This window comes from Enterobacter cloacae complex sp. P13B, assembly GCF_014895915.1.
GTDB lineage: Bacteria > Pseudomonadota > Gammaproteobacteria > Enterobacterales > Enterobacteriaceae > Enterobacter > Enterobacter bugandensis.
Map to the genome: position 1 here is coordinate 190957 of NZ_JADBQN010000010.1, position 56551 is coordinate 247507.

The following is a 56551-nucleotide window of genomic DNA, read 5'->3' on the forward strand; positions in this document are numbered from 1 at the left end:
ACATGGGCCGTACCGCGCTGAACGTGAGCGGCTCCATGACTGCCGGTACGCTGACCAGCCAGTGGCTGAAGCAGACCGACAAAGCCATTCTGGAAAGTGAAGACGACGCCGAGCTGGCGCACCGTTAATCTCGATAGAAATAAAAAAACCGCCTGATGGCGGTTTTTTTATGGCTGTTATTCTTCAACCTCTTCATCCTGGCGGATTTGCGTCGCCCATCGCTGGGCTGACTCCGGCACGGAAAACGCCGGCGACCGGCGGAAATGTTCCCCCATCAGGACAAAAGCCACATATTTACCGCGAAGCAGCCAGACATCACGAAAACCATCCACTTTCAGGGCATGGTCAGGCGGCGCGGGCTCAACGCGGGGCACATAGCTAATAACCTGGCGGTTTTGTTGACGAAGAGGTTTCATAAGCGACGGATTCACTAAAGCAAATTCTTGAAGCAGGAAAATTCTATGATAGCCGATCCTGCTGCCTTACGTCGCGCTCCGAGTGGGTGAGATGGCTCCTTTCGTTAATAACGTCATGTGAAAAACGCTTAGTTAGCGAGCTATCTCACGACATTGTTCTATCCTTAATAGGGTTTTTAGCAATGGATAAAGGAGAAGCGTGCAATGTCGAACAAAGATAAATCACATCAATCACCGATTCATGGCACTGAAGAATCTCAACCGGGTATGGACTCTCTCGCCCCTGCTGACGGCTCTCACCGCCCCTCGCCGGGCCCATCAGCCCCTGGCGAACAACCAACCGCGCCGGGAAGCATGAAATCGCCGGACACCGGAAACGAGAAGCTGAAATCGCTTGAGCCACACCGTAAAGGCGGCGAAGGTTTTGCACTCACCACCAATCAGGGCGTACGCATTGCTGACGATCAAAACTCCCTTCGCGCAGGCGCGCGCGGGCCGACCCTGCTGGAAGATTTCATCCTGCGGGAAAAAATTACCCATTTTGACCACGAGCGAATTCCGGAACGCATCGTTCACGCGCGCGGTTCTGCGGCGCACGGCTACTTCCAGCCCTATAAAAGCCTGAAAGCGATCACCAAAGCGGATTTCCTCTCCGACCCGGATAAAATCACGCCGGTCTTTGTGCGTTTCTCCACCGTGCAGGGTGGCGCAGGTTCGGCAGATACGGTGCGTGATATCCGCGGCTTTGCCACCAAGTTTTATACCGAAGAGGGTATTTTCGATCTGGTGGGCAATAACACCCCGGTGTTTTTCATTCAGGATGCGCATAAATTTCCTGACTTCGTCCATGCGGTAAAACCGGAGCCCCACTGGGCCATACCCCAGGGACAAAGTGCGCACGATACCTTCTGGGACTATGTCTCCCTGCAGCCTGAAACCTTACACAACGTGATGTGGGCGATGTCCGACCGTGGGATCCCGCGCAGCTATCGCACGATGGAAGGGTTCGGTATTCATACCTTCCGCATGATCAACGCGGAAGGAAAAGCTACGTTTGTGCGCTTCCACTGGAAGCCGGTAGCGGGCAAAGCCTCGCTGGTATGGGATGAGGCGCAGAAGCTCACCGGGCGCGATCCGGACTTCCATCGCCGCGAACTGTGGGAATCCATTGAAGCGGGTGACTTCCCGGAATATGAACTGGGCTTACAGCTGATCCCGGAAGAAGACGAGTTTAAGTTCGATTTCGACCTGCTTGACCCGACAAAACTCATCCCTGAGGAGCTGGTGCCCGTTCAGCTGGTGGGGAAAATGGTGCTTAACCGCAACCCGGATAATTTCTTTGCCGAAAACGAGCAGGCCGCGTTCCACCCGGGCCACATCGTCCCCGGACTGGATTTCACCAACGATCCGCTCTTACAGGGACGTCTGTTCTCGTATACCGATACGCAGATTAGCCGTCTTGGCGGGCCGAACTTCCACGAGATCCCGATTAACCGCCCAACCTGCCCGTACCATAACTTCCAGCGCGACGGGATGCACCGTCAGGATATTGATACCAACCCGGCAAACTATGAGCCGAACTCCATCAACGACAACTGGCCGCGAGAAACCCCGCCGGGGCCGAAACGCGGCGGATTCGAATCGTACCAGGAGCGTATCGACGGCAACAAAATTCGCGAGCGCAGCCCCTCGTTCGGTGAGTATTACGCCCACCCTCGCCTGTTCTGGAACAGCCAGACGCCGATTGAGCAACAGCACATCATCGGTGGCTTTAGCTTCGAACTGAGCAAAGTTGTGCGCACCTACATCCGCGAGCGCGTGGTCGATCAGCTGGCGCACATTGATATTCAGCTTGCCCAGAGCGTGGCGGATAACCTTGGCATCACGCTAACGGACGAACAGCGCAACCTTGCGCCGCCGAAAGAGGTTAACGGCGTGAAGAAAGATCCATCGCTGAGCCTGTATGCGGTGCCGGGTGGTTCAATTAAGGGCCGCGTAGTCGCCATCCTGCTGAACGACAAAACCCGCGCCAGCGACGTGCTGGGGATTATGCAGGCGCTAAAAACCCAGGGCGTACACGCCAAACTGCTCTATTCCCGCATGGGTGAAGTGACCGCCGACGATGGTTCTGTGCTGCCGGTGGCGGCGACCTTTGCCGGCGCGCCGTCGCTGACCGTCGATGCGGTGATTGTGCCGTGCGGGGATATTGCCAGCCTGCTCAACAACGGTGATGCCATCTATTATCTGCTGGAAGCCTATAAGCACCTGAAGCCCATTGCGCTGTCCGGCGACGCGCGTCAGTTTAAGGCGCAACTGAAGGTTGCCGAGCAGGGTGAGGACGGCATTGTCGAGGGCGATAGCGTTGACGATGCCTTTATGACGAAGCTGTTTGATTTGCTCGCCGCGCACCGCGTCTGGTCGCGCAGCAGTAAGATCGATCAGATTCCGGCGTAAAAACCATTCCCGGTTGTGCGGCCTGATGCCCTCACCACGCCCCTCTCCCACGGGAGAGGGAGAAAACAATAAAAACGGTAACCCAGGTTACCGTTTTGCTTTTACCGCGCCACCCGGCACTTCTTACAGATCCCCAAACGTCCCCAACCGATACCCACGCTCGGCAATCGCATACTTCAGCGACGGCGACGTCAGGACATCCAGCTCCGCCAGGCGAGGCCAGCAATAGGCGCTCTTACGCACGGTGTTATCGACAAAGGCAGGATGCGCCATAACCTCCAGCGACCGTTGCCCCCGCGCGGCAGAATCATCCAGCACCTTCAGGAACAGCGCTTCGTCGATCTCGTCACCGTAAAAGGCGCTGCTGAACCCCTCAGTTGTTGTCACGGCACAGTCCGGCACGCCCTGCGCCTCACGATCCACGCGCATCGCCACGCCTTTGCGTTGGGCAAACGCCGCAACAATCGGGAAAATCGCCGGGATCATGTGCACATGATGGTGGCTGTCGATATGCGTCGGCGCCTTGCCAAAAAGATCAACAAAGCGGTTGTACTGGCAGTCCAGCTCACGGGCAATCTCTTCGAGGGGCAGAGCGTCCTGCTCCGCCAGCTCCCAAATCCATTTCCCCAGCAGACCGTCACGCGTCAGGCCCGGCATGGGCGAAAGCGGCATCCCGAGCGTCAGCACAAAATGCATGCCGACACCCAGCTCTGGCACCTCGCGGCTCAGCTGCGCCGCGTGTTCAACCGCCTCACCGTTCACCAGTGCCGTTGTAGAGGTCACTACCCCGCGGCGACAGGCTTCAATAATGCCGTAGTTCTGGCCTTTCGAAAGGCCAAAGTCATCAGCATTAACGATCAGCAGGTTTTCCATTGCGCGTCCTCTCAGTGTTGTTTGAACTTCAGCTTCTCAATCGTGGCGGCAAAGTTCGGCAACCATTTTTCATGCGCCAGGATCATCTCGCTGGCCAGCTGCTCCGCATCGCGGTCGGAATGCACCAGCGGGCTGAGGTTCAGCGCCAGAAGCACGTCATTGAGTTCACCGCTCAGCGCCGCATTGCTCGCCGCCACTTCAAAGCCTTTGATGGTGTGGATCAGGCCCATAACTTTGTCGTCGAAGTGGGTGATACGTGGATGCGGTTTAGCCCCCTCGCGCCCCAGAATGCAGGTCATCTCGACGGCCCAGTCAGCCGGGATATTGTCGATATGGCCGTGATGCGGCACGTTAACATAGTGCTCCGCCTGCTTGTCGTTGTAGATGGCGTTGATCACTTCACATGCTGCATCGGAGTAATAGGCCCCACCGCGCTGCTCAAGCGCTTTCGGTTTGACGTTCAGGTTCGGATCTTTATATAAATCGAACAGCTGCTTCTCAACTTTCTGAACGATTTGCGCACGCGCGCCGCCCTTATAGTACTCGCCCATTTCGATAGCCAGCATCTCTTTCTGCTTGAAGTAGTAAAGCAGGTACGAGCACGGCAGCAGATTCAGCGAGCGGATCAGCCCTTCGCTGAACGGCAGGTCAAAGATGTTCTTCACGGAGGCCGCGGTCAGGCGACCGGAAGCCACGCCGTCGAGCAGTTCGGCAAAGCGCGATTTTCCGTTCACGATGACGTCTTTAATGAACACCATGTGGTTCAGGCCGAACAGATCGATTGAGAGATCGTCACTGTCGGTCAGCTCCAGCACGTCGCGGATAAACATCTTCATGCCGATCGGGATATTACAGACGCCGATAAAGCGTTTGAAATTGGTATGACGATATACCGCCTCGGTCACCATTCCGGCCGGATTAGTGAAGTTAATCACCCACGCGTTCGGGCAGATCTCTTGCACATCTTTGACGATGTCGAAAATCACCGGAATGGTACGCAGGCCTTTGAACAGGCCGCCCGCGCCGTTGGTCTCCTGTCCCAGATACCCGTGGCTCAGCGGAATACGCTCGTCCAGCTCGCGCGCTTTTAGCTGGCCGACGCGCAGCTGAGTGGTAACGAAATCCGCATCTTTCAGCGCCAGGCGACGATCGAGGGATTTATGCACGGTCATCGGCACGCCCGCTTTCTCAACCATGCGCTTGCACAGGTCGAAAATAATATCCAGCTTCTCCTGACCTTCCTCAACGTCCACCAGCCATAATTCGCTGACCGGTAATTCATGATAACGTTTCAGAAAACCTTCGAGTAATTCTGGGGTATAGCTGCTGCCGCCACCAATGGTTACGACTTTTAATTTCTTTTGCATAATATCTCCCTTAGCGTATCAGGTTAATCGCCTGCAAGGTATAGCGTACTCTTCCCGCTATTTGGGCAAGCCATTAAAGCAATATTTATGGCGGGTAATCCGCCGAAAGTTAATTAATTACCGTTAAATTCTTCCGGTAGCTGTTCGGTGTGAATGAGGTCAACTTCTTAAAAGTTTTAATAAACAGGCTGGGACTGCTATATCCTGACTCATAGGCAATATCGGTGACAGAATAGTTGGTAATCTCCAGCTGTTTTTTGGCAAAATTAATGCGGATTTCATTAATAATTTGCACCGGCGTTTTACGATAATAACGCTGCGTCGCGCGGGTCAGATATTCCTGGGATTTCCCCGAGAGGGATACCATATTTTCCAGCGCATTTTCGCTGAACTGGCCTTTATCGTGCATCAGTTCCACGGTGCTGCGCAGCCACTGTGGAACATCATCCGTCACCTGCTGCTCTTCACGGTGATGCCGCAACCGGTTCATCACGTAGAAGGTCACCGTTTCAATAAATTCATCAAACTCATTGTCGCGGAAGTTAAGCGAGGCGATGACCGTTTCAATCCAGGTCATGAACTCGTTTTTCACACGATATACCTGGGACGCCACAAAGCAGAACGGCACCAGCGGCAGATAGTGCTTCTCAAAGAAGCGTCTGCTGACGCCCACGTTCAGAATGCGGGTCGCGCCAAATTCGTAAAAGCTCTGGTGATAGGAACCCATCGGCAGGAAGACAAAATCCCCTCGCTCCAGCAGGACGCGCTTACCGTTGATCTCCTGGTAGTAGCGGCCGGTCAGAACAATCGTGAACTCATAGTAGTCATGCTGGTGCAGACCGCTGGCGCTCTCCGTCTTGTTGTAGATAACCACGTGAAAATTTTTGCCATTAAACAGTTGCTGTTCAAATGCGGTTTTGATTTCCATCGTGCTGACCTCCTGCTGCTCAATCCGACCTAGTGCATTTTCTCGTGAAGCTCAATCAACTCCGCCACCAGCTCACGCGCCAGCATGGACGTCATCAGGTGATCCTGAGCGTGTACCAGCACCAGGCTGACCTTCATCTTCCCTTCGCCCTGGTCGCTTTCAATTAGCTTTGTCTGCACCAGGTGCGCTTCGTTCAGCGCCGTGCGGGACTGCTCCATCATGGTTTTCGCGGCGGCGAAATCGCCCTGCTTGGCCTGCTTCAGTGCGGCATACGCCAGGCTGCGCGCCTGCCCGGAGTTGATGATAAGGCCCATCACCACTTCTTCGAGATCGTTCTCTGCGGCTTCGTCTGCGACGATACTATCCAAATCTAACATGTTTTAGCTCCTTGTGGCTGGCGCGGGCTTCCCCGCGCCGGTCAATCTTAGAATTTCAGTGAGAGGGCAATTTCCTCTTCGCTCTCTTCTTCATCAATGATGGTGGCAGCTTTGTTCGCAATCGCCACGAACGGCATGTACAGCAGGGTAGCAATCCCGAGGTTGAATATCGCCAGCAGGAAGGCCGCGACGCTACCGTTGGTGTTAAAGAAGGCGCCCAGACCTGCCGGCATGGTCCACGGAGCAATGTTGGTGATCGGTGGAATAATACCCATGTAGTAAGCCGTCAGGGTGATCGCTGCCAGCAGCGGCTGCACCAGGATGAACGGGATAAACATTACCGGGTTCATGATAATTGGCAGACCGAACAGAATCGGCTCGTTAATCTGGAAGATGCCTGATGGCAGGGCCAGTTTCGCCACCTGACGATAGTCAGCGCGACGAGAGACAATAAAGACCGCGATGATCAGACCCAGGGTCGCCCCGGTACCACCCAGGAAGATATAGGAGTCAAGCATCGGCTTCGCCCACACATGGAAGGTTTTACCTGCCGCCAGCGCCGCGTCAACGGAGCCGTACTGCTGGTAAAGCGCAACGTTTTCCAGTGCCCATGGGGTCATAATTCCGCTGTCCAGCGCGGCCAGTGCCAGTGAACCGTGCACGCCGAAGAACCACAGCAGAGAGGTGAAAATCACATACGCCCAACCGACCACACCACCCATCGACGCCAGCGGCGTAGAGATAGAGTCCATGATGATCTGGTGGAAGTTCGTGCCCCAGTGAGAGAGCGCCCAGGCGATAATCCCCATGATGGAGAGGATAATGAAGCCTGGGATCAACGCGGAAAATGAACGAGAAACGGAGGCCGGCACGCTATCCGGCAGGCGGATAACCCAGTTGCGACGGATAATAAAGGTGAACATTTCTGCCACCACCAGGCCGATAACAATACCGGAGATGATGTTGGCTCCGCCCAGCCAGTTTGCGCCAACGGCGTAGGCTTCACCCACGCTGTAAGGCGTGACGGTCATAAACGCGGCAACGGATAATAATCCGGCGGCCAGCGGATCCACTTTCCGCTCTTCAGCCAGCGCCATCCCAATAAAGAAAGGCGCCATCAGCGACATAATACCCAACGTACCGTTATATACGTTGCCGCCGATGGCTTTAAAACCGTTAAGGGTTTCAATAGTGGAAGCGTCTAACCGAATTCCTAATGAATAAAAGAAGGAACCTTCACCAAAGCTCAGAAAAACGTTGTTAATTAAAACGAACATCGCCCCGGCCAGCGTCAACGGCATTAATTTAATAAAACCGTTTTTGATGGCATTAACGTGAGGCTGCTTTCCTATTTTAACAGCAAAAGGAAGGAGTACCTTTTCAAGTGAAGCGATGACTTTACTCATAGGAAAATACCCTTAAATGCCGTAACGCATATTACGGCGTAATTGTGTGTGAAATAACTCTTTGACGGGAAAAATAAAAATTAATTAGCAGCTTTTTTAATGGCTGCCACAGCAGCTTTAAGTACACCTAAACCATCGATCTTGCCGTACAGCCCCGAGTCGATCACTTCGACCGGTTTATTCGGTAGCAGTCGTTGAATTTCGGGCAACATATAGGCAATTTGCGGCCCCAGTAACACCACATCGGCTTTCTGGCCTTTTTCGCCCGCCAGCGTTTCCGGAAACGCTTCAATCACCACAGGAACTTCATACTTTTCAGCCTGCGCGCGCATCTTTGACACCAGAAGCGAGGTTGACATGCCCGCTGAGCAGAACAGGTAGATATGTTTCTTTTCCATCATAATTTCCCTCTTGTATGACTACCTGCCGTCGCGCTATCACTCGACTCGCTGTCCCGGCAGACAGGTAGCTTGCGTACTGTTGTTTATCGTTGAAGTGAGTATACGCAATGGTACAGAGGGGAGATAATTCTGGATAGGCCTAAATTGTCTCTCATTGACCTGGCTTGTTGACTACCTTCACATTTCAGGCAAATAATTCGCGCAAAGAAATAAGATTAACGTATAAATAAAAAAAACCGGCCCAGAGGCCGGTTTGTTAACATCTTCAGGCAAGCAGGGTTACTGCGCCTTAGGTGCCTGTGGATCGGTGTCGTATTCAGCACAGGTCTGATAGCCGGAGTTAATCACATGTCCGGTATCATCCAGCGCGACGAAATAGGTTTCTGCCTTACCATCACGTTGACCCAGGATATAAGTCTGACACGTACCGCGCGCGTGAATCATGGTCACTTCAGAAGAAGGCTTGCCGGCGATCGCAGCTACCTGCGAACGTGTCATCCCTTTTTTAACGTCTTTAACCACGGGCTGGGTAAACTGATCCTTAGTGCGATCGTAAGCCGTACACCCTGCCAGCATCGTCAGTACCGCCGCTGCGCTAAGAATTCCTGCTACGTTCTTGTTCATATTCCGTCCTCTTGTTTATCAGCGTGTTATCTAAGCATGGGATAAAAAGTACTATTGTTCAACTTTGTGATTTACGCCAGACGAATTTCGGAAAATTCTAATAAAACAACGATAAGCTGCTAAATCGCCGCAAATTAACGCACTCGAAACTGTGATCCTTGTCGTTTTCCGCCCAAAGGGTTAGTTTTAACAGTTAACACATTCTGTTTATGTTCTGCATACGGAGGGCATGATGGCTCTGCAACAAGAGATTATTCAGGCGCTGGGCGCTAAGCCTGCGATAGATGCACAGGAAGAGATCCGCCGCAGCGTGGATTTTTTAAAGTCGTACTTAAAAAAGAACGCTTTCCTGAAATCCCTGGTGCTGGGCATCAGCGGCGGGCAGGACTCTACCCTGACGGGTAAACTCTGCCAGATGGCGATTTCAGAGCTTCGTGAAGAGACGGGCGACGAAGCGCTGCAGTTTATCGCCGTGCGTCTGCCTTACGGGGTTCAGGCGGACGAACAGGATTGCCAGGACGCCATCGCGTTCATCCAGCCCGATCGCGTGCTTACCGTCAATATCAAAGCCTCAGTGCTGGCAAGCGAGCAGGCGCTGCGCGAAGCGGGCATTGAATTGAGTGATTTTGTGCGCGGCAACGAGAAAGCGCGCGAGCGCATGAAAGCGCAGTACAGCATCGCCGGGATGACCAAAGGCGTTGTGGTAGGCACCGACCATGCGGCAGAAGCGATCACCGGTTTCTTCACCAAATACGGCGATGGCGGCACCGACATCAACCCGATTTTCCGTCTCAACAAGCGTCAGGGCAAGCAGCTGCTCGCCGCGCTGGGCTGCCCTGAGCACCTGTACAAGAAAGCGCCAACAGCGGATCTGGAAGACGATCGCCCTTCCCTGCCGGATGAAGCGGCCCTTGGCGTCACCTATGACAACATTGATGATTATCTGGAAGGCAAAACGCTGGATGAAGGTACCGCGAAAATTATCGAGGGCTGGTACCTGAAAACCGAGCACAAGCGCCACACGCCAATTACGGTGTTTGACGATTTCTGGAAATAAACGCAAAACGTTAATCTTTGCTCCCTCTCCCCTTTAGGGAGAGGGCATCACGCTACCCGGCTCTTTTTTAACCACAGCACACCTGCTACACTGTATACCTGAACAGTATATGGAGCAGTATGTGAGCAGGCGTCAATCAGCCCCGCGTCTTGAGTTTGAAGCGGCGGCTATCTATGAATATCCCGAACATCTTCGCCCCTGGCTTGAGGCGCTGCCCAAACAGCCGGGCGTGTACATCTTTCACGGTGAAAGCGAGACCCTGCCGCTCTACATCGGCAAAAGCGTTAACATTCGCAGCCGGGTGTTATCCCACCTGCGCACCCCGGACGAGGCCGCCATGCTGCGCCAGTCGCGACGCATTACCTGGTTCCAGACGGCGGGAGAAATGGGCGCGCTGTTGCTGGAAGCCCGGCTGATAAAAGAGCAGCAGCCGCTCTTCAATAAGCGCCTGCGCCGCAACCGCCAGCTCTGCTCCCTGCAGATCGCCGACGGCAAGCCGCAGGTCGTCTACGCCCGCGAGGTCGATTTCTCCCACGCCCCGAATCTCTTCGGGCTGTTCGCAAACAAGCGTGCCGCCCTGCAGTCTCTGCAGGCGCTCGCGGACGAGCTGCAGCTTTGCTATAGCCTTTTAGGGCTAGAGGGCACCACGCGGGGCCGCGCCTGTTTCCGCTCCGCTCTGAAGCGCTGCGCGGGCGCCTGCTGCGGAAAAGAGAGCGTTGAGGCGCATCACGCCCGTCTCCTCGCGGGCCTGGCCGGGATCAGCGTCAACTGCTGGCCGTGGGACGGCGCCGTTGCGCTAAAAGAAGTGGGTGAAACCATGACGCAGTATCACATCGTCAATAACTGGCTCTGGCTGGGGGCTGTCGATGATTTAAGCGACGCGGCAACCCTGCTGCGCACCCCCGCGGGATTCGACCACGACGGCTACAAAATCCTCTGCAAGCCCGTATTAGCGGGCAAGTTCGAGATCATCGCGCTCAGTGACCCGGCAGCCAGTTAATTTCACTGAACAGCAGGGTGCCCTGAGACTCCAGCAGACGCAGAGTATGGGTCCCCTCCTGCCAGCTGGCGCCCTGATCGGCCGTGAGCAATTTATCACCCAATTGCCACGCCCCGCTTAATACAAACACCACGCCCCCGCGCGAGCCAAGGGTGGTAAAAGTACGATCGGCAACCCGCACCTTCGCCTGACAGCAGTCGCGCCGGGTCATGATGTTGAAATCCATCGCCATCCTGCCATCGGAAAGCAGCGCCTTCACCGGCAAATCGCCGGCAAAACTGTAAGGCTGATGCTGTTTAAGGGTATGGCAGAACGCCTGACCGGCATCCAGCATCACCTCCCCGCCTTCCAGCAGGGTAATGACCCGGTCGACACCGGGAAACGAGGAGAATTCGCCGTTGCTGGCGATGGTCGCAATACTGGCACGCCAGAAAAAATCGCGCGTCGCGGGAGGGATACAGCAAATTTCTCGCGTTTCGCCGGCACCATTGCGCCAGAGGCTGACCGGCATCTTACGAATATCAAAGAACTCCATCACCACTCCTGAATGGCACAACCCGTGCCAGGGCAAGGATATCGCTACCCCTGCAGTCTTGTTTGTTATCGTTAGGTATTCACAGACACAGTATCGGCAGCAGAGCGGGCAGGCCTTAGCGGAACGTTAATAAAAATGCTAACGCCATGACTCTACAGACATTCTCTGAAGCGACTACAGGAGAATACCGCGCTGGCGGCGGCAGGCAAGAGGGCATAATAGAAAAACCGCCGGTCCTGTCCACAGCGATTTCGCTTTTGTGGACAGGATCCCGGCGGTCTTAAGAGAGTGAACCGATTATTCGGTTGGTGCTGGCATTTTACCTTCCATCGCCGGACGTTCTGTCAGACGCTTCTCAAAATTGGCATTAAACTGTTTTTTCTGTTCCGGGGTCAGAATGTTGTAGATCTTGTTCTGGGTTTCCATGTGGGCCAGCATGCGGGCTTTGTGCTGCTCGGCCATTTTGTCGATCTGCGCTTCGGCTTTCGCCTTATCGAAGCTGTCGCTGGCAATAATGTCATGCATTGCGCGGCGCTCTTCCAGCGGAGGACGCTTCATCTGGTCACGCTGGCTTTTCATGATGTCGCGGATCTGCTGCTTCTGCGCGTCCGTCAGGTTCAAATCTTTGAACATCATCATCTCGTGGTGCATACCCGGCTTGCCTTTATGATGCATCATCATTTTGCCTTCAGCTGGCGCGGCGGTGGTGGTTGCGGTATCTGCGGCGAACGCCATGCTGGTAGCGCCCAGAGCCAGGGTAGAAGCAACAAACAGTGCAGTAAACTTACGCATAATTTATTTCCTTTCTTTCAGTTATTCTTCGGCGCTATGCCGTGTTGACGAGATTAACTTTACGGGGTTTATCGTCAATTAATCAGAGCAACGGTAAAACAATGAAAGTGTAAAAAACAATTTTTCGCCAAATGTGGAGGAAATAAGGATAAAGCGTGGAGAGTTGCAACAAGAAATATTCAATACGATGATTTTAAAGCTATTTAGCAGGAGTATAACGAAGTAACGGTGAATAATAAAGCAATTCGCCAGGAATATTCCGTAAAAGAAATCAGAGCGCTTTAATCGCTAAGAAAACATATTTACTTCCCCTCCCGGATGATGAGAGGGGAAAGGTTCAGGTGAGTTTTTCCAGCATCAGACCGGCCCGCAGGCCAAACGCTACGGAGGGGTTGGGGAACAGCACATATTCGGTGGTTTTCTGCACCTCGTAACGCTCTTCGCCATCTTCCGCCAGCAGAGCCCCTTTGCGAAACGGCGTGAAGTTCAGGGTGTGCGCGGCCATGTGAAGCTGGAAAGCCTCGCTGCGGCGGGTGATCTGCTGAACGACCCGGTACCGCTCAACGGGCTGATGTGCGTGCTCGGTAGCCGTCCCACCGAGCAGCGCCCGAAGCGCGAGCTCCGTAGGCGCAAAGCGAGTGAGATCGTTCTGTCCGAACGGTAGCGCTTTTCCCAGCTCCAGCGTACAGGACAGCGCGCCAAACCGTTCGCAAGTGAAGTGAGTAAAGGTCCCGCCCGGCGACTGATGAAACACCAGCGCCTCCAGCCCGGCATCCCCCAGCCAGCTCAGAAACGCTTCATCCCACGGCTGATTGCGCTGCGGCAGAACACCGAATCTGACATGGTAAGAGGCGCGGATCGCCGTATGCAGATCCAGATGCCAGCGCGCCGGTCCCGCCGCGGCAAAAAACGTCGTCACGACGTTCTCCAGCCACTGCGCGCGCACCGTTTCGTCACTCTGCGGAAACTGCGACCAGCGACCGCCGAACATGCGGTTAATGTCGCTAACCAGGTACCGTTTGTTTTGCGCCAGCGCAGGCGGATTGCCAAGCACCACCAGCACGCGGCACGCAAGGGCGATCTCGCCGCGATACAGCGCGCGCAGCAGCCCATCGACGATCTCAACGGGTGCGGTTTCATTCCCGTGGATCCCCGTGGAAAGCAGCAGCGATAACGCGCTGCTGGCCTTCGGTGTCAGCTCAAGCACCCCGGGCCCCAGCCACCGCCAGCGGAATGAGGGGCCTTCCCCCTCACTCTGGTCCGGCGTTTCATCGGCCAGGGTCAGCGCCAGTAAATTTTCCATATCCACTCCTTTAGCGCTGGAACGGGTAAACCGAGCCCAGCTGCAGGATTGACGATAACGCGTCCAGCGCCTCGCGCCCTTCGCGCAGCAGCTGCGGGTCAACCAGATCGGCCTGCGTTAACCGGTCGCGATAGTAGCGGTCCACCCAGTTGTTCAGGGTGTTAAAGAGCGTCTCATTCATCATGACTGCCGGGTTAACGGCCTGTATTTCATTTGGCGTTAACACGACCCGCAGGCGCAGACAGGCGGGACCACCGCCGTTAGCCATGCTTTCGCGCAGGTCAAACACGCGCAGCTCGTCAATCGGGTTATCAGCCTTCACCAGTTCGGTGAGGTAGCGCCACACGCCCCGATGATCCCGGGACTCCTGCGGTAGCACCAGCATCATGCTGCCGTCATCGCGGCTCAGCAGCTGGCTGTTGAACAGATAGGTTTCGACCGCGTCCTGCACGCTGACCGCCTGCGTTGGCACCTGGATCGGCATAAAGCCGGGCACGCGTTCGTGCAGCGTGGCGAGCAGCTTATCCTGATGGGCAAAGGCCTGCTCATGGCAGAACAGCACCTGGCGGTTGGACACGGCAATCACGTCGTTATGGAACACGCCCTGGTCGATCACGTGCGGGTTCTGCTGGGCAAAAATCACCTGGGAAGGATTGACCTGGTTCAGGCGCGCAACCGCCTGGCTGGCCGCGAGCGTCTGACGCGCTGGATAACGGGTCGGCGCGGCGTGGCCGCCCTCTTCCCGCCCGTAGATAAACAGCTGCACGGCGGGATCGCCGTAATCGCCACCCAGCCGGTTATGGTTGGCCGCGCCTTCGTCGCCAAACATCGCCACCTGCGGCAGGGCCTGATGGATCTCAAAATGGGCGTCATGCTTGAAAATAGCGCGCAGCACGCGCTCGGTGGTGTCCGCTTCGGTGGCGCGATGAAACTTATTATTCAGGTTCGCCACCGTCAGATGGACTTTACCATCCAGCGTATCGGCTGACGGCGCGACGGTGGCCGCGTTGGCCACCCACATTGAAGAGGCAGAGCTTGCCGCAGAGAGCAAATGCGGCGTCTGCGTACCCGCTTTTTCGACGACCTGCTCATCGGTACCACTAAAGCCGAGCTGACGCAGCACCGCCACGTTCGGACGTTCCTGCGGCGGGATCACCGCCTGCGGGAAGCCGGCATCCGCCAGCGCCTTCATTTTTAGCAGCCCCTGCTTCGCCGCCAGCTTCGGGTTGGAGACCTGAAAGCGGTGCTTCGTCGAGGCTTCATTACCAAAGGAGAGACCGGCATAGTGGTGCGTCAGCCCCACCAGCCCGTCAAAGTTGACTTCACGCGCTTTCATGGCCTTCTCCCTTCGTAAAATCGAGCCCCGGGTTAAGCGTCTCCGGCAACGTCAGCGCCGGGGTTTCCAGACTCGCCATCGGCCACGCGCAGTAATCGGCGGCATACCAGGCGCTGGCGCGATGGTTGCCCGAGGCGCCCACGCCGCCGAACGGCGCGGTGCTCGCCGCCCCGGTCAGCGGTTTATTCCAGTTCACGATCCCGGCACGCGCTTCCAGCAGCAGTTGTTCAAACTTCTCGCGATGCGGCGATATCAGCCCGCTCGACAGGCCGTAGCGGGTATTATTCGCCATCGCAATGGCCGCATCAAAATCGTCGTAACGCCAGACGCACAGCAGCGGGCCAAACACCTCTTCATCCGGCACGCTGCTCGCACCACTCATCTCAACGATGCCCGGCGTCAGCAGCGAGGTACCCGGCTGAACCTGCTTCGGCTCCAGCAGGGTTTTCGCGCCGCGCGCGGCGTGATCCTGCCAGGCCTTCAGTACGTTCAGCGCGGCCTGTTCGGAGATCAGCCCGCCGATAAACGGCTGCGGATCGGCATCCCACGCGGCAGGCACCAGCCGCGCGCTCACCTCTACCAGACGCTTCAGGAAGGCATCCCCCTGCGCGCCGCGCTTGACCAGCAGGCGACGGGCGCAGGTGCAGCGCTGTCCGGCGGTAATAAAGGCGGACTGGATCGTCAGGTGCACCGCGGCATCGATATCGTCGGGATCTTCGACAATCAGCGGGTTGTTGCCGCCCATCTCCAGCGCCAGAATTTTCTCCGGCTGCCCCGCCAGCTGGCGGTGCAGCTGATAGCCCGTTCCGGCGCTGCCGGTAAACAGCAGGCCGTCGATATCGCTCAGCGCGCTCAGCGCCTGGCCGGTTTCCCGTCCGCCCTGCACGAGGTTCAGCACGCCCGGCGGCAGCCCGGCCTGCTCCCACAGCTTCACCACCGCCTCGCCGGTTAACGGCGTAAGCTCGCTCGGTTTGAAGATGACGGTATTGCCCGCCAGCAGCGCGGGCACAATGTGACCATTCGGCAGATGCCCTGGGAAGTTATACGGGCCAAACACCGCCAGCACGCCGTGCGGACGGTGGCGCAGCGTGGCCGCGCCGTCCGGCATCTCGGTATGCTGCTCGCCGGTGCGGGTGTGGTATGCCTTAATCGAAATAGCGATTTTATTGATCATCGCTGTCACTTCGGTCGCCGCTTCCCAGCGCGGTTTGCTGGTTTCGGACGCGATGATGCGCGTCAGCTCGGCCTTGTTGGCCTCCAGCAGTCCGGCAAATTTTTCAATAAGCGCCTGGCGCTCGGCGAATGGCCGTTTTGCCCACGCGGGAAACGCGTGTCGTGCGGAACGGCAGGCCTGCTCGACCTGCGCGACGCTGGCGTCGTTTCCCTTCCACAGCACCTCTTTTCCAACTGGATTGGTTTTTACGCGCTGTTCGCCTTCGCCCGTTACCCAGTCACCGTTAATCCATAATGTCATGCTGTTTTCTCCTCAGGGCAGAGACGCACCAGGCGAACCGTATCGCCGGCGTTACATTTCAGGGCATCCAGCTCTGCAGCCGTCAGCACCAGACGTTCACATTTCGGGTTGGTCCGCACCAGCATGGCGCGGAAGTTGGCGTAATTTTCGTTCGCCACCAGGCATGCCGGCCAGTCACCCGGCGCGGGCTGGCCTTCGGATACCTCAACCAGGCGGCTTTTACGGATGGCGCGCACGCGGTCGATATCGCACTCAAGCGTTGGCCCGCCGTCAAAGATGTCGACATAGTTACGGTAGCGGAAGCCCTCTTTCTCCAGCACCGCGCGGGCAGGCGCGGTTTGCGGATGCACTTCGCCAATTACCGCCTGCGCTTCCGGCGTTAAGAAATGGGTATAGATAGGATGTTTAGGCATCAACTCCGCGATAAACGCTTTCTGGCCGGTGCCGCAGAGATAGTCCGCCCGGCTGAACTCCATCGAGAAGAAGCGCTCGCCCAGGCTCTCCCAGAAAGGCGAGTAGCCTTTGTCGTCGATCACGCCGCGCATCTCTGCCACCACTTTTTCGTTAAAGCGATCGCGGAAAGCGGCCATAAACATAAAGCGCGATTTGGAGAGCAGATAGCCGTTGCCCTCTTTGCGCCACGCCGGGTCGAGGAACAGCGTGCAGAGCTCGCTGGCGCCCGTGTGGTCATTACAGAGAAACAGCGTAGGCAGCGCGTTATAGACGTTCAGCTCTTTCGAGGCGTGAACCATGGTGCCGACGCGGTAGTTGTACCACGGGTCGTTAAGCCCGACGGCCACTTCAATGGCGCAGATCCCGGCCACGCTCCCCGTTTCGGTGTCTTCCAGCACGAACACGTAACCCTGTTCGCTTTTTGGCAACGTCCCCTGCCAGGTTTGCAGGGCGCGCTCAATGCGCGCCGACAGCGTTTTTTCATCGGCAGGAAGCGAGGTCAGCCCGCCTCCCGTCTTACCGGCAAGCTGCATGAGCCCGGCAATATCGCCGCGCTCAACGGGACGGATGACCATCATGATGACACCCCGGATTTCACCTTCTCACACGCCAGCGCAAAACGGTCCAGACCGGTTTGTACCTCTTCCTCGCTGACAATCAGCGCAGGCGCAAAACGCACCACGTTGGCACCGGCAATCAGCACCATCACGCCCGCTTTTGCCGCTTCCTGTGAAATAAGCTTCGCTTTTCCGGCAAACTCAGCCGTAAGCTCGCAGCCGATCAACAGCCCCAGGCCGCGAATTTCTTTAAACAGGCCAAGCTTGCTGTTGACGGCGTTCAGGCGCTCAACGAACCACTCGTGACGCTGCTTAACGCCCTTCAGCACCTCAGGGGTGTTAATGATGTCGAGAACCTGTCCGGCGACGGCGGTTGCCAGCGGGTTGCCGCCGTAGGTGGTGCCGTGGGTGCCCACGGTCATCACGCTGGCGAATTTATCGGTGGTCAGCGTCGCGCCAATCGGGAAGCCGCCGCCCAGCGCTTTGGCGGTAGAGAGAACGTCCGGCGTCACGCCGTAGTGCATATAGGCATACAGCTCGCCGGTGCGGCCCACGCCGGTCTGCACTTCGTCGAAAATCAGGACCGCGTCGTGGCGGTCGCACAGCTCGCGCAGCCCCTGCAGGAATGCCTTTTGCGCCGGAAGCACGCCGCCCTCGCCCTGCATCGGTTCGACAATCACCGCGCAGGTGGTGTCGTTAATCAGCTCGCTGGCGGACTGCAGATCGTTATAAATGCCGTGGCGAATATCCGGCGGCAGCGGAGCGAAATCCTGCGAATAAGAAGGCTGGCCGCCCGCGCTCACGGTAAAGAGCGTGCGCCCGTGGAAAGCATTTTTAAACGCCACAATCCCGCTCTTGTGCGCCCCAAACTTGTCGTGGGCATATTTGCGCGCCAGCTTCAGCGCCGCTTCGTTGGCCTCCGCGCCGGAGTTACAGAAAAAGACTTTTTCGGCGAAGGTCGCGTCAATCAGCTTTTTCGCCAGGCGCAGTGCGGGCTCGTTGGTAAAGCCGTTACCGGTATGCCAGAACTTCGCCGCCTGGTCGTTCAGCGCCTGACGCAGCGCCGGATGGGCATGTCCCAGCGCATTCACCGCAATCCCCCCGGCAAAGTCGATATACTCTTTACCCTGCAGATCCCACAGGCGTGAGCCTTCCCCGCGAACCGGAATAAAAGCCGCCGGAGCGTAAACCGGCATCATCCATTCATCGAAATTTTCACGCGTAATTGACAGAGACATAGCGACCTCATCCGGTAAATAAAAAGTTATTTGAATGTTAAATAATTGAGTATTTGCACTGTGAATGTAGATTGCAGCCTTCGTGCCAGCCAGCGATAAAAATGCATAAACGGGGTGAGGTAACAGAATATCAATAGGTTACAATATGGAGTTATTCACTGTTAGTGCATAAAAAGTGAATATTTTTACGACAAGCGGCGCTTTGCCGCATGAAAATCAGAAAGAGTATGCACAGGCCAAATATAATTCTGGAATTGTGATCGCTCGCGAAATTTATCGGCCCTTTACGCCCTGTTTGAGGGCGAAGCGCGTCAGAATGGTGCAAATATTGCACCACCGGCAATATCTGTCGCAGTTATTGGTCGAACCCGGTAACAGTTGACGCAAATTCTGCTACCATCCATGCACTATTCACCTTGCACTGGCAGCGACTATGAAATTTGTCTCTTTTAATATCAACGGCCTGCGCGCCCGCCCTCATCAGCTAGAAGCCATCGTTGAGCAACATCAGCCAGATGTGATCGGCCTGCAGGAGACCAAGGTTCACGACGACATGTTCCCCCTCGAAGAGGTGGCGAAACTCGGTTACAACGTCTTTTACCACGGTCAGAAAGGTCACTATGGCGTCGCGCTGCTCACCAAAGACACGCCGGTTTCCGTGCGCCGCGGCTTCCCCGGCGACGGTGAAGAAGCCCAGCGCCGCATCATCATGGCGGAAGTGCCTTCCGCGCTCGGGAATATTACGGTCATTAACGGCTATTTTCCGCAGGGTGAGAGCCGCGATCACGAGACAAAATTCCCGGCCAAAGCGAAGTTTTACCAGGATCTGCAGAACTATCTGACGACCGAACTGAAAAAAGAGAATCCGGTGCTGATCATGGGCGACATGAACATCAGCCCGACGGATCTGGATATCGGCATCGGCGAAGAGAACCGCAAGCGCTGGCTGCGCACCGGCAAATGCTCCTTCCTGCCGGAAGAGCGTGAGTGGATGGAGCGCCTGCTGGGCTGGGGCCTGGTGGATACCTTCCGCAATGCCAACCCGGAAACGCAGGATCGCTTCTCGTGGTTTGACTACCGCTCGAAGGGCTTTGACGACAACCGCGGCCTGCGTATCGATCTGCTGCTGGCGAGTACGCCGCTGGCGGAGCGCTGCATCGAAACCGGGATCGACTACGACATCCGCAGCATGGAAAAACCATCGGACCACGCGCCGGTATGGGCTAAATTCAAGCTGTAATCGCGCGTGAACATACGAAAAACACTCTTCCTGTGCGCCCTTATGGGCGCATTTCTTATGACATTTGTCATTCTGCCGCCTGACACGCTTTCTCTGGCAGGAATTAAAACCCACCAGCAGACGCTACTCTCCCATGTCGACCACGCGCCGCTGCGTAGCGCGCTGATCTTCTTTGTGCTTTACGTGGCGGTTTCCGCTCTCTCGATACCCGGCGCGGCGGTTCTGACCCTGCTGGGCGGGGCGTTATTTACGCTGTGGGAAGGCACCGTGCTGGTTTCGTTTGCCTCCACGCTCGGGGCCACGCTGGCGATGCTCGCCAGCCGTTACCTGCTGCGCGACTGGGTGCAGCGGCGGTTTGCCCGACAGATGGCAACGGTAAATGCGGGCATGGCGCGCGACGGCGCGGGCTATCTTTTTGCCCTGCGCCTGATGCCGCTGTTCCCGTTTTTCCTGGTGAATTTACTGATGGGGCTGACCCGCATCACGGTCCGGCGCTACTGGTGGGTCAGCCAGCTCGCCATGCTGCCCGCGACGGTTATCTTTCTGAACGCCGGGCGGGAGCTGGGAAAAGTGGCATCGCTGCGCGATATTTTGTCGCCGGGCGTGGTATTCGCCTTTACACTACTGGGGTTATTACCGCTGGTTACGCGCCGGCTGTTTTCCCGCTATCTCCCTGCTGATAAAAAGTGAGGCATTATGCGCCGTGTGCGTTTTTGCACGTTTCTGACCGGTCTGCTGCTGGCAGCCCCCCTCTATGCCGCCGACGGCTGGCAAGCTATTCAACAGCAGGCCAAAGGCCAGACCGTCTGGTTTAACGCCTGGGGCGGCGATCCGGCGGTTAACCGCTACCTTGAGTGGGTCAGCGGTGAGATGCAAACGCACTATGCCATCACCCTAAAAATCGTCCCGCTGGCGGATGCCGCCGATGCGGTCAAACGTATTCAGACGGAAGCCGCCGCAGGGCGTAAAACCAACGGCTCGGTCGACCTCCTGTGGGTGAACGGCGAGAACTTCCGCACGCTAAAAGAGGCGAACCTGCTACAAACCGGGTGGGCGCAGAGTCTGCCCAACTGGCGCTATGTCGATACCCGTAAACCCGTTACGGAAGATTTTGCGGTTCCAACCGACGGGGCGGAATCGCCGTGGGGCGGCGCGCAGCTGACTTTTATCGCCCGCAAAGCCAGCATGCCAATGCCGCCGGAGGATCCGCAGGCGCTGCTGGCGTTCGCGCAGCAGCACCCGGGCAAGGTGAGCTATCCTCGCCCACCCGATTTTACCGGCACGGCCTTTCTTGAGCAGCTGCTGCTGACGCTTACGGCGCATCCCGAGGCGTTACAAAAAGCGCCTGATGATACGTTTGCCCAGGTTACGGCGCCGCTCTGGGCCTACCTCGATAAACTGCACCCGCTGCTGTGGCGTGAAGGAAAAGACTTCCCTCCCTCACCCGCCCGGATGGATGCCCTGCTCGCCAGCGGAAGTCTGAACCTGTCGCTGACCTTTAACCCGGCGCATGCGCAGCAAAAAGTGGCGAGCGGCGAACTGCCTGCCGACAGCTACAGCTTTGGTTTTCAGGACGGGATGCTCGGCAACGTGCATTTTGTAGCTATTCCGGCTAATGCCAGCGCGAGCGCGGGGGCGAAAGTGGTCGCCAATTTCCTGCTGTCGCCGCAGGCGCAGATCCGCAAGGCCGACCCGGCCATTTGGGGGGATCCGAGCGTGCTGGATGCGAAAACGCTGCCCGAAGGTGAAGCGAAACAGCTGCAGGCCCACACGCCTCAGGGGCTGCCGAAGGTGCTCCCGGAGCCGCAGTCCGCGTGGGTGAACGCGCTGGAGCAGGAATGGCTGCGTCGTTACGGCACCCGTTAGGCTGGCTTGTCTGGCTGGCGATGACGGTGATTTATCTGCCGATCCTGCCCGCTGGCACCGTGCTGTTCGCGCCGGCCTTTTCCGTGACGAACTGGCAGCGGCTGCTAAACGATCCTCAGCTGCCGCAGGCAGCCGTTGCCACGCTGGTCTCAACGCTTATCGCTACGCTGGGGGCCTTGTTTATCGCCCTTTCCCTCGTGGCTCTTTTCTGGCCCGGCACCCGCTGGCGGCGCCTCAGCACGCGCCTGCCGTGGCTGCTGGCGATCCCCCACGTGGCCTTCGCCACCAGCGCGCTACTGCTGTTTGCCGAGGGCGGGCTGTTTTATCAGGTTTGTACCGTCTGTTCGCCGCCGTTTGACCGCTACGGCGTAGGGCTGGGCCTGACGCTCGCGGTCAAAGAGAGCGCATTCGTGCTGTGGGCCATTTACGCCGTGCTGCCGGAAAAAGGGCTCGCGCAGCAGAAGATCGTCCTGCAAACCTTTGGCTACGGGCGTTTTCAGACGCTCAGCTGGCTGATCCTTCCGGCGATCGCGCCCGTCCTCGGGGCGGTGATACTGGCGGTGCTGGCGTGGTCGCTGTCGGTTGTGGACGTAGCGATCGTTCTCGGGCCCGGCAACCCGCCCACGCTGGCCGTGCTGGCCTGGCAGTGGCTGAGCCAGGGCGACGCGCAGCAGCAGGTGAAAGGAACGCTGCTGTGCCTGGTGCTCCTTCTTTTGCTGGCCGCGCTTGCCGCGCTGGGGTACGGCCTGTGGAAGGTCTGGCGTCGCGCGATTCCGGACCTGAGCGGGACGCGCCGCAGGTTGCATCTCGTCCTGCCTGAACGCGCATTCAGCGGCTTTTTGCCCGCATGCGGCCTCCTTTGCGCCGCCGTGCTGTTAATGCTGGCGCAGCGGGACGACGTAGGTCCCGTGGGAACCAGCCTCTCTTTCGGTCTGCTTTCGAGCCTTATCGCCCTGATCGTCATTTTTCTCTGGCTGGAATGGGGGCAGCAGCGCGGCGCGGCGTGGGTGTGGCTACCGCTCGCCCTTCCGGCACTGCCGCTCGTCACCGGGCAATACGCGATTGCTTTGCATCTGGGTCTCGACGGAGGCTTTATCGCCGTCCTCTGGAGCCATCTGCTGTGGGTGCTACCGTGGATGCTGCTGGTGCTGCAGCCCGCCTGGCGGCGGATCGATCCCCGGCTTATCCTTACCGCCAGAACGCTCGGCTGGCGGCGGGCAAAAATTTTCTGCCTGCTGAAATGTCCCCTGCTGGTGCGTCCTGCGCTGCTGGCCTTTGCCACCGGTTTTTCCGTCAGCATGGCCCAATATATGCCGACCCTGTGGCTGGGCGCGGGACGTTTCGCCACGCTGACCACCGAGACCGTCGCGCTCAGCAGCGGAGGCAGCATCCCGGTTCTCGCTAACCGTGCCCTGGGATTACTGCTGGTCACGGGCGTCGTATTCGGTCTTGCTGCGCTGTTATCCCGGCTCGCGGGCCGCTTCCGTCAAGGATTACGCTAATGCTCAAGGTCAATGATCTCACCATCGAACCGCTTTTCCGCAAGGTCAATTTTTGCGTACCCCGCGGGGAGATTGTCACCCTGATGGGGCCGTCCGGCAGCGGCAAATCGACCCTTTTTGCCTGGATGGTCGGCGCGCTGTCAGATGATTTTCAGGCGCGGGGCGAACTGTGGATCGGCGAACGCCGCTGCGACGGTTTGCCCGTCGAATCCCGCGGTCTGGGGATTCTTTTTCAGGACGCGCTGCTGTTTGACCCTTTCAGCGTTGGGCAAAACTTGCTGCTGGCCTTGCCTGAGCGGATCGCGGGACGCGCACGGCGGGAAGCGGTCGAGCAGGCGCTGGATTCCGCCGGGCTTGGCGGTCATTACGCCAGCGATCCGGCCACCCTTTCCGGCGGAGAGCGCGCCCGGGTGAGCCTGCTGCGCGCCCTGCTCGCAGAGCCGCAGGCGCTGCTGCTGGACGAACCGTTCAGCCGCCTTGATAAAACGTTACGCACGACGTTCCGGGCATGGGTATTTGACGCCGTCCGCGCGCGCAATATTCCGGTGGTGCTGGTCACCCATGACGAGGACGATATTCCGCCCGGCGGCGAGGTGATGGAGATTTCTCGCTGGCAATAATGTGCTAACGCAATGTTTTCCGTTTCGGGAGAGACGACAATGCCCCCCTCTTTTACTGACGTCAGGTTATTCGATGAAACGTGTTTCTCAACTGACCGCGCTGGCCCTGATCTGCGGCCTCGCCTCTTTTTCCTCTCAGGCCGCTGATATGGCCAACGCGATGACGCTGTCTCAGCTTCAGGCACAGCACGGCGCGGCAATCGACACCCGCCCCAGCGCCTTCTATAACGGCTGGCCGCAGACCCTCAGCGGTCCTTCCGGGCACGAACCCGCTGCGCTCAACCTGGCAGCCGCCTGGCTTAGCGCCATGAGCGACGAGCAGATTGCACTTTGGGCAAAACAGCATCAGCTTACCCCTGCGACGTCCATCGCGCTGTATGGCGACGAGAACGATAACCAGGCGGTGAAAGCCCGTCTGGAGAAAGCTGGTTACCGCCACGTTTCGCTGCTCAGCGATGCTCTGCGGACGCCCGACCGCCTTCAGCGCCTGCCCCACTTTGAACAGCTGGTTTACCCGCAGTGGATCCACCGGCTTCAGCAGGGCAAACCGGTGACCTCCGCGCCGGCGGGCGAATGGAAAGTCATAGAAGCGGCCTGGGGCGCGCCGAAGTTTTACCTGCTTAACCACATTCCCGGCGCGGGCTACATTGACACCAACGAGGTGGAAAGCGAGCCGCTGTGGAACAAAGTCTCCGACGACAGGCTGAAAGCAATGCTGGCAAAGCACGGGATCCGTCACGATACCACCGTCATTCTGTACGGGCGCGACGTTTACGCCGCCGCGCGCGTGGCGCAGATTATGCTCTACGCGGGCGTGAAGGATGTGCGCCTTCTCGATGGCGGCTGGAAGGCGTGGTCAGATGCCGGTCTGCCGGTTGAGCGCGGTACGCCCGGCAAAGTGGCTCCTGCCCCTGATTTTGGCGCGCAGATCCCCGGCCAGCCGCAGCTGATGGTGGATATGGAACAGGCGCGCGGCATGCTGCACCGTCAGGATGCCTCCCTGGTCAGCATTCGTTCGTGGCCGGAGTTTATCGGCGAAACCAGCGGCTACAGCTACATCAAGCCAAAAGGTGAAATTGCCGGCGCCCGCTGGGGTCACGCGGGCAGCGATGCCACCCACATGGAGGATTTCCATAACCCGGATGGCACCATGCGCAGCGCTGACGACATCGCCGTCCAGTGGAAGCGCTGGAATATTCTGCCGGAACAGCAGGTCGCGTTTTACTGCGGCACCGGCTGGCGGGCGTCCGAAACCTTTATGTACGCCCGGGCGATGGGCTGGAAAAATATCGCCGTCTATGACGGCGGCTGGTACGAATGGAGCAGCCACCCGCAGAACCCGGTCACCGCCGGAGAGCGCGGACCAGAGAGTGCTCTCTAACGGGTGAGTGACTTCAGCGTCACGTAGCCGCTCCAGATGCGCGTTGTGGTGGTCAGCCAGCACAACGCGCCGAATATCCACGCGAACAGCGTAAACTGTGCCGGAAACAGGCAGCACAGCACGAACAGCGCGATGGTCTCCGTCCCTTCCGTTAACCCGCCGATATAGTAAAACGACTTATGCGCATAGCCGGGGTTGTCGATCTCGTGCTTCGCCGCCAGCGCGGCAAAGGCGAGAAAACTGCTGCCGGTGCCGATAAACGCAAACAACAGCCAGGCCGCCGCCAGCGCATTCTCTACGGGTGCAGCCAGCGCAAAGCCAAACGGCACCAGCGCATAGAACAGAAAATCGAGGGCGATATCGAGAAACCCTCCCGCATCCGTCAGCCCTCTCCGACGCGCCAGCGCGCCGTCCAGACCATCAAGCAGGCGGTTCAGGACGATGGCGGCCAGCGCCGCCGGATACCAGCCGAGGGCCAGAAACGGCAACGCCAGCAGGCCGATGGCAAACCCGGCAAGCGTTAATCCGTCGGGCGTAACGCCCGGCTTATCCAGCACGGATACCAGACGGTCCAGAGCGGGCTTTACCCGCGGGTGCAGGTGACGGTCAAGCATCAGGCTTCCCTTTAAACGTGGCGCACAACCCCTGTGCCGGTATATCCAGCGCGGCATTAAACCGGGCCGAGAGATTCTGAAAGGCAATGAGCGCCGTCATTTCAGTAATGGCATCATCCGTAAAGTGGCGTTTCATCGCCATTTTGATTGCTTCATCCACCCGGGGCGGCGTGGCGGTCACCGCCTCCGCATAGGCCAGCGCCGCGCGTTCCTGTTCACTGAACACGTCAGAATCAGCCCAGCCGCTTACGGCCTGGACTTTATCCAGCGCGCCGCAGCGCTCGGCCAGACGCAGGCTGTTGGCGTCAATGCAGAACGCACAGTGGCACAGCTGCGATACGCGCGTCATAAGCAGCGAGCGCAGCACTGGCGTCAGGCGCGCTTTTCTGCGCTCCAGAAACCCCACAAACAAAGCGACCAGCCAGAACAGACGCGGCATGCGTCCCCACCAGCGTGTGGGGTTCAGCATGGCACCGAAGTGTTTTTGCTGCATGGCGGCAATAGGTTTTACGCTCGCCGGAAGGGTTGGGATGGGCTCTACCCAGGTGGACGTCTCTTTCACCTGATTCTCCTGATGGCTGGACTCTTTGAAAGGGCACGATAATATGGCGTTTTTCGCTATCAAGTATTGACGACCATGCTAAAAACAGTCGATGTCGTTGCGGCCATCATCGAAAAAGACGACAAAATTTTACTGGCGCAGCGCCCTGCTCACGCCGACCAGCCGGGAATGTGGGAGTTCGCTGGCGGCAAAGTGGAGGCCGGAGAAACCCAGCCTGAGGCGCTTATCCGCGAGCTGCGTGAAGAGCTGGGTATCGAGGCTCAGCCTGAGCAGTACGTGGCGAGCCATCAGCGCGAGGTATCACAGCGGTTAATCAACCTGCACGCCTGGCACGTACCCCGCTTCAGCGGAGAGTTAACGGCGCACTACCACAGCGCGCTGGCGTGGTGTACGCCGGAAGAGGCTTTCAGTTATGAGTTAGCTCCGGCGGATATTCCGCTGCTGGAGGCGTTTATTCTTTTACGCGACGCCAGACCAGCGGATTCGTGCTGATGGTACGTTCATCGCGCTGGCACTGCAGCAGCACGCCATCCGCCTTCACGACGGCCCCTTCAGAATAGTTTTGATCCTGGTAGATGCAGCACTGGTTACACGGCTGCGCGCGCTGGCCGCTGGAGCTAAACACCTCCGGCGGCACGTTCACTTCTACATCCGGGCGAATGCGGTCAGCCTGAGCGCCTGCGGTCAACATCAATGATAACGCGGCCATCACGTAACGGTTCATAGACTTCTCTTCCTGTTGTGTCCTGATAATGACTATAACGGTAAATCGGGCAGAATCTTTAATTTAGCGCGCCATCGCTTTTTGTTATGACGCGGCCCGGGTCATTAATTTCCCTTTCGGTCCACATTTCTGCTTGCTTCACAAAGCGGTACGGGTGGTATAGTCAAAAAAACAACACAAATCGCATAAGCAACATACATTAATGACTATAAGAGGTTCTTATATCTATGGATCAGACACGCTCTCTGGAAAGTTTCCTTGCCTATGTTCAGCAGCGCGACCCGCATCAAAGCGAATTTGCTCAGGCCGTTCGTGAAGTAATGACTACCCTCTGGCCGTTCCTTGAAGAAAACCCGCGCTATCGTCAACTGTCGCTGCTGGAACGTCTGGTTGAACCAGAACGTGTGATCCAGTTCCGCGTGACCTGGGTGGATGACCGCAACCAGGTACAGGTCAACCGCGCCTGGCGCGTGCAGTTTAACTCCGCCATCGGTCCGTTTAAGGGCGGCATGCGCTTTCACCCATCCGTGAACCTGTCGATTCTGAAATTCCTTGGCTTTGAACAGACGTTTAAAAACGCGCTCACCACCCTGCCAATGGGCGGCGGTAAAGGCGGGAGCGATTTCGACCCGAAAGGCAAAAGCGAAGGCGAAGTGATGAGTTTCTGTCAGGCGCTAATGACCGAGCTCTACCGCCACCTCGGCCCGGACACCGACGTACCGGCGGGGGATATCGGCGTGGGGGCCCGCGAAGTGGGCTTTATGGCCGGGATGATGAAAAAGCTCTCCAACAACAGCGCCTGCGTCTTTACCGGCAAAGGGCTATCGTTTGGCGGCAGCCTGATCCGCCCGGAGGCGACCGGCTACGGCCTGGTTTACTTCACCGAGGCAATGCTCAAGCGTCACGGCTTAGGTTTCGAGGGGATGCGCGTGGCGGTCTCCGGCTCCGGTAACGTGGCGCAGTACGCTATCGAAAAAGCGATGCAGTTTGGTGCCCGCGTGGTGACGGCCTCCGACTCTAAAGGCACGGTAGTGGACGAAGCGGGCTTTACGGCGGAGAAGCTGGCGCGCCTGTGCGAAATCAAAGCCAATCGCGATGGCCGACTTGCCGATTATGCCGCGGAGTTTGGCCTGACGTATCTGGAAGGCAAACAGCCGTGGGGCGTGCCGGTGGATATCGCCCTGCCGTGCGCCACGCAAAACGAACTGGACGCGGACGCCGCGCGCACGCTGATTAGCAACGGTGTGAAGGCGGTGGCCGAAGGGGCGAATATGCCGACCACTATCGAGGCGACGGATCTGTTCCTGGAGGCGGGCGTGCTGTTTGCGCCAGGCAAGGCGGCAAACGCGGGCGGCGTGGCGACCTCCGGCCTGGAGATGGCGCAAAACGCGGCGCGGCTCGGCTGGAAGGCGGAGAAAGTGGATGCCCGTTTGCACCACATCATGCTGGATATTCACCATGCCTGCGTCGAGTACGGCGGCGAGGCATCGCAAACCAACTACGTGCGCGGGGCGAATATCGCCGGGTTCGTGAAGGTGGCGGATGCGATGATTGGGCAGGGTGTGATTTAAGGTTTATATCATGCGGCCGGGTGCCCTTACCCCGGCCCTCTCCCACAGGGAGAGGGAGAAAACAGGGTGTATCAGGCCGCGCTCTTTTTCTTTTTGAACGGTTTCTTCGCGCCACCACCGTGTGCAACCATGCCTCTGAACCGCTTCACCGGCGTGCTGCGCGCCTGATCGATCAGCTGGTAAAGCGTCCCCACCAGCGGCTGCATAAAGTCCTGATAGCGGCACTGCTTTTCGCTGATTTGCGTCAGCACGGATTCCCAGTGCGCGGTCATGTCCGGCCTTGCGGCCAGCTCCGGCAGGGAGTGTATGAGCGCCCGGCCCGGTTCCGTTGAGTGGATGTAGCGCCCCTTTTTCTCAAGAAAACCTCGCTTAAAGAGCAGCTCAATGATCCCCGCGCGGGTTGCTTCCGTACCCAGTCCATCGGTGGCGCGCAGGATCTTCTTCAGATCTTTATCCTGCACAAAGCGGGCGATCCCGGTCATGGCTGACAGCAGCGTCGCATCGGTGAAGTGGCGCGGCGGCTGGGTCTGACGTTCAACCACTTCGCCCTTCTCGCACAGCAGTTCGTCATCTTTAGCGACCACCGGCAGCGGCGTGCCGTCGTTCTCCTCATCGCGCTCTTTATTGCCGAGGAGCGTGCGCCAGCCCGCTTCCGCCAGGAAACGCGCTTTAGCGATAAACTTGCCTTTGGCAATTTCCAGCTCGATGACGCACTTGCGGAACACCGCGTCCGGGCAGAACTGCATCAGGTACTGACGGGCGATCAGGTTATAGACCTTCGCTTCGTTATCGGTCAGGTTGACGCTGCTGGCGCGCGCCGTCGGGATAATCGCGTGGTGGGCATCGACCTTTTTGTCGTCCCAGCAGCGGTTATGGGTGTCCGGGTTAACGACGGACTGCGGGAGCAGATCCGGCGCGTGGACGCCGATGGCATTCATCACCGAATGGCGTCCGGCAAAGTGCTCTTCCGGCAGATAGCGGCTGTCCGAACGCGGATAGGTGATCAGCTTGTGGGTTTCGTAGAGTTTCTGGCAGATATCCAGCACGTTCTGCGCGCTGAGGCCAAAGCGCTTCGCGGCCTCAATCTGCAGAGCAGAAAGGGAGAACGGCAGCGGCGCGGGTTCTGATTCCCGTTTATCGTTATAGCTGGTAACGATGGCCGGCTGGCCGGTAATACGGTTAACCACATGCTCCGCCAGCGGACGGTGCAGCAAACGCCCCTCTTCATCCTGGTACGACTCGCAGGCGTCGCTCGGCTGCCAGACGGCGGTAAAGCGCTCGTCTTTCGGGGTGACGATATGCGCTTTCACTTCAAAGAAATCTTTGGCGACGAAGTTCTCGATCTCTTCGTCGCGACGCACCACCAGCCCCAGCACCGGCGTCTGCACGCGGCCCACGGAGAGTACGCCCTGATAGCCCGCGTTGCGCCCGAGGATGGTGTAGGCGCGGGTCATGTTGATGCCGTACAGCCAGTCGGCGCGGGCGCGCGCTAAAGCAGAGACGCACAGCGGAATAAACTCGCTGTTGGAACGCAGGCGCGAGATCGCCCGCTCAACGGCCTGCGGGTTGAGGTCGTTGATCAGGCAGCGCTGTACCTGCTGGCGCTTTTCCGGCGCCAGCTCAAGATAGTCCAGCACTTCGTCCACCAGCAGCTGCCCTTCCCTGTCCGGGTCACCTGCGTGGACCACTTCCGTCGCCTCATGCAGGAAGCGCTTAATGACGTTGAGCTGTTTGGTGACGGACGGACGAGGCTGAAGACGCCACTTTTCCGGCACGATGGGCAGATCGTTGAGGTTCCAGCGGGCGTAGCGGCTGTCGTAGACGTCCGGCTGCGCCTGTTCAAGCAGGTGGCCGATACACCAGGTGACCACCTGCCCGTTACCGCATTCGATAAAGCCGTCGCCTTTGCGATGCGGTTTAGGCAGCACGTCGGCGATGGCACGGGCCAGGCTCGGCTTTTCGGCAATAAACAACCGCATCGAATTAACGGATCTCAATCATCGGTCGGCCGCCGCGGGCGGTCACCAGTTCGCCGATCGCCGTCAGGGTGATGCCAAACTCGGCGGCGGTTACCTGAACCTCGGCTTCGGACTCCGGCGTGACGGCCAGCAGCAGGCCGCCGGAGGTTTGCGGATCGCACAGCAGGTTGCGCCACGCCTCAGGCATTTCGCCCATCAGGTGACCGTAGCTGGCGAAGTTGCGCTGGGTACCGCCCGGAACCGCGCCCTGGGCAATGTACTCTTCCACGCCAGGCAGCTTCGGCACGTCCTGATACCAGACCTGCGCCTGTACGCCCGCCCCCTGACAGACTTCAGAGAGGTGCCCCAGCAGGCCAAAACCGGTGACGTCGGTCATCGCCTTTACGCCGTCGATATTGGCGAACGCCGCGCCGGCGAGGTTCATCTGGCACATGACCTCCGTCGCCAGCCCTTTGTGCTCCGGTTTGAGCAGGGATTTTTTCTCAGCGGTGGTGAGCACACCAATGCCCAGCGGCTTGGTGAGGAACAGCTTGCAGCCCGCCTGCGCGGTGCTGTTGCGCTTCACGCGCTCGGTCGGCACCACGCCGGTAACGGCCAGACCGAAGATCGGCTCTGGCGCATCAATCGAGTGGCCGCCGGCCAGCGCAATCCCCGCCTGCTGGCAGGCGAAACGCCCGCCATCAATCACCTCGCGGGCGATTTCCGGTGGAATGGTGTTGATCGGCCAGCCCAGAATGGCGATGGCCATGATCGGCTTACCGCCCATGGCGAAGATATCGCTGATGGCGTTGGTGGCCGCGATGCGCCCGAAGTCGAACGGGTTATCAACAATCGGCATGAAGAAGTCAGTGGTGCTGATAATGCTGGTGCCGTTACCTAAGTCATAAACCGCCGCATCGTCACGCGTTTCGTTGCCGACAAGCAGGTTCGGGTCGACAAACTTCGCCTGTTCACTGTGCAGAATGGTCTCCAGCACTTTCGGGGAAATTTTACAACCGCAACCGGCTCCGTGGCTGTACTGCGTTAAACGAATGGTTTGCTCGCTCATGGACGTCTCCTGTCATCTCAATCGCGCTATGGTAGCGCTCATTCCATAAAGAGGTAAGTATGACTGTCTGAATTCTGCGGCGGATGCTCAGAATCCAGACAGTTTAGCGCGTGTAATTAAAAACGGCTGACGAAAGGCGTGGTGTCCGGCACGCTAATGGTGCTGGAGGCTTTAAGCTGCGGGGTGCCGAGGTAAAGGAAACCGACAATTTTGTCGTGCTCACCGCAGGAGAATCCTGCCCGCACTGCGGCGCTCTCGGTCAGCGGCCCGGTGCGCCAGATACCGTTATAACCCTGCGCAACGGCGGCCATCTGCATCGCCATCACCGCACAGCCGGCAGACATTTCCTGCTCCCAGACCGGCACCTTATGGTCGGCCTGGCATTTCGCCACGACAGCGATAATCATCGGGGCGCGGAACGGCGCGTTACGCGCCTTATCGATACCTTTCTCATCCTGCCCGGCGGCAACTGCCCCCTGCTCCAGCAGCTGACTGAAGCGATCGCGGCCTTCGCCTTCAATCACAAAGAAGTGCCACGGCTGCAGCGTGCCATGATCCGGCGCACGCATACCGGCACGCAGAATGTTTTCCAGCTGCTCGCCCGCAGGGGCGGGTTCGGCCAGACGTGACGCGCTACGACGGTTAACAAGCAGTTCGAGTGCATCCATTGGTTAACTCCTTTCTTGAAATTTACTCACAAAATTAACACGACGGCAGATTTTGTTACAGCCTGGCAGGCGATTCCTGCTGACAAGTGGCGGTTGGGTCATTACGATAACCCAACATTACCGTCCAGTGGCGACGGAAACAGTCATTTTCTGGTTAGGGAGAATACATGCGAACCCTTTGGCGAATCTTTGCCGGTTTCTTTAAATGGACGTGGCGACTGCTCAACTTCGTCCGCAACCTGGTGATGAACATCTTCTTCATCCTTCTGGTTCTGGTTTGCGCGGGCATCTGGATGCATATCAGCAACGCGAATCAGGCGCAGCATTCGACTCGTGGGGCCCTGTTACTCGATATCACCGGCGTGATCGTTGATAAACCGTCCACCAGCAACCGTCTGGGGGTGATCGGCCGCCAGCTGTTTGGCGCGACGTCAGACCGCCTGCAGGAGAACTCCCTGTTCGATATCGTCGATACTATCCGTCAGGCCAAAGACGACCGAAACATCACCGGGATCGTGCTGGATCTGAAAGATTTTGCCGGCGGCGACCAGCCTTCTATGCAGTACATCGGTAAAGCGCTGCGCGAGTTCCGCGACAGCGGCAAGCCGGTGATTGCCGTGGGCGACAGCTACAGCCAGGGGCAATATTATCTGGCAAGCTTCGCCAATAAGATCTGGCTTTCGCCGCAGGGTACGGTCGATCTGCACGGTTTTGCCACCAACGGCCTGTACTACAAATCGCTGCTCGACAAGCTGAAGGTCACCACCCACGTCTTCCGCGTCGGCACCTATAAATCTGCCGTGGAGCCGTTTATCCGCGACGATATGTCCCCTGCCGCCCGTGAAGCGGACAGCCGCTGGATTGGCGAGCTGTGGCAGAACTATCTGGGTACCGTTGCCGCTAACCGTCAAATTACCGCTGAGCAGGTGTTCCCTGGCGCTCGCGGCGTGCTGGATGGACTGCGCAAGGTCGACGGTGATACCGCGAAATATGCGCTCGACAACAAGCTGGTTGACGCGCTGGGCACCAGTGCAGATATCGAAAAAGCCCTGACCAAACAGTTTGGCTGGAGCAAAGAGGACAAAAACTACAGCGCCATCAGCATGTATGACTATGCTGCGAAAAAGCCGGACGACAGCGGCGACAGCGTAGCCGTGGTGTTTGCTAACGGCGCTATCATGGACGGTCAGGAAACACCGGGGAACGTCGGGGGTGATACTACCGCGTCGCAAATTCGTGATGCACGCCTTGACCCGAAAGTGAAAGCGATTGTCCTGCGGGTGAACAGCCCTGGCGGCAGCGTTAGCGCTTCCGAAGTGATCCGCGCCGAGCTGGCCGCAGCGCGTGCCGCTGGCAAGCCGATCGTCGTATCCATGGGCGGCATGGCCGCGTCTGGTGGGTACTGGATCTCCACGCCTGCCAACTATATTGTGGCGAACCCAAGCACGCTGACCGGCTCGATTGGCATCTTCGGGGTGATTAACACCGTGGAAAACAGCCTGGATTATCTGGGCGTGCATACCGATGGCGTTTCCACGTCGCCGCTGGCGGATGTGTCGATGACCAAATCTCTGCCGCCGGAAGTTTCAGAGATGATGCAGCTGAGCATTGAGAACGGCTATAAACGCTTTATCACGCTGGTTGCCGACTCGCGTAAAAAGACGCCGGAACAGATCGACCAGATTGCTCAGGGCCACGTCTGGACCGGACAGGATGCGAAGAGTAACGGTCTGGTCGACAGCCTGGGCGACTTCGACGACGCGGTGAAGAAAGCCGCCGAACTGGCGAAGCTCAAGCAGTGGCACGTTGAGTATTATCAGGACGAACCGTCGTTCTTCGATATGGTGATGGACAGCATGTCCGTCTCCGTACGCGCCATGCTGCCGGAGGCGCTGCAGGCGTACCTGCCGGCCCCGGTGACCACGGCTGCGAAAGCGATGAAGGCGGAAAGCGATAAGCTCGCGGCCTTTAACGATCCACAAAGTCGTTACGCGTTTTGCCTGACCTGCGCGAACGTCCGTTAAAAACCGTCCCCTCTTCCCGTGAAGAGGGGATTTTTTTCTTTTGAAGAACAAGAACTCACTACCATGCAGAAGAAATCGATTTATGTAGCCTACACTGGCGGTACCATCGGTATGCAGCGCTCTGAAAATGGCTATATCCCCGTCTCCGGCCATCTGCAGCGTCAGCTTGCGCTGATGCCTGAATTCCACCGTCCGGAAATGCCTGACTTCACCATCCACGAATACGAGCCGCTGATGGACTCCTCCGACATGACGCCGGAAGACTGGCAGCACATCGCGGATGACATTAAAGCCCATTACGACCAGTACGACGGCTTCGTGATCCTGCACGGCACCGACACCATGGCGTTCACCGCTTCGGCGCTCTCCTTCATGCTGGAGAACCTGAGCAAGCCGGTGATCGTCACCGGGTCGCAAATACCGCTGGCGGAGCTGCGCTCGGACGGGCAGATCAACCTGCTGAACTCCCTGTACGTGGCGGCGAATTACCCGATCAACGAAGTGTCGCTGTTCTTTAACAATCGCCTGTATCGCGGCAACCGCACCACCAAAGCCCATGCCGACGGTTTTGATGCCTTTGCCTCCCCTAACCTGCAGCCGCTGCTGGAAGCGGGTATTCATATCCGTCGTCTGGGAACGCCTCCGGCACCGAACACCGCCGGCGAGCTGATTGTGCATCCGATTACCCCGCAGCCGATTGGCGTGGTCACCATTTATCCGGGCATCTCCGCGGACGTGGTGCGCAACTTCCTTCGCCAGCCGGTGAAAGCGCTGATCCTCCGTTCCTATGGCGTCGGCAACGCTCCGCAGAACGGCGAATTTCTGAAGGAGCTTCAGGAAGCCAGCGAGCGCGGAATTGTGGTGGTAAACCTGACCCAGTGCATGTCTGGCAAGGTCAATATGGGCGGTTATGCCACTGGCAACGCGCTGGCGCACGCGGGGGTGATCAGCGGCTTCGATATGACCGTTGAGGCGACACTGACTAAACTTCACTATTTACTGAGTCAGGATCTGGACATTCAGTCCATTCGCCGCGCAATGATGCAAAACCTTCGCGGCGAGCTGACCCCGGACGAATAAGGAGCTCTCATGAAGCAACGCGCCCTGCTACTGGTCGATTTGCAAAATGATTTCTGCGCGGGCGGCGCGCTGGCCGTCGCCGAAGGTGACAGCACCGTTGACGTGGCAAATACCCTGATTGACTGGTGCAAAGCCCGCGGTGAAGCGGTTGTCGCCAGCCAGGACTGGCACCCGGCGAACCACGGCAGCTTTGCCAGCCAGCACAACGTTGAGCCTTTCACCCAGGGTGAACTCGACGGTCTGGCGCAAACCTTCTGGCCGGATCACTGCGTACAGCAGACCGAAGGAGCGGAGCTGCACCCGCTCCTGAATCAGAAGGCCATCGACGCGGTGTTCCATAAAGGTGAAAACCCGGTTATCGACAGCTACAGCGCGTTTTTCGATAACGGGCATCGCCAGAAGACGGCGCTGGACGCGTGGTTACGTCACCATGAAATCACGGAGCTGATCGTGCTGGGTCTGGCGACGGATTACTGCGTGAAGTTTACCGTGCTGGACGCCCTCCAGCTGGGTTATACCGTTAGCGTCATCACCGACGGCTGTCGTGGGGTGAACATCCAACCACAGGACAGCGCCCAGGCGTTTATGGATATGGCCGCCGAAGGTGCCACGCTGTATACGCTTGCAGACTGGCTGGAAACGCAGGCGTAGCCTTTTAAGCCGGGTGGCGCTGATGCTTACCCGGCAAAACCCCTCCCCAATCCCCATAAAGTGAACTCCCTCGCATCCTCAGCGAAGCGGCAATGCTATTCTCTTCAGGCTGTTTTTTCGCCACGCCTTTTCTGTGGCGTGGTTATTTTTATTAAGTCAAAGAGGAACTTGTATGAAACGTTTGCCCCTGCTGGCAGCATTACCCTTGCTTTGCGCGTCGCTTGCTTCCGCCGCACCTCTGATGTCCGTGGGCTACTTTAACGGGGGTGGTGACGTCACCGCCGGACCGGGTGGCGATATCAATAAACTGGACGTTCGTCAGATCACCCACCTGAACTACTCGTTTGGGCTTGTTTATAACAACGAGAAAGATGAGACCAACCCTGCGCTGAAAGATCCGGCGAAGCTGCATCAAATCTGGCTGTCGCCAAAAGTGGCGTCCGATCTGGCCCTTATCCCGACCTTGCGTAAACAAAACCCGAACCTGAAAGTCCTGCTCTCCGTTGGCGGCTGGGGGGCGCGTGGCTTCTCTGGCGCAGCGGCAACCCAGGAGAGTCGCGCGGTGTTTATCCGCTCCGCGAAGGAAATTGTTGAGAAATACGGTCTGGACGGGATCGATCTCGACTGGGAATATCCGGTCAACGGCGCGTGGGGGCTGGTTGCAAGCCAGCCAGCCGACAGGGATAACTTCACCGCCCTGCTGAAAGAGATGCGCAACGCGTTCGGGCAGAAAAAGCTGGTGACCATTGCGGTGGGCGCGAATGCGGAAAGTCCGAAAAGCTGGGTGGATGTCAAAGCCATCGCCCCGCTCCTCGACTACATCAACCTGATGACCTACGACATGGCGTACGGGACACAGTACTTCAACGCGAACCTGAATGACTCCAGCGCCTGGCCAACGGTGGCTGCCGCCGACAAATACAGCGTAGATTTTGTGGTGAACAACTATCTGGCCGCCGGACTTAAGCCGAAGCAGATGAACCTCGGGATCGGTTTTTACGGCCGCGTACCGAAACGTGCGGTTGAACCGGGCATTGACTGGAGCAAGCCGGACGCGCAAAAAAATCCGGTCACACAGCCCTACTTTGGACCGCAGGAGATCGCCCTGTTTAAGTCGCTCGGCTATGACCTGACCAAAGATACCTACGTGAAGTACAACGATATCGTGAAGAAGCTGCTGAACGATCCGCAGAAGCGTTTTACCGAGCACTGGGACGACCAGGCGAAGGTACCGTGGCTCTCGGTAAAGGGTGCCGATGGCAACGCGCTGTTTGCGATTTCGTATGAGAATCCGCGTTCTGTCGCGATCAAGGCGGACTACATCAAAGAGAAAGGCCTCGCCGGGGCAATGTTCTGGGAGTACGGAGCAGACGACAATAATCTGTTAGCGAAACAGCTGGCGGAGTCGCTCGGGATCCCGCATAAGTAGTAAGACACCAGTCCCTCTCCCACAGAGAGAGGGCCTGGTGAGAGCATCAACCCGCACCGTTATTGCATTTTGATTGTCGCAATCGGCTTCGGCGTGATGCCAAAATCTTCCTTCAGCTCGCGCTTGCTCTTCATCACCATCTGACCGTTAGTGTCGATAGTCATGTGTTGCGCATCGGTGTTATTGCGCGCCTGCCACAGCATCACCAGCTGCAAACTGTTCTCTTTTTGCTCAGGCGTGAGCGCCACACCGTCCGGCCATTTTCCCAGCTCAACGGCGGTCACCAGACGCTGATAAACTTCCGGGGTCATCCCGTTAATCATGTCCTCAATATTCACGATCTCTCCCTTTCAAAGGAATAATTTGCTGAATCGTTTTTTCAACCCTTAATCTGGTCGCCGTTTTCATCATCGGTGAAGCTCATTGAGGCTGAATTCACGCAGAAACGCTCACCCGTTGGCTGAGGACCGTCCGGGAAGACGTGCCCCAGGTGCGCGTCGCAGTTACCGCAGCGAATTTCCGTGCGCACCATACCGTGCGACGAGTCGGTCAGATAGCGGATTGCCTCATCGCTCACCGGCTCGTAAAAGCTCGGCCAGCCGCAGCCGGAGTCGTATTTCGTTTGTGAATTGAACAGCGGGGCATCGCAGACCAGACAGTGATAGACACCGTCTCGCTTGTTGTGCAGTAATCGCCCGGTAAATGGCGGCTCCGTGCCGTGATTCTGGGTCACGTAAAACTGCATTTCGGTGAGGTTTTTTTTCAAATCGTCGGGGTTATGTTGGTTCGACATATGCTTACATCTCGCTGTAGAAACAGACATCTTTTAACCCGGATTCTAACAAAACATTAACACCCTTGCGTGCACTTTTGTTCTAAACTTATGTGTCGCGAAAAGGCGGTCAGGCAATTGTGATCACGTTCACATTTTTATCCTGCGAGGACTTTAAAATTCCGGGCGCAGCCCCCATGTGGTTGCAAGCTCAAAGGGAAAGTGAGGCGAGTCAGTCGCACAAACGTTAGTCACAGGATTGATTTGTCGCAATGATTGACACGATTCCGCTTGACGCTGCGTAAGGTTTTTGTAATTTTACAGGCAACCTTTTATTCACTAACAAATAGCTGGTGGAATATATGACTATCAAAGTAGGTATCAACGGTTTTGGCCGTATCGGCCGTATTGTTTTCCGTGCTGCTCAGAAACGTTCTGACATCGAAATCGTTGGTATCAACGATCTCCTGGACGCTGAATACATGGCGTACATGCTGAAGTACGACTCAACTCACGGTCGTTTCGACGGCACCGTTGAAGTGAAAGACGGCCACCTGGTTGTTAACGGCAAAACCATCCGCGTTACTGCTGAGAAAGACCCAGCTAACCTGAAATGGAACGAAATCGGTGTTGACGTTGTTGCTGAAGCAACCGGTATCTTCCTGACCGACGAAACTGCACGTAAACACATCACTGCGGGTGCGAAGAAAGTTGTTCTGACTGGTCCTTCCAAAGACAACACCCCAATGTTCGTTCGCGGTGCAAACTTCGAAACTTACGCTGGCCAGGACATCGTTTCTAACGCATCCTGCACCACCAACTGCCTGGCTCCGCTGGCTAAAGTGATCAACGACAACTTCGGCATCATCGAAGGTCTGATGACTACCGTTCACGCGACCACCGCTACTCAGAAAACCGTTGATGGCCCGTCTCACAAAGACTGGCGTGGCGGCCGTGGCGCGGCTCAGAACATCATCCCATCCTCTACCGGTGCTGCTAAAGCGGTAGGTAAAGTACTGCCAGAACTGAATGGCAAACTGACTGGTATGGCGTTCCGCGTTCCAACTCCTAACGTATCCGTTGTTGACCTGACCGTTCGTCTGGAAAAAGCTGCTTCTTATGAAGAAATTAAGAAAGCAATCAAAGCTGCTTCCGAAGGCCCAATGAAAGGCGTTCTGGGTTACACCGAAGACGACGTTGTATCTACCGATTTCAACGGCGAAGTGTGCACTTCCGTGTTCGATGCTAAAGCAGGTATCGCACTGAACGACAACTTCGTGAAACTGGTTTCCTGGTACGACAACGAAACCGGCTACTCTAACAAAGTACTGGACCTGATCGCTCACATCTCCAAATAAGTTGAGATGAGTGTTTGATCCAAAAAGGCGACTTCGGTCGCCTTTTTTATTGTTTTTTAGACAGAGGATTGCTTAATGATAAATAAAATTTTTGCACTTCCGGTAGTCGAACAACTTACCCCTGTGCTCTCCCGCCGTCAGATTGACGGTGCCGACGTTATCGTCGTTGACCACCCGCGCGTTAAAGCCTCCGTGGCGCTGAACGGCGCACACCTGCTCTCCTGGAAACCGGAAGGCGAAGCGGAAGCGCTGTGGCTGAGTGACGCCACCTCGTTCAAAAAAGGGGATGCGATTCGCGGCGGCGTACCGATCTGCTGGCCGTGGTTTGGCCCGTCCGCACAGCCGGGTTTGCCTTCTCACGGTTTCGCCCGTAACCAGCAATGGACGCTGAAAGCGCATAACGAAGACGACAACGGCGCAGTGCTGACCTTTGAGCTGCAGGCTAATGATGAAACCCGCGCCCTGTGGCCGCATGATTTCACCCTGTATGCCCGCTTCAAACTGGGTCAAAGCTGCGAGATTGAGCTGGAAGCCCACGGCGAGTTCGAGACCACCTCTGCCCTGCATACCTACTTCAACGTGGGTGACATCAATGCAGTGAAGGTGAGCGGCCTGGGCGATACCTTTATCGACAAAGTTGATAACGCGAAGGAAGGTAAGCTGAGTGACGGCGTTCAGGCGTTCCCTGACCGTACTGACCGCGTCTATCTGCATCCGGAAGCGTGCAGCGTGATCCACGACGGTGCTCTGAACCGCGGCATTGAGGTGGTTCATCACCATCACAGCAACGTGGTGGGCTGGAACCCGGGGCCTGCACTCTCCATCAGCATGGCCGACATCCCTGATGACGGTTACAAAACGTTCGTCTGCGTGGAAACAGCCTGCGTGACGACCCCGCAAAAAGCGAGCGAGGAAAAGCCGTCTCGTTTAGGGCAGACAATTCGCATCGTTAAGCGATAAGGTCGCTGCACCACACCAAAGCAAACGGGGCGCAAGCGCCCCGTTTTGATGCAATGATTGCACCGCAATAATGCACAATCAGAACTTGTAGGTCACACCCACCGAGAAGATGCCAGCCCAGGACTTATCAACCATCGGGCTATCCTTCACTTCGTCGCTCAGACGCTCGTAACGGCCGGTACCGTAGACGCTCCAGTCGCCGAGGAAGTTATAGCTCGCGGTCAGCTCCAGGTAAGGATCCCAGCCATCATCGGCGCTGTAGCTTTTCAGCCCACTGCGGCGGGACTCGTTTTTAGAAACGCCGTAGTAATAGTCGTTGTAGTTTTCACTGTTGTACTGCACGCCGATACCCGGCGTCAGGGTGAGCCCACCGTTGGTATAGCGATACAACCACGCCAGATCCCAGATAAAGCCGTTGCTGTTATCCAGCGTATCACCCGCCAGGGCCGTACGGAGGAAGCCATACTGGGTGTTATGCACGTATGAAAGCCCGGCCATCATGGAGCTTTTGCGCTTGTCGAGCTGGCGAAGCGCGTGGCTGTCGCTGTCGCCCGGCTTGAAGTGCGTTGGATCGTAGTAGGCCATGATAGAAAGCTTATCGGCCGTATCGTTCCACAGATAGTAGCCGCCGCCGAGACCGCGGAACCAGAAGTTATCGCCTTCATAGGTGATAACGGGTACAGGATAAACATCGCGGTCATACTGTTTGTATGGGCTGTTAATGACGCCAACGCCCGCACCCACCGTCCACTGACTTTCCGCCTGAGCGGTGCTAACTGCGGTCGCGGCAAGGATGCCCAATGCCAGAAGTTTGAGTTTGGTCACAATCCATTCTTTCCTGTAGTCAAATAATCAGCGGGTGAAGTGTAACCGCCATTCCCGTACATCCCAAAATTTTTTGCCTGCTAATCAGTCTGATTAACCCATTATTTTTAACTTTTCAGATGACAACCCGCTTTCATTTATATGACCGCTGAATGAAAAACGTGCTTAAGCCTTATAACCAGGGTGGAAATTTTTGGATGAGTTATTGATATGTCATTGAAATTAGTTTTTCTCAGCATGCAAGTTTGGCAAATGCCATCTACGCTTAAATTTAAGAAGAGTTTTCCTGAACACCTGCGGTTCTTAGCGTCTGACCTGGCACACAGGTTGCTGCTCTGGCAGTGGGGTGCGAGAGATTCTCTTCCGGGAGCCTCCACTACTCATACGAACGGCTCTTATCCTGTGCTAAAAAACGAAAGGACGGCATGCCATGAATATATTCGATCACTATCGCCAGCGCTACGAAGCTGCCAAGGACGAAGAGTTCACACTGCAGGAGTTTCTTACCATTTGTCGGCAAGATCGCAGTGCCTATGCCAATGCGGCAGAACGGCTATTGATGGCTATCGGTGAGCCAAACATGGTTGATACTGCCCTGGAGCCACGGCTTTCCCGTCTATTTTCGAATCGGGTGGTCGCCCGATATCCGGCGTTCGAAGAGTTCTATGGTATGGAAGATGCCATTGAACAGATTGTCTCCTATCTGAAGCATGCCGCCCAGGGTCTGGAAGAGAAGAAACAGATCCTCTATTTACTCGGCCCCGTCGGCGGCGGTAAATCCTCGCTGGCTGAACGCCTGAAGTCGCTGATGCAGCGCGTACCGATTTACGTGCTGAGCGCCAACGGCGAACGCAGCCCGGTGAACGACCATCCGCTGTGCCTGTTTAACCCGCAGGAAGATGCGCAAATTCTGGATAAAGAGTTTGGCATCCCGCGTCGCTACCTCGGCACCATTATGTCGCCGTGGGCGGCAAAACGCCTGCACGAATTTGGCGGTGATATCACCAAATTCCGCGTCGTGAAAGTGTGGCCATCCATCCTGGAGCAGATCGCTATCGCCAAAACGGAACCGGGTGATGAGAACAACCAGGATATCTCAGCGCTGGTGGGTAAAGTCGATATCCGTAAGCTGGAAAACTTCGCACAAAACGACCCGGATGCCTATGGCTATTCTGGTGCGCTGTGCCGCGCCAACCAGGGGATTATGGAATTCGTCGAGATGTTTAAAGCACCGATCAAAGTGCTGCATCCTCTGCTGACGGCGACCCAGGAAGGGAACTACAACGGGACGGAAGGTATCTCCGCCCTGCCGTTTAACGGGATTATTCTCGCCCACTCGAACGAATCGGAATGGGTAACCTTCCGTAATAACAAAAACAATGAGGCCTTCCTTGACCGCGTGTACATCGTCAAGGTGCCTTATTGCCTGCGGATCTCCGAAGAGATCAAAATTTACGAAAAACTGCTTAACCACAGTGAGCTGGTGCATGCGCCATGCGCTCCGGGCACGCTGGAAACGCTCTCGCGCTTCTCCATCCTGTCGCGCCTGAAAGAGCCGGAAAACTCCAGCATCTATTCGAAAATGCGCGTCTACGACGGTGAAAGCCTGAAAGATACCGACCCGAAAGCGAAATCGTACCAGGAATACCGCGATTACGCCGGGGTTGATGAAGGGATGAACGGCCTCTCCACGCGTTTCGCGTTTAAGATCCTCTCCCGGGTCTTTAACTTCGACCACGCGGAAGTGGCGGCCAACCCGGTTCATCTGTTCTATGTCCTGGAGCAGCAAATCGAGCGCGAGCAGTTCCCGCAGGAGCAGGCTGAACGCTACCTTGAGTTCCTGAAAGGCTACCTGATCCCGAAATACGCCGAGTTCATTGGCAAAGAGATCCAGACGGCCTATCTGGAATCCTATTCAGAATACGGGCAGAACATTTTCGACCGCTATGTCACCTATGCTGACTTCTGGATCCAGGATCAGGAGTACCGCGACCCGGATACCGGCCAGCTGTTTGATCGTGAATCCCTGAACGCGGAGCTGGAGAAAATCGAGAAGCCTGCCGGGATCAGCAACCCGAAAGACTTCCGTAATGAGATTGTGAACTTCGTCCTGCGCGCCAGAGCGCATAATAACGGGCGCAATCCGAACTGGACCAGCTACGAGAAGCTGCGCACGGTTATTGAGAAGAAAATGTTCTCCAATACCGAAGAGCTGCTGCCGGTGATCTCGTTCAACACCAAAACCTCAACCGACGAGCAGAAGAAACACGACGATTTTGTCGACCGTATGATGGAAAAAGGCTACACCCGCAAACAGGTTCGCCTGCTCTGCGAATGGTATCTGCGCGTGCGTAAATCGTCCTAAAACAAGTGCCCGGTAGCGCCTGCGCCTGCCGGGCCAACAAAAACGCAAGTTGGCAAATGCAGTACGGGGGGTATATGACCTGGTTTATTGACCGGCGTCTTAACGGCAAAAACAAGAGCACGGTGAACCGCCAGCGCTTCTTGCGCCGTTATAAAGCGCAAATTAAACAGTCGATCTCCGAGGCCATCAACAAACGCTCGGTGACCGACGTCGACAGCGGCGAGTCTGTCTCCATCCCTACCGATGACATCAGCGAACCGATGTTTCATCAGGGGCGCGGCGGCCTGCGCCATCGCGTTCATCCAGGTAACGACCACTTCGTTCAGAACGACAGGATTGAGCGCCCTCAGGGCGGCGGCGGTGGTTCAGGAAGCGGTCAGGGGCAGGCCAGCCAGGACGGTGAAGGCCAGGATGAGTTCGTTTTCCAGATTTCGAAAGATGAATATCTCGACCTGCTGTTTGAGGACCTTGCGCTGCCGAATCTGAAAAAGAATCAGCATCGTCAGCTTAACGAGTATAAAACCCATCGCGCGGGCTATACCGCTAACGGCGTGCCCGCCAATATCAGCGTTGTGCGTTCGTTGCAGAATTCTCTGGCGCGTCGCACGGCCATGACGGCAGGCAAACGTCGCGAACTGCGCGAGCTGGAGAGCAGCCTGAAGGTCGTGGAAAACACGGAGCCGGCGCAGCTGCTGGAAGAGGAGCGCCTGCGTAAAGAGATTGCCGAGCTAAGAGCGAAGATCGACCGCGTGCCGTTTATCGATACCTTCGACCTGCGCTACAAGAACTACGAAAAACGTCCTGAACCCTCCAGCCAGGCGGTCATGTTCTGTCTGATGGACGTCTCCGGCTCGATGGACCAGGCCACCAAGGATATGGCGAAGCGTTTCTATATCCTGCTCTACCTGTTCCTGAGCAGAACCTATAAGAACGTGGAAGTGGTCTATATCCGCCATCACACTCAGGCCAAAGAGGTGGATGAACATGAGTTCTTCTACTCCCAGGAGACGGGGGGGACCATCGTATCAAGCGCCCTGAAGCTGATGGATGAAGTAGTGAAAGAGCGTTACGACCCGGCGCAGTGGAACATTTATGCCGCGCAGGCGTCGGATGGCGACAACTGGGCCGACGACTCACCGCTGTGTCACGAGATCCTGGCGAAGAAAATTCTGCCGGTGGTGCGTTACTACAGCTATATCGAAATTACCCGTCGCGCCCACCAGACCCTGTGGCGGGAATATGAACATCTGCAGTCCATGTTCGATAACTTTGCCATGCAGCATATCCGCGATCAGGATGATATTTATCCTGTGTTCAGGGAGCTGTTCCACAAGCAATCTGCTACCAGCAACGCATAACCCAACAGCCAGCGAATCCGCTGGCTGTTTTCTTTCGACCCCGTTTATCCCGTGCTAATGTAGCAAGCTGCATACTGGATTATCACCGGGAAAATTATGATGACTGACGACGTTATGGGGACAAGTACCCACCATCAGCTGATTACCTTACTCACCGAGCAGGGCGCGCGTTTTCGCGTCATGGAGCACGAGGCGGTGGGGAAATGCGAAGCGGTGAGTGAAATTCGCGGGACCGATCTGCGCCAGGGGGCAAAAGCCCTGGTCTGCAAGGTGAAGGGCAACGGCGTTAAAAAACACGTACTGGCGATTCTGGCCGCCGACCTGCAGGCCGATCTGAGCCAGCTTGCCAGCCATTTTGGCGGGCTTAAAGCCTCCCTCGCCAGCCCGGCCGAGGTCGATACCCTTACCGCCTGCGTTTTTGGCGCGATCCCGCCTTTTAGCTTCCATCCTGATTTGGCGCTGGTGGCCGACCCGCTGCTGTTCGAGCGTTTCGACGAAATTGCCTTTAACGCCGGTTTACTGGAGAAATCCGTGATCATGGACACCCAGGATTACCTGCGCATCGCCCGTCCTGAGCTTGTAAACTTCCATAAGGCGTCGTCGTGACGGCGCTAGCCTCTTCTTTCCAGAAACAGCACGGAGGCGACGAGAATCACGACAATAGCGAAAAACGATGAGGAGATAATGAGCGTTTCAACAAACATGTGATCGTTCATGAGGGCGATCCCTTTGCGATACCTGCCTTCGTTTTAATCCGCGTAAATGACAGGGTAATGACAGCGATAAAATCTTTTAAACGCTGTCCTCCGCCGCGTTTGCGCGTACAGTAAGCAGGATAATTATTCTGGCAAGGATCACCCATGTTTGACCCGACTCTGCTCATTCTTCTGGCGCTCGCCGCGCTCGGCTTTATCAGCCATAACACCACCGTCGCCATCTCGATTCTGGTGCTGATTATTGTGCGCGTGACTCCGTTAAATACCTTTTTCCCGTGGATAGAAAAACAAGGCCTCACCATCGGGATCATCATTTTAACCATCGGGGTGATGGCTCCCATCGCCAGCGGCACCCTTCCCGCCTCAACGCTGCTGCACTCGTTTGTGAACTGGAAATCACTGGTGGCGATCGCGGTGGGGATTTTTGTTTCGTGGCTGGGCGGACGCGGCGTTACGCTGATGAGCAGCCAGCCCTCGCTGGTGGCGGGCCTGCTGGTGGGCACTGTACTCGGCGTGGCGCTCTTCCGCGGCGTGCCGGTAGGCCCGCTGATTGCGGCAGGGCTGGTGTCCCTGTTTATCGGGAAGTCATAGTCAGGCTGGCCATGTAACGCGCCGGCGTCTGGCCCAGCCCCTTTTTGAACATGGTGATAAACGCTGTGGTTGAGTCATAGCCCAGAGACTGTGCCACCTGCTGCACCGATTTCCCGCTAATCAAATGCTGTAACGCCACGATCAGCTGAAGCTGGTGACGCCAGCGGCGAAAGCTTAAACCGGTCTCTTTGACCACCAGCCGCGCCAGGTTGCGTTCACTCATCGCGAAATGGCTCGCCCACTGTGCCAGCGTCTGCCAGGCGGCGGGCTCTTCCGCCATCTTCTCGCTCATCAGCCGGATTTTAGGATGGGGAGAGACAGGTAGCTGCAGATGCTCCTGGCGCTGGAGCGGCAACTCGTCAAACAGGACGTCCACCAGACGCGATGTGGCCGCAAGATGCAGCTGTTCACGTGATTTCTCCGCCAGGGATAAAATCAGCTCCCGCACCAGAGGAGAGATTTTCAGGGTGCAGCAGCGGTCGGGCAGGCTGGCGGCACCAGGCTCAATAAACAAAAAGCAGAGCTGCGCCCCCGGCGTGGCCCTGTTGCTGTGCGGCATTTGGCCTGGGATCCAGACGGCATACTGGGGCGGTACCATCAGCATCGCATTTTCCACTTCGCAGGTGATCGCGCCGCCAAGGGCCAGAATCAGCTGCCCCTTACGGTGTTGATGCTGCGGAATATATTGTTCTTCCGTCACCACACGGATGCGAAACGCGACTGCCGCATCGTGCTGGCTATCAGGATCGTAGCCGTCCAGTCCCAGACCAATCATCAGGTTGTCCGATATTAGCGATAAACTGTCATTTTAGCCTGATTTCAACCGCTGAGAAAATCGGTATTGTGTGCGCTCGCTTGAACGTATGAGAACACAATGACTACTGCTCTTCGCACCTCAGGAAAACAGGGCGCGCTGTTGATTGCAGGCATCCTGATGATTGCCACCACGCTTCGCGTCACCTTTACCGGCGCAGCGCCGCTGCTCGATACCATTCGCCTTGATTATGGCTTAAGCACGGCGCGAACCGGTCTGCTGACCACCCTGCCCCTGCTGGCCTTTGCTCTTGTCTCCCCGCTCGCCGCAGGCGTGGCCCGGCGTATCGGCATGGAGCGCAGCCTGTTTATCGCCCTGATGCTGATTTGCATCGGGATTGCGGTTCGCTCCCTGCCTTCCGCTACCCTGCTTTTCATCGGAACGGCGGTGATTGGTTGCGGGATCGCGCTGGGGAATGTGCTGCTGCCCGGCTTAATTAAGCGTGACTTTCCGGGTCAGGTGGCAAAACTCACCGGCGCCTATTCCCTGACGATGGGTATCTCTGCCGCGTTAGGCTCGGCGCTGATTGTTCCCCTGGCGCAGGGTGATGCGGGCTGGCATGGCGCGCTGCTGATGCTGATGGCGTTTCCGCTGGTCGCACTGCTGCTCTGGCTGCCGCAGTGGCGTCAGAAACACGTCGCAACGGTAACGGGCGCAGGCGCGCTGCATAACCGCGCGATCTGGCGCTCGGCACTCGCCTGGCAGGTGACGCTCTTTCTGGGGATTAACTCGCTGATTTATTACGTCATCATCGGCTGGCTGCCGGCCATATTACTCAGCCACGGCTTCAGCGAAGCGCAGGCCGGCTCGGTGCACGGCCTTTTACAGCTTGCCACGGCCGTGCCGGGGCTTGCCGTTCCGCTCGTCCTCCAGCGCCTGAAGGATCAGCGAACCATCGCCGGAGCGGTTGGGCTGATGTGCGCGGTTAGCGCGGCGGGTTTGTGGTTTATGCCTGAGATGGCGGTGATGTGGACGCTGGTGTTTGGCTTTGGTACCGGGGCAACGATGATCCTCGGCCTGACGTTCATCGGCCTGCGCGCCAGCTCCGCACACCAGGCGGCAGCGTTGTCCGGTATGGCACAGTCTATTGGTTATCTGCTCGCCGCCTGCGGTCCGCCGCTGATGGGTAAAATTCACGATTCGGCTGGAGACTGGCGGATCCCACTTCTCGCCTGCGCGCTGGCCGCTGTCGTCATGGCCATCTGCGGCGTACTTGCCGGGCGCGACCGGGAAATCGCGCCCCGATAAACACGGTGGCAGACCATCGGGTCTGCCTTTTTTACCCGCGCGCCGCGCGCAGCATTGCCTGCACCAGCACCACCGGACGCCCTTCCAGCGCAGCACGCTCGTGCTGGAATAAGGTGATCACAAAGAACGGATGGGTCACCAGCTCCGCAGCGCGAATTTCCCCCTGCTCGTCCCAGCCCGTCACGCGCATATCACCGCTCTCCAGTTCCTGAGCAAACGCCGCCGATACGCCATAGTTACAGTGATAACCCTCTACGATTTCCGGCTTTCCGTAGGCCTTCGCGATCAACGTATTATTGCGCAGCTCAATGGCATCGGTTTTCTCCACCAGCGAGCAGGTCAGCGGCGCAATCACCATCGTGCCTTCGGTATCCGTCTCAGCATGTGCCGCGTCGCTCCAGCCCAGCACGTTACGGGCATACTCAATTAACGCATGCTGGAACCCACCGCAGGTGCCCAGGAACGGAATGCTGTTTTCACGCGCGTAGCGTGCGGCAATAAAGGCCGCCTCGGTATTTTTATAGGGGCTTGCGGGAACCAGCCAGATGGCATCGTAGCCCACCAGATCCTCAGAACTGGTTAATTCCGTGGTGGCAAGCCAGTCGTAATCGGCGGTGAGGTCAAGGACCGCGGCGGCGTCGTCAATGGCCAGCGGGATCGCCTTGTGTGCAATAACATCAGGATTGTAATCGCCAACCAGCGCAATGCGCAGCGTCGTTTTAACCGGGAGGTGTTCCATGAAAGGTTCCTTATGCCAGAGTATTATCAGATAACATAAGGAACCTCAGACTACCGATCTTCTGCAATTATCACAATACCTTAAATTGGGAGGGTGGAATTATGATTCAGTGCAAACGCGTCTATGAACAGGCGAGCCCGGACGATGGCTATCGGGTTCTGGTGGACAGGCTCTGGCCCCGCGGGGTGAAAAAAACGGACCTCGCGTATGACGAATGGTGTAAAACGCTCACACCGTCCAGCGCGTTACGCAAGGACTTTCATAGCGAAGCGATTGATTTCGCGGCCTTTGCTAAAGCCTACAAGGAAGAGCTGGCGCAGCATAAGGACGAAGGAGAGCGTCTGGCGGCGCTGGCGAAAAAGCAGACCGTAACCCTGCTCTACGGCGCGAAGGACACGAAGCAGAATCACGCTCTGGTCTTAGCCGACTGGCTGCGCCATCTGTGATCAGCTGACCGTCAGCTCATCCTGAATTTGCGGAGCTTCGTCCGGGGTGAGCGGCATCAGGTGTTCGGCGCGAACAAACGCAAAGCCGTGCTGATTGTCAAAGGCGTAGACGTCTCCCGTCACCAGCCAGAGCGCGCGGTCCGCGCTTGCGGGTAACTGCGTCATCACGCCGTTGACCGGGTTAACGAAACGCTGGCCGGGTTGGCAGAGACCAAATAGCTCCACAGATTTACCAATATTGCGACGGCCTGACGCCGTGCGGGCACCGACGATCATCGCCACGCTGCCCGGTTTAAGCTGAAACATACTTCTCTCGCGGTAACGGTAGCCAGAAACTGGCTAAGAATAATCCTAAAGAGAAGTGTATCGCAGCTACTGTCCCTCTGTCACCTGGCAGGTTGCGGATGATCGCGACGATAGAGCGTCCATTCGTCGATCACTTCGCCACCGGGCAGCTTGCACTCGGTGCGGACCCCCTGCGGACTTTGAATCGGGACCTGTTCCCCGCCCTTTTCCAGACAGTAAACGGAAGCCGGGTTCGCCATGCCCACGGCGTGCGGCGGTTTCGGGGCGTCGGGTGGGGTTGTTTTTGCGGTGCAGGCAACCAGGGGAAGCGCCAGCGCCAGTAGCAGAAATCTCATCTTGTTGATCCTTTTGACATCATCATTGGCTAAGGGTAACGGCTTGTCGCCGCTTTCTCCATGATTTCTCCATTCTAACTGCACTTTTCAACGCTACAGTCTGGCATGTTCTCACTTTGACCAGAGAACATCATTCCGTAATCAAGATGTCTTTGCCCCGTTCTCAACAACGGGGCTTTTTTTCCCGCCTGCTGCCTACCTCTGCATATATTAAATTTTCTATATTCATGTTTTACTATGCCGGAAGCCTAAAAATTCAGCATAACATGCAGATGCAGACGTCTTCTGCCTGGGAGTCATTCTACGTCATGTCGGATCTTATCCTCGCTCGCGTTTCAGAAACCCTTGCCACCGAGCAATCCCTTGAAAGCCTCGTTCGTCAGCTGCTGGAGATGCTGGAAATCGTCACCGACATGGAGTCGACGTATCTGACGAAGGTGGATATAACAGCCCGGCTGCAGCATATCCTCTATGCCCGAAACAGCAAGCAGATGACTATCCCGGAAGGGTTAAGCGTGCCATGGGATGAAACGCTGTGTAAGCGCGCGCTGGATAGCGACACATTATTCAGTAACGATGTGCCCGAGCGTTGGCCAGAATGCGAAGCGGCTAAAGCGCTCGGCATCACCACATATATGAGCATCCCAGTGCATCTTGCCGATGGCTCACTTTACGGTACGCTCTGCGCCACCAGTACGGCAAAGAAACCGCTCAGCGAACGCGGTGAACAGATATTAAAACTTTTCGCCGGGTTGATTAGTCAGTACATTCAGAAAGAGTCTCTGGTGACCCAGCTCCGTGAAGCCAACGCGGCGCTTATCGCCCACTCCTACACAGATGCTCTTACAGGGTTACCCAACCGTCGCGCCATTTTTGAGGATCTGACCACCCTGTTTTCGCTGGCGCGGCATCTGAAACGTAACGCCATCATTGCCTTTATCGATCTGGATGATTTTAAACTGATTAACGATCGATACGGGCATGAAGCAGGCGACCAGTTCCTGATTGAAGTGGGCAAGCGTTTGACCGCAGAAAAACAGCAGGACGATATCATCGGCCGGCTGGGCGGCGATGAGTTTCTGGTGGCCACTCTGAGCAACGTCGAGAATGAGGAGCAAATCCACCTTCTCAGAACGCGCCTCAGCGCCCGAATTGCGGGGGAATACTGGCTGGGTAGCATCAGCATCATTTATCCTGGCGCCAGCCTCGGCGTTATCGAAGTGGATCCCGGCGTAACCGATCCGGACAGTGCGTTACGTGCCGCAGATATCGCCATGTATCAGGATAAGAAAGGAAAAAGCAAAACAGGCTTTCTCGCGATGGATTAACCCCGTACACTCTACGGCGTTATAAAAACCGAAACAGGTGATGATATGAGAATAGGGATCCTCTTCCCGGTCGTTATTTTTATAACGGCGGTGGTATTTCTGGCGTGGTTTTTTGTCGGTGGTTACGCTGCTCCGGGGGCATAAATGAGAAAAACCACCCTCATTATGTTGATCGTTGCCGTCGTGGCGTTTGCCGGCACGCAGTTTGGCTGGTGGTAAACCCGTTACGTAAAAAGGCCGCCATATGGCAGCCTTTTTAACGCTTCAGTATTAGCTTTTGATCTTTCTGTAGATAAACAGCACAACCAGCGCGCCGATCACCGCGACCGCGAAACTGCCGAAGTTAAAGCCATCGACTTTACCAAAACCGAACAGCGTACTGATCCAACCGCCGACTACCGCGCCGACAATACCCAGTATTATGGTGACGATAAACCCACCGCCATCTTTGCCCGGCATGATCCACTTCGCCAGAATACCCGCAATAAGCCCAAAGATAATCCAGGATAAAATTCCCATAACTTTCCTCTCTGTATGGTTTTTGTCATTAAATCAACGACACAAAAAGGATAGCACAGGATCTGAGAAAGGAAATTTGTGATAAGCCTCACAGAGAGAGTCTGCGCATTTCTTCATCAACATGCCCTTCCACAAGAACTGTGGGGTTGCATCTTTTATTGAGAAAGATTATCTTTCTCAACACTGAATAGTTGAGAAAAACACTCAGGTATTCAGTACGACATTGCTCACATTGCTTCCAGTATTTCTTGCCCACTCATGAGTGGGCTTTTTTTTGATCAAGCCCCAACGAAAGCGTGCCGGTTGCGCCCGCCGCGTTTTGCCTGATAGAGCGCCTGGTCGGCAGCATTAATAATATTCTGCTGGCTACCCGCGATATTGACAGCACGCGCACTGGAGACCCCTACGCTTACCGTGACCCGCCCGAAGGGGCTAAATGCGTGTTCAATTTGCTGAGAGAAAACATAGCGAATAATCGTCTGCGCAAGGCGGAGCGCCTCCTGGATATCCGTTTCAGGCAAAATCAGCGCAAACTCCTCCCCGCCATAGCGCGCCACAATCTGGTTGTCGCGGGTGAGACTTTCCCTGAGGCAGTTTCCCAGCAACGCCAGGCATCTGTCCCCTTCCGGATGACCGTAGTTATCGTTGTACTTTTTGAAGTAGTCCACATCCACAAGGAGCAGCGAAACCGGCGCGTCCTTTGCCGCACACGCCGCAATTTCCGAGAGGATTTTTTCATCAAAGATGCGCCTGTTATAAAGCCCTGTCAGCGCATCCTCTGAGGCAATAATCTTTAGCGCTTTGTTATCCCGTGCTTTTCTGGATAAGTCGGAATAGAGGAAACAGGACGCCACGATGAGCGTCGCGGTAAACACCAAAATAAGTGCGGCAAGCTGAATCGCCTGCTTGCGCCACGGTGAAAGGGCTTCATCAATGCTTACCGCTACCGTCGTAACCAGTCCGTAGCGCCTGTTTTTCTCATAGGCATAAATGCGTTCGATTTTATCAAACCTGGAGACAGAGCTGGCTATCCCTGTATTTTGTACCTTGAGGTATTTTCTGAAGAGAGGTGAGTCAGAAAAAATCGTACCGATATAGTTATTTTTAAAGGGATAACGAATCAGTAAAACGCCTGCTTGCGTCGTTAAACCAATAACGCCCGCGTGACCAATATTAATCTGTCCATAAAGTGCCAGAAAATTTTCGATACCCAGCGTCACCACCACAACACCGTTAAATGCACCGGTGTGGGTTTCAAGGCGTCGGCTAAGAGTAATAACCCATTTACCATTGGTTCTGCTTATCACCGGCTCACCAATATAAATCTGCTGACTTTTATTTTCCTTGTGATAGACAAAAAATGCCCTGTCCGTGCCATTATGGGGGCCCGCAAAATTTTTGTGCAATGCAGTGAAGATATCCCCATGCGCATCATAGACAACCACATTATTAATCTGAGTAAGAAGATTATCCTGATTGCTTATCATTCGCTGAATATTGATCGCCTGTTGGGGGGTCATACCATAAATTTCGATTGTGTCGGAAACGGTGGTAATCAACATTTCACTTTGGCGAATGATCCCTTCCGTGTAGACGTTAAGGGTATGGCTCAGGTTGGCAACGCTGGTATTGATTTGCTGAATTGACTGCTGTCGGGACGTGGCAATCTGGACGGCAAGCGACAATGAAACAATCAATGAGACAATGATGACGGTAATGGTTGTTGTGTAAAAAGTATTTTTCACATGCACGAGCTTTTCCACCTTATCACGCCTGGCATCCCTGGCTGACAACTCTTGTCACTGTAACAAAGCTCAGGTTAAGAGGAAAACAAATTGCACTTAAGCATAACGGCTGCCGTTATTATCAGGCTTGTAGCTTGCACTGCCTGTGATAAGATTTGAGAGATGAGGGAGCGGACAGGGTATCTGGAAAATGAAAAAGATCATTGCCGTTACTATCGTTTCAGCGTTTCTGGTCTTCCTGTCTCTTTTTGCGGTTAATGCAGTTATCGGGAGCCAGCAGAAAAGCAAACAGCTTGAGATTTCCCGAACCCTTTTACAGCATTCAGAAAGTCTGACCCAGAGCATGGCGCAGACGCTCAAAAACCTGACCACACAGGGATGCGACAGAGACAGCCTCGATCGCTACCGGCAGGTCAAGCTCGAAAGCCGCTATGTCGCTGACGTCGGTTTTATTGAAAAGGGAAAAATAGTCTGTACCGCTTTTTGGGGTAAACTCGTTAATCCTGTCCCGCTTCCTGAAGAGCTCCATGAAACGCCCAGAGGATTTCTCCTCGCGCAATTTTCGAGAAAGGATTTTTTTACCGGCAATGCGGCCATCTATAATAATCACATTATCTTCACCTCCCGCTATGCTTACGATAAATTCACCCCGGTTACGGAGAGCTATTCTCTGAGCACCACCACCAGGGACTTAAGCAGAACGTTTTTTTCGGCTACGCCTGAATTAAACCAACAGAGCGAACTGAATTCCTCCTTGTTTACCCTGACCCTCACCCGGTGCAGCACCACATGGGATTTGTGCGTCATTGTGAAGCATCACAACGCGGGACTGGCCTCGTTATCTCCCGTTGTATTTATCGTTCTCGCGGTCATTTTATGTTTTATCTGGATTGCGATAACGCTCTTTTTCTTTCGACTCAACGAGGACCGGTTCTCCCTGGAGCGGACGCTGGTCAAAGCTGTTATCACTAATACCATCGGCGTTCATTACCAGCCCATTGTTCGGATTGAGGATAAAAAAATTGTAGGCGTGGAGGTCTTGTCGAGATGGCGTGATGCAAGATACGGTGACGTCTCCCCGGAACTGTTTATTCCATTAATCAAAAAAATTGGTCTGTATAAAAATTACTATATTAATATTCTCCAAAAATCCCTTTCGGATATCGCGCCACTTATTATTAAATATCATCTGGTTGTTTCGCTCAATGTTGGCCGAACGGAAATTGAAGACGGACAGTTTATCAGCATTTTGCGCCTTAGCTGTTTAGCTAATAACATTCCGCTCTCTCTGATCAAAATCGAGCTTTCTGAAAAAGCCATTTCAACGGGGAATATTCTGGAAGATTTCTGCAAGGATTTAAAAAACCTTGGCGTGAGAATATCCATTGATGACTTCGGGGTGCAAAACTCAAACCTGGCAAGGCTTTCGCTGCTTGAATATGATGAGATCAAAATCGACAAGTCGCTGGTCGATGGCATCAGTGAACATTACAAGCAGAACATTTTTGTCATCTTTAGCGACGCCCTCGCAAAACTGAATAAAACGCTTGTTTTCGAAGGCGTAGAGAGCGAAATACAGTATCGCTTTATTGCTGAAAGATACCCCGAGGCGCTGATTCAGGGATGGTATTTCTCAAAATCCGTCACCCGAAGCGAGCTTGCGAAGCGACTCGCTGGGATCGCGCGGTAGGTTACTCGTTTCCCCACTGATTGAGAAAGTTCGCAATATCATCAATACGTTCGGCACGAACCCCGGCTTCACGCGCCATCTCCTGCTGAGCTTCCTCATCGATCTCCTCATTATTCGACAAACGCGTGAGAAGCAGCTGGAAATAATGCGCCAGCGAGTCCTGCTCTGACTCACTCACGGGCTTTGTGGCTTCCGTCGCGTACTCTTCGACGATGTCATAATACTTCAGTGGGATTTCGTTATTCATAACAGCGTTAATCTCTGAGGGTGAAGCCACAAGTATATCCGACGACGTACGGTTAACCAACGCGTTGCGTCAGATAAGCAGGGCAAGCAGGGCTGCAAGAGCAGGTATGGCCTGAACGTACAGTATCTTTCGGCTGGCGGTCGCTGCGCCAAAGAGTCCGGCAATCAACACGCAGGTCAGGAAGAAGATGGCCACAGATATACCCTTTTCACCAAGCCAGAGGCTCCAGAGCAGACCCGCAGCCAGAAAACCATTATACAGCCCCTGATTCGCGGCCAGCACGCGGGTGTCGCGCGCAAAATCGGGACGCAGATTAAAGGCCTTGTGCCCTGTTCTGGTGTTCCACAGGAACATTTCCAGCACAAGAATGTAGATATGGATGAATGCAACGACAGCGATAAGAACAGTAGCGAGCATCGTGTTATTTCCCGCAGGCAGAAGCAAAAAAAACGGGAACCCTCAGGCCCCCGCTCTTGTTTAACCCAGAATCTGGATTACATGTTCGCGATAATCGCGTCGCCAAACTCTGAGCATTTCAGCAGCTTAGCGCCTTCCATCAGACGTTCGAAATCGTAAGTTACGGTTTTCGCGTTGATCGCGCCTTCCATACCTTTGACGATCAGGTCTGCGGCTTCGAAC

The 56551-nt window shown here is 56.3% G+C and carries 61 protein-coding genes (2 of these 61 running past the window's edge); 27 read left to right on the forward strand and 34 right to left on the reverse strand.

What is annotated here, in order from left to right:
* Positions 1–128 carry the end of a cystine/sulfocysteine:cation symporter gene (gene tcyP, locus IM273_RS06325; RefSeq protein ID WP_193050212.1) on the forward strand. The gene continues 1264 nt to the left of window position 1, outside the view, so only the last 128 of its 1392 coding nucleotides appear in the window; its start codon lies beyond the left edge, outside the window; its stop codon occupies positions 126–128.
* Positions 129–176: 48 nt separating this feature from the next.
* Here the strand turns inward: tcyP and cedA are convergent, their stop codons facing one another.
* Complete coding sequence (cedA, locus tag IM273_RS06330) at positions 177–452, reverse strand: cell division activator CedA (protein WP_223239595.1); 276 nt, start codon at positions 450–452, stop codon at positions 177–179.
* A 168-nt stretch (positions 453–620) separates the two neighbouring features.
* On the opposite strand from cedA, the gene katE reads away from it, so the two are divergent.
* Positions 621–2870, forward strand: coding sequence for a catalase HPII (gene katE, locus IM273_RS06335; RefSeq protein ID WP_059355094.1), 2250 nt, complete (start codon positions 621–623; stop codon positions 2868–2870).
* Between the two features lie 123 nt (positions 2871–2993).
* On the opposite strand, the gene chbG is transcribed toward katE, so the two are convergent.
* The 7 genes from chbG to osmE form a co-directional block, all read right to left on the reverse strand.
* Complete coding sequence (gene chbG, locus IM273_RS06340; RefSeq protein WP_028012803.1) at positions 2994–3743, reverse strand: chitin disaccharide deacetylase; 750 nt, start codon at positions 3741–3743, stop codon at positions 2994–2996.
* A gap of 11 nt (positions 3744–3754) precedes the next feature.
* Positions 3755–5110 (reverse strand): 6-phospho-beta-glucosidase, encoded by a 1356-nt coding sequence (locus tag IM273_RS06345; protein ID WP_028012802.1) that lies wholly within the window; start codon positions 5108–5110, stop codon positions 3755–3757.
* Positions 5111–5219: 109 nt separating this feature from the next.
* A complete protein-coding gene (chbR, locus tag IM273_RS06350; protein ID WP_028012801.1) occupies positions 5220–6062 on the reverse strand; it encodes a transcriptional regulator ChbR in 843 nt (280 codons plus the stop codon).
* Positions 6063–6067: 5 nt separating this feature from the next.
* Complete coding sequence (gene chbA, locus IM273_RS06355; protein ID WP_028012800.1) at positions 6068–6415, reverse strand: PTS N,N'-diacetylchitobiose transporter subunit IIA; 348 nt, start codon at positions 6413–6415, stop codon at positions 6068–6070.
* Positions 6416–6462: 47 nt separating this feature from the next.
* A complete protein-coding gene (gene chbC / locus IM273_RS06360; protein ID WP_028012799.1) occupies positions 6463–7821 on the reverse strand; it encodes a PTS N,N'-diacetylchitobiose transporter subunit IIC in 1359 nt (452 codons plus the stop codon).
* Positions 7822–7901: 80 nt separating this feature from the next.
* Complete coding sequence (gene chbB / locus IM273_RS06365) at positions 7902–8219, reverse strand: PTS N,N'-diacetylchitobiose transporter subunit IIB (RefSeq protein ID WP_014883474.1); 318 nt, start codon at positions 8217–8219, stop codon at positions 7902–7904.
* A 282-nt stretch (positions 8220–8501) separates the two neighbouring features.
* Positions 8502–8846: an osmotically-inducible lipoprotein OsmE gene (gene osmE, locus IM273_RS06370; RefSeq protein ID WP_003857836.1), complete on the reverse strand. Its 345-nt coding sequence runs from the start codon at positions 8844–8846 to the stop codon at positions 8502–8504.
* A gap of 232 nt (positions 8847–9078) precedes the next feature.
* Here osmE and nadE point away from each other — a divergent pair, with 232 nt between their 5' ends.
* Both nadE and cho read left to right on the forward strand, forming a co-directional pair.
* Positions 9079–9903, forward strand: coding sequence for an ammonia-dependent NAD(+) synthetase (gene nadE, locus IM273_RS06375; RefSeq protein ID WP_028012798.1), 825 nt, complete (start codon positions 9079–9081; stop codon positions 9901–9903).
* 121 nt (positions 9904–10024) lie between these two features.
* Positions 10025–10903, forward strand: a complete 879-nt coding sequence (cho, locus tag IM273_RS06380; protein ID WP_032644984.1) for an excinuclease Cho — start codon at positions 10025–10027, stop codon at positions 10901–10903.
* Here the strand turns inward: cho and ves are convergent.
* The 7 genes from ves to IM273_RS06415 form a co-directional block, all read right to left on the reverse strand.
* A complete protein-coding gene (gene ves / locus IM273_RS06385; RefSeq protein WP_155026165.1) occupies positions 10881–11438 on the reverse strand; it encodes an environmental stress-induced protein Ves in 558 nt (185 codons plus the stop codon). The two genes, cho and ves, sit on opposite strands and share 23 nt — an antisense overlap.
* A 297-nt stretch (positions 11439–11735) precedes the next feature.
* Complete coding sequence (gene spy, locus IM273_RS06390) at positions 11736–12230, reverse strand: ATP-independent periplasmic protein-refolding chaperone Spy (protein ID WP_028012795.1); 495 nt, start codon at positions 12228–12230, stop codon at positions 11736–11738.
* Between the two features lie 337 nt (positions 12231–12567).
* Positions 12568–13533: a succinylglutamate desuccinylase gene (gene astE / locus IM273_RS06395; protein WP_193050214.1), complete on the reverse strand. Its 966-nt coding sequence runs from the start codon at positions 13531–13533 to the stop codon at positions 12568–12570.
* A gap of 10 nt (positions 13534–13543) precedes the next feature.
* Positions 13544–14869, reverse strand: coding sequence for an N-succinylarginine dihydrolase (gene astB, locus IM273_RS06400; RefSeq protein ID WP_059356912.1), 1326 nt, complete (start codon positions 14867–14869; stop codon positions 13544–13546).
* Positions 14856–16343 (reverse strand): succinylglutamate-semialdehyde dehydrogenase, encoded by a 1488-nt coding sequence (gene astD, locus IM273_RS06405; protein WP_193050216.1) that lies wholly within the window; start codon positions 16341–16343, stop codon positions 14856–14858. Before astD ends, astB begins: the two co-directional genes overlap by 14 nt.
* Positions 16340–17374 (reverse strand): arginine N-succinyltransferase, encoded by a 1035-nt coding sequence (astA, locus tag IM273_RS06410; protein ID WP_041910463.1) that lies wholly within the window; start codon positions 17372–17374, stop codon positions 16340–16342. Before astA ends, astD begins: the two co-directional genes overlap by 4 nt.
* Complete coding sequence (locus IM273_RS06415) at positions 17371–18591, reverse strand: aspartate aminotransferase family protein (protein ID WP_193050218.1); 1221 nt, start codon at positions 18589–18591, stop codon at positions 17371–17373. Before IM273_RS06415 ends, astA begins: the two co-directional genes overlap by 4 nt.
* Before the next feature lie 433 nt (positions 18592–19024).
* Between IM273_RS06415 and xthA the strand changes: the two genes are divergently transcribed.
* The 6 genes from xthA (at position 19025) to IM273_RS06445 (ending at position 25200) form a co-directional block, all read left to right on the forward strand.
* A complete protein-coding gene (gene xthA, locus IM273_RS06420) occupies positions 19025–19831 on the forward strand; it encodes an exodeoxyribonuclease III (protein WP_032644863.1) in 807 nt (268 codons plus the stop codon).
* Positions 19832–19837: 6 nt separating this feature from the next.
* Complete coding sequence (locus tag IM273_RS06425) at positions 19838–20521, forward strand: TVP38/TMEM64 family protein (protein ID WP_193050220.1); 684 nt, start codon at positions 19838–19840, stop codon at positions 20519–20521.
* 15 nt (positions 20522–20536) lie between these two features.
* Positions 20537–21697 (forward strand): ABC transporter substrate-binding protein, encoded by a 1161-nt coding sequence (locus tag IM273_RS06430; RefSeq protein ID WP_370551838.1) that lies wholly within the window; start codon positions 20537–20539, stop codon positions 21695–21697.
* On the forward strand, positions 21670–23199 hold the full coding sequence (locus IM273_RS06435) for a thiamine ABC transporter permease (protein ID WP_193050224.1): 1530 nt from the start codon (positions 21670–21672) through the stop codon (positions 23197–23199). The genes IM273_RS06430 and IM273_RS06435 overlap by 28 nt, the downstream gene beginning before the upstream one ends.
* Positions 23199–23819: an ATP-binding cassette domain-containing protein gene (locus IM273_RS06440; protein WP_193050226.1), complete on the forward strand. Its 621-nt coding sequence runs from the start codon at positions 23199–23201 to the stop codon at positions 23817–23819. The genes IM273_RS06435 and IM273_RS06440 overlap by 1 nt, the downstream gene beginning before the upstream one ends.
* Before the next feature lie 73 nt (positions 23820–23892).
* Complete coding sequence (locus tag IM273_RS06445; protein ID WP_193050228.1) at positions 23893–25200, forward strand: sulfurtransferase; 1308 nt, start codon at positions 23893–23895, stop codon at positions 25198–25200.
* On the opposite strand, the gene IM273_RS06450 is transcribed toward IM273_RS06445, so the two are convergent.
* Both IM273_RS06450 and IM273_RS06455 read right to left on the reverse strand, forming a co-directional pair.
* Positions 25197–25814 (reverse strand): CDP-alcohol phosphatidyltransferase family protein, encoded by a 618-nt coding sequence (locus IM273_RS06450; RefSeq protein ID WP_193050230.1) that lies wholly within the window; start codon positions 25812–25814, stop codon positions 25197–25199. The two genes, IM273_RS06445 and IM273_RS06450, sit on opposite strands and share 4 nt — an antisense overlap.
* Positions 25807–26376: a carboxymuconolactone decarboxylase family protein gene (locus tag IM273_RS06455; protein ID WP_155026155.1), complete on the reverse strand. Its 570-nt coding sequence runs from the start codon at positions 26374–26376 to the stop codon at positions 25807–25809. Before IM273_RS06455 ends, IM273_RS06450 begins: the two co-directional genes overlap by 8 nt.
* Before the next feature lie 75 nt (positions 26377–26451).
* On the opposite strand from IM273_RS06455, the gene IM273_RS06460 reads away from it, so the two are divergent.
* The gene (locus IM273_RS06460) at positions 26452–26868 is read left to right on the forward strand and encodes a pyrimidine (deoxy)nucleoside triphosphate diphosphatase (RefSeq protein ID WP_045261602.1); all 417 of its coding nucleotides are present in this window, start codon (positions 26452–26454) and stop codon (positions 26866–26868) included.
* On the opposite strand, the gene IM273_RS06465 is transcribed toward IM273_RS06460, so the two are convergent.
* Entirely contained in the window at positions 26828–27100 is a 273-nt protein-coding gene (locus IM273_RS06465) for a YnjH family protein (protein WP_028012780.1), read from the reverse strand. The genes IM273_RS06460 and IM273_RS06465 overlap by 41 nt on opposite strands.
* Positions 27101–27327: 227 nt before the next feature.
* Here IM273_RS06465 and gdhA point away from each other — a divergent pair, with 227 nt between their 5' ends.
* Positions 27328–28671: an NADP-specific glutamate dehydrogenase gene (gene gdhA / locus IM273_RS06470; RefSeq protein ID WP_193050232.1), complete on the forward strand. Its 1344-nt coding sequence runs from the start codon at positions 27328–27330 to the stop codon at positions 28669–28671.
* 71 nt (positions 28672–28742) lie between these two features.
* Here the strand turns inward: gdhA and IM273_RS06475 are convergent, their stop codons facing one another.
* The 3 genes from IM273_RS06475 to IM273_RS06485 form a co-directional block, all read right to left on the reverse strand.
* Positions 28743–30650 (reverse strand): DNA topoisomerase III, encoded by a 1908-nt coding sequence (locus IM273_RS06475; RefSeq protein ID WP_059356903.1) that lies wholly within the window; start codon positions 30648–30650, stop codon positions 28743–28745.
* 4 nt (positions 30651–30654) lie between these two features.
* Positions 30655–31698 carry a selenide, water dikinase SelD gene (gene selD, locus IM273_RS06480; protein ID WP_193050234.1) on the reverse strand — a complete coding sequence of 348 codons (1044 nt, stop codon included), beginning with the start codon at positions 31696–31698 and terminating at the stop codon, positions 30655–30657.
* A gap of 116 nt (positions 31699–31814) precedes the next feature.
* Positions 31815–32366, reverse strand: coding sequence for an NAD(P)H nitroreductase (locus IM273_RS06485; protein WP_028012776.1), 552 nt, complete (start codon positions 32364–32366; stop codon positions 31815–31817).
* Positions 32367–32533: 167 nt separating this feature from the next.
* On the opposite strand from IM273_RS06485, the gene sppA reads away from it, so the two are divergent.
* The 4 genes from sppA (at position 32534) to IM273_RS06505 (ending at position 37550) form a co-directional block, all read left to right on the forward strand.
* Complete coding sequence (gene sppA, locus IM273_RS06490; protein ID WP_028012775.1) at positions 32534–34390, forward strand: signal peptide peptidase SppA; 1857 nt, start codon at positions 32534–32536, stop codon at positions 34388–34390.
* A 63-nt stretch (positions 34391–34453) separates the two neighbouring features.
* Positions 34454–35470, forward strand: coding sequence for an asparaginase (ansA, locus tag IM273_RS06495; protein WP_028012774.1), 1017 nt, complete (start codon positions 34454–34456; stop codon positions 35468–35470).
* Between the two features lie 9 nt (positions 35471–35479).
* Complete coding sequence (gene pncA, locus IM273_RS06500; protein WP_136486108.1) at positions 35480–36121, forward strand: bifunctional nicotinamidase/pyrazinamidase; 642 nt, start codon at positions 35480–35482, stop codon at positions 36119–36121.
* A gap of 172 nt (positions 36122–36293) precedes the next feature.
* Positions 36294–37550 carry a glycoside hydrolase family 18 protein gene (locus IM273_RS06505; protein ID WP_193050236.1) on the forward strand — a complete coding sequence of 419 codons (1257 nt, stop codon included), beginning with the start codon at positions 36294–36296 and terminating at the stop codon, positions 37548–37550.
* 59 nt (positions 37551–37609) lie between these two features.
* Here IM273_RS06505 and IM273_RS06510 read toward each other — a convergent pair whose 3' ends face one another.
* Together IM273_RS06510 and msrB are read right to left on the reverse strand one after the other, a co-directional pair.
* A complete protein-coding gene (locus IM273_RS06510) occupies positions 37610–37888 on the reverse strand; it encodes a YeaC family protein (RefSeq protein ID WP_028012771.1) in 279 nt (92 codons plus the stop codon).
* A gap of 41 nt (positions 37889–37929) precedes the next feature.
* Positions 37930–38343 (reverse strand): peptide-methionine (R)-S-oxide reductase MsrB, encoded by a 414-nt coding sequence (gene msrB / locus IM273_RS06515; protein WP_193050238.1) that lies wholly within the window; start codon positions 38341–38343, stop codon positions 37930–37932.
* 341 nt (positions 38344–38684) lie between these two features.
* Here msrB and gapA point away from each other — a divergent pair, with 341 nt between their 5' ends.
* The gene (gene gapA / locus IM273_RS06520; RefSeq protein ID WP_006809136.1) at positions 38685–39680 is read left to right on the forward strand and encodes a glyceraldehyde-3-phosphate dehydrogenase; all 996 of its coding nucleotides are present in this window, start codon (positions 38685–38687) and stop codon (positions 39678–39680) included.
* A 75-nt stretch (positions 39681–39755) separates the two neighbouring features.
* Positions 39756–40640 (forward strand): D-hexose-6-phosphate mutarotase, encoded by an 885-nt coding sequence (locus IM273_RS06525; RefSeq protein ID WP_041910476.1) that lies wholly within the window; start codon positions 39756–39758, stop codon positions 40638–40640.
* A 78-nt stretch (positions 40641–40718) separates the two neighbouring features.
* Here IM273_RS06525 and IM273_RS06530 read toward each other — a convergent pair whose 3' ends face one another.
* Complete coding sequence (locus tag IM273_RS06530; protein ID WP_023335330.1) at positions 40719–41465, reverse strand: MipA/OmpV family protein; 747 nt, start codon at positions 41463–41465, stop codon at positions 40719–40721.
* A gap of 430 nt (positions 41466–41895) precedes the next feature.
* Between IM273_RS06530 and yeaG the strand changes: the two genes are divergently transcribed.
* The 3 genes from yeaG to IM273_RS06545 all read left to right on the forward strand — a co-directional run bounded on the left by yeaG (position 41896) and on the right by IM273_RS06545 (position 45794).
* Positions 41896–43830, forward strand: a complete 1935-nt coding sequence (gene yeaG / locus IM273_RS06535) for a protein kinase YeaG (protein ID WP_014883443.1) — start codon at positions 41896–41898, stop codon at positions 43828–43830.
* 74 nt (positions 43831–43904) lie between these two features.
* Complete coding sequence (locus tag IM273_RS06540) at positions 43905–45188, forward strand: YeaH/YhbH family protein (protein WP_028012767.1); 1284 nt, start codon at positions 43905–43907, stop codon at positions 45186–45188.
* A 99-nt stretch (positions 45189–45287) separates the two neighbouring features.
* A complete protein-coding gene (locus tag IM273_RS06545; protein WP_028012766.1) occupies positions 45288–45794 on the forward strand; it encodes a YbaK/prolyl-tRNA synthetase associated domain-containing protein in 507 nt (168 codons plus the stop codon).
* 5 nt (positions 45795–45799) lie between these two features.
* Here the strand turns inward: IM273_RS06545 and yoaI are convergent, their stop codons facing one another.
* The gene (gene yoaI / locus IM273_RS06550; protein WP_193050240.1) at positions 45800–45904 is read right to left on the reverse strand and encodes a small membrane protein YoaI; all 105 of its coding nucleotides are present in this window, start codon (positions 45902–45904) and stop codon (positions 45800–45802) included.
* A gap of 144 nt (positions 45905–46048) precedes the next feature.
* Here yoaI and IM273_RS06555 point away from each other — a divergent pair, with 144 nt between their 5' ends.
* The gene (locus IM273_RS06555) at positions 46049–46495 is read left to right on the forward strand and encodes a DUF441 domain-containing protein (protein ID WP_008500737.1); all 447 of its coding nucleotides are present in this window, start codon (positions 46049–46051) and stop codon (positions 46493–46495) included.
* On the opposite strand, the gene IM273_RS06560 is transcribed toward IM273_RS06555, so the two are convergent.
* Complete coding sequence (locus IM273_RS06560) at positions 46479–47270, reverse strand: helix-turn-helix transcriptional regulator (protein ID WP_041910482.1); 792 nt, start codon at positions 47268–47270, stop codon at positions 46479–46481. The two genes, IM273_RS06555 and IM273_RS06560, sit on opposite strands and share 17 nt — an antisense overlap.
* A gap of 99 nt (positions 47271–47369) precedes the next feature.
* Here IM273_RS06560 and IM273_RS06565 point away from each other — a divergent pair, with 99 nt between their 5' ends.
* Entirely contained in the window at positions 47370–48557 is a 1188-nt protein-coding gene (locus IM273_RS06565; protein WP_193050242.1) for a CynX/NimT family MFS transporter, read from the forward strand.
* Positions 48558–48588: 31 nt separating this feature from the next.
* On the opposite strand, the gene IM273_RS06570 is transcribed toward IM273_RS06565, so the two are convergent.
* Entirely contained in the window at positions 48589–49296 is a 708-nt protein-coding gene (locus IM273_RS06570; RefSeq protein WP_028012763.1) for a CTP synthase, read from the reverse strand.
* A 101-nt stretch (positions 49297–49397) separates the two neighbouring features.
* On the opposite strand from IM273_RS06570, the gene IM273_RS06575 reads away from it, so the two are divergent.
* Complete coding sequence (locus tag IM273_RS06575) at positions 49398–49742, forward strand: DUF488 domain-containing protein (RefSeq protein WP_193050244.1); 345 nt, start codon at positions 49398–49400, stop codon at positions 49740–49742.
* Here the strand turns inward: IM273_RS06575 and IM273_RS06580 are convergent, their stop codons facing one another.
* Positions 49743–50048: a periplasmic protein gene (locus IM273_RS06580; protein WP_045630116.1), complete on the reverse strand. Its 306-nt coding sequence runs from the start codon at positions 50046–50048 to the stop codon at positions 49743–49745.
* An 80-nt stretch (positions 50049–50128) separates the two neighbouring features.
* On the reverse strand, positions 50129–50383 hold the full coding sequence (locus IM273_RS06585; protein ID WP_045261615.1) for a DUF333 domain-containing protein: 255 nt from the start codon (positions 50381–50383) through the stop codon (positions 50129–50131).
* Between the two features lie 308 nt (positions 50384–50691).
* On the opposite strand from IM273_RS06585, the gene IM273_RS06590 reads away from it, so the two are divergent.
* Positions 50692–51711, forward strand: a complete 1020-nt coding sequence (locus IM273_RS06590; RefSeq protein ID WP_028012759.1) for a sensor domain-containing diguanylate cyclase — start codon at positions 50692–50694, stop codon at positions 51709–51711.
* 45 nt (positions 51712–51756) lie between these two features.
* Positions 51757–51855: a YoaK family small membrane protein gene (locus IM273_RS06595; protein WP_014883431.1), complete on the forward strand. Its 99-nt coding sequence runs from the start codon at positions 51757–51759 to the stop codon at positions 51853–51855.
* 126 nt (positions 51856–51981) lie between these two features.
* Here the strand turns inward: IM273_RS06595 and IM273_RS06600 are convergent, their stop codons facing one another.
* Together IM273_RS06600 and IM273_RS06605 are read right to left on the reverse strand one after the other, a co-directional pair.
* Positions 51982–52230 (reverse strand): GlsB/YeaQ/YmgE family stress response membrane protein, encoded by a 249-nt coding sequence (locus tag IM273_RS06600; RefSeq protein WP_028012758.1) that lies wholly within the window; start codon positions 52228–52230, stop codon positions 51982–51984.
* A gap of 278 nt (positions 52231–52508) precedes the next feature.
* Positions 52509–53993 carry a sensor domain-containing diguanylate cyclase gene (locus IM273_RS06605; RefSeq protein WP_234106055.1) on the reverse strand — a complete coding sequence of 495 codons (1485 nt, stop codon included), beginning with the start codon at positions 53991–53993 and terminating at the stop codon, positions 52509–52511.
* Positions 53994–54165: 172 nt separating this feature from the next.
* Between IM273_RS06605 and IM273_RS06610 the strand changes: the two genes are divergently transcribed.
* Entirely contained in the window at positions 54166–55665 is a 1500-nt protein-coding gene (locus tag IM273_RS06610; protein WP_193050246.1) for an EAL domain-containing protein, read from the forward strand.
* A gap of 1 nt (position 55666) precedes the next feature.
* On the opposite strand, the gene IM273_RS06615 is transcribed toward IM273_RS06610, so the two are convergent.
* The 3 genes from IM273_RS06615 to icd form a co-directional block, all read right to left on the reverse strand.
* A complete protein-coding gene (locus IM273_RS06615) occupies positions 55667–55912 on the reverse strand; it encodes a DUF2543 family protein (RefSeq protein ID WP_028012755.1) in 246 nt (81 codons plus the stop codon).
* Between the two features lie 69 nt (positions 55913–55981).
* Complete coding sequence (locus IM273_RS06620) at positions 55982–56329, reverse strand: DUF1304 domain-containing protein (protein ID WP_028012754.1); 348 nt, start codon at positions 56327–56329, stop codon at positions 55982–55984.
* A 77-nt stretch (positions 56330–56406) separates the two neighbouring features.
* On the reverse strand, positions 56407–56551 hold the 3' end of the coding sequence (icd, locus tag IM273_RS06625) for an NADP-dependent isocitrate dehydrogenase (protein WP_003857898.1). It continues 1106 nt past the right edge of the window; 145 of the gene's 1251 nt are visible here — the last part of the coding sequence; its start codon lies beyond the right edge, outside the window; its stop codon occupies positions 56407–56409.

Coding starts and splice junctions, on each gene's coding strand:
- katE (WP_059355094.1), top strand. CDS start 621: ATGTCGAACAAAGATAAATCACATCAATCACCGATTCATGGCACTGAA.
- chbG (WP_028012803.1), bottom strand. CDS start 3,743: ATGGAAAACCTGCTGATCGTTAATGCTGATGACTTTGGCCTTTCGAAA.
- IM273_RS06345 (WP_028012802.1), bottom strand. CDS start 5,110: ATGCAAAAGAAATTAAAAGTCGTAACCATTGGTGGCGGCAGCAGCTAT.
- chbA (WP_028012800.1), bottom strand. CDS start 6,415: ATGTTAGATTTGGATAGTATCGTCGCAGACGAAGCCGCAGAGAACGAT.
- chbC (WP_028012799.1), bottom strand. CDS start 7,821: ATGAGTAAAGTCATCGCTTCACTTGAAAAGGTACTCCTTCCTTTTGCT.
- chbB (WP_014883474.1), bottom strand. CDS start 8,219: ATGGAAAAGAAACATATCTACCTGTTCTGCTCAGCGGGCATGTCAACC.
- osmE (WP_003857836.1), bottom strand. CDS start 8,846: ATGAACAAGAACGTAGCAGGAATTCTTAGCGCAGCGGCGGTACTGACG.
- nadE (WP_028012798.1), top strand. CDS start 9,079: ATGGCTCTGCAACAAGAGATTATTCAGGCGCTGGGCGCTAAGCCTGCG.
- ves (WP_155026165.1), bottom strand. CDS start 11,438: ATGGAGTTCTTTGATATTCGTAAGATGCCGGTCAGCCTCTGGCGCAAT.
- spy (WP_028012795.1), bottom strand. CDS start 12,230: ATGCGTAAGTTTACTGCACTGTTTGTTGCTTCTACCCTGGCTCTGGGC.
- astE (WP_193050214.1), bottom strand. CDS start 13,533: ATGGAAAATTTACTGGCGCTGACCCTGGCCGATGAAACGCCGGACCAG.
- astB (WP_059356912.1), bottom strand. CDS start 14,869: ATGAAAGCGCGTGAAGTCAACTTTGACGGGCTGGTGGGGCTGACGCAC.
- astD (WP_193050216.1), bottom strand. CDS start 16,343: ATGACATTATGGATTAACGGTGACTGGGTAACGGGCGAAGGCGAACAG.
- astA (WP_041910463.1), bottom strand. CDS start 17,374: ATGATGGTCATCCGTCCCGTTGAGCGCGGCGATATTGCCGGGCTCATG.
- IM273_RS06415 (WP_193050218.1), bottom strand. CDS start 18,591: ATGTCTCTGTCAATTACGCGTGAAAATTTCGATGAATGGATGATGCCG.
- xthA (WP_032644863.1), top strand. CDS start 19,025: ATGAAATTTGTCTCTTTTAATATCAACGGCCTGCGCGCCCGCCCTCAT.
- IM273_RS06435 (WP_193050224.1), top strand. CDS start 21,670: ATGGCTGCGTCGTTACGGCACCCGTTAGGCTGGCTTGTCTGGCTGGCG.
- IM273_RS06440 (WP_193050226.1), top strand. CDS start 23,199: ATGCTCAAGGTCAATGATCTCACCATCGAACCGCTTTTCCGCAAGGTC.
- IM273_RS06445 (WP_193050228.1), top strand. CDS start 23,893: ATGAAACGTGTTTCTCAACTGACCGCGCTGGCCCTGATCTGCGGCCTC.
- IM273_RS06450 (WP_193050230.1), bottom strand. CDS start 25,814: ATGCTTGACCGTCACCTGCACCCGCGGGTAAAGCCCGCTCTGGACCGT.
- IM273_RS06460 (WP_045261602.1), top strand. CDS start 26,452: ATGCTAAAAACAGTCGATGTCGTTGCGGCCATCATCGAAAAAGACGAC.
- IM273_RS06465 (WP_028012780.1), bottom strand. CDS start 27,100: ATGAACCGTTACGTGATGGCCGCGTTATCATTGATGTTGACCGCAGGC.
- gdhA (WP_193050232.1), top strand. CDS start 27,328: ATGGATCAGACACGCTCTCTGGAAAGTTTCCTTGCCTATGTTCAGCAG.
- IM273_RS06475 (WP_059356903.1), bottom strand. CDS start 30,650: ATGCGGTTGTTTATTGCCGAAAAGCCGAGCCTGGCCCGTGCCATCGCC.
- selD (WP_193050234.1), bottom strand. CDS start 31,698: ATGAGCGAGCAAACCATTCGTTTAACGCAGTACAGCCACGGAGCCGGT.
- IM273_RS06485 (WP_028012776.1), bottom strand. CDS start 32,366: ATGGATGCACTCGAACTGCTTGTTAACCGTCGTAGCGCGTCACGTCTG.
- sppA (WP_028012775.1), top strand. CDS start 32,534: ATGCGAACCCTTTGGCGAATCTTTGCCGGTTTCTTTAAATGGACGTGG.
- ansA (WP_028012774.1), top strand. CDS start 34,454: ATGCAGAAGAAATCGATTTATGTAGCCTACACTGGCGGTACCATCGGT.
- pncA (WP_136486108.1), top strand. CDS start 35,480: ATGAAGCAACGCGCCCTGCTACTGGTCGATTTGCAAAATGATTTCTGC.
- IM273_RS06505 (WP_193050236.1), top strand. CDS start 36,294: ATGAAACGTTTGCCCCTGCTGGCAGCATTACCCTTGCTTTGCGCGTCG.
- msrB (WP_193050238.1), bottom strand. CDS start 38,343: ATGTCGAACCAACATAACCCCGACGATTTGAAAAAAAACCTCACCGAA.
- gapA (WP_006809136.1), top strand. CDS start 38,685: ATGACTATCAAAGTAGGTATCAACGGTTTTGGCCGTATCGGCCGTATT.
- IM273_RS06525 (WP_041910476.1), top strand. CDS start 39,756: ATGATAAATAAAATTTTTGCACTTCCGGTAGTCGAACAACTTACCCCT.
- yeaG (WP_014883443.1), top strand. CDS start 41,896: ATGAATATATTCGATCACTATCGCCAGCGCTACGAAGCTGCCAAGGAC.
- IM273_RS06540 (WP_028012767.1), top strand. CDS start 43,905: ATGACCTGGTTTATTGACCGGCGTCTTAACGGCAAAAACAAGAGCACG.
- IM273_RS06545 (WP_028012766.1), top strand. CDS start 45,288: ATGACTGACGACGTTATGGGGACAAGTACCCACCATCAGCTGATTACC.
- yoaI (WP_193050240.1), bottom strand. CDS start 45,904: ATGAACGATCACATGTTTGTTGAAACGCTCATTATCTCCTCATCGTTT.
- IM273_RS06555 (WP_008500737.1), top strand. CDS start 46,049: ATGTTTGACCCGACTCTGCTCATTCTTCTGGCGCTCGCCGCGCTCGGC.
- IM273_RS06560 (WP_041910482.1), bottom strand. CDS start 47,270: ATGATTGGTCTGGGACTGGACGGCTACGATCCTGATAGCCAGCACGAT.
- IM273_RS06565 (WP_193050242.1), top strand. CDS start 47,370: ATGACTACTGCTCTTCGCACCTCAGGAAAACAGGGCGCGCTGTTGATT.
- IM273_RS06570 (WP_028012763.1), bottom strand. CDS start 49,296: ATGGAACACCTCCCGGTTAAAACGACGCTGCGCATTGCGCTGGTTGGC.
- IM273_RS06575 (WP_193050244.1), top strand. CDS start 49,398: ATGATTCAGTGCAAACGCGTCTATGAACAGGCGAGCCCGGACGATGGC.
- IM273_RS06580 (WP_045630116.1), bottom strand. CDS start 50,048: ATGTTTCAGCTTAAACCGGGCAGCGTGGCGATGATCGTCGGTGCCCGC.
- IM273_RS06585 (WP_045261615.1), bottom strand. CDS start 50,383: ATGAGATTTCTGCTACTGGCGCTGGCGCTTCCCCTGGTTGCCTGCACC.
- IM273_RS06590 (WP_028012759.1), top strand. CDS start 50,692: ATGTCGGATCTTATCCTCGCTCGCGTTTCAGAAACCCTTGCCACCGAG.
- IM273_RS06595 (WP_014883431.1), top strand. CDS start 51,757: ATGAGAATAGGGATCCTCTTCCCGGTCGTTATTTTTATAACGGCGGTG.
- IM273_RS06600 (WP_028012758.1), bottom strand. CDS start 52,230: ATGGGAATTTTATCCTGGATTATCTTTGGGCTTATTGCGGGTATTCTG.
- IM273_RS06610 (WP_193050246.1), top strand. CDS start 54,166: ATGAAAAAGATCATTGCCGTTACTATCGTTTCAGCGTTTCTGGTCTTC.
- IM273_RS06615 (WP_028012755.1), bottom strand. CDS start 55,912: ATGAATAACGAAATCCCACTGAAGTATTATGACATCGTCGAAGAGTAC.
- IM273_RS06620 (WP_028012754.1), bottom strand. CDS start 56,329: ATGCTCGCTACTGTTCTTATCGCTGTCGTTGCATTCATCCATATCTAC.